This is a genomic window from Bradyrhizobium sp. Rc2d (assembly GCF_900099855.1).
Classification (GTDB): Bacteria; Pseudomonadota; Alphaproteobacteria; order Rhizobiales; family Xanthobacteraceae; genus Bradyrhizobium.
On sequence record NZ_FNCU01000009.1, the window covers coordinates 115,343 to 173,013 of the forward strand.

Annotated in this window: 47 protein-coding genes and 5 pseudogenes (2 of these 52 running past the window's edge); 24 read left to right on the plus strand and 28 right to left on the minus strand. The window is 58.4% G+C overall.

Going from position 1 to position 57,671, the window contains the following annotated elements; translation table 11 throughout:
* From BLV07_RS14090 to BLV07_RS14105, 4 genes are all read right to left on the minus strand, one after another.
* On the minus strand, positions 1-892 hold the 5' portion of the coding sequence (locus tag BLV07_RS14090) for an ATP-binding protein (protein ID WP_091886297.1). Its footprint begins 845 nt before the window's first position; the window shows 892 of its 1,737 coding nt (coding positions 1-892); it begins with the start codon at positions 890-892; its stop codon lies beyond the left edge, outside the window.
* A complete protein-coding gene (locus BLV07_RS14095; RefSeq protein WP_091886300.1) occupies positions 889-1,938 on the minus strand; it encodes an SIR2 family protein in 1,050 nt (349 codons plus the stop codon). Before BLV07_RS14095 ends, BLV07_RS14090 begins: the two co-directional genes overlap by 4 nt.
* 62 nt (positions 1,939-2,000) lie before the next feature.
* Positions 2,001-4,637, minus strand: a complete 2,637-nt coding sequence (locus tag BLV07_RS14100) for an AAA family ATPase (protein WP_091886303.1) — start codon at positions 4,635-4,637, stop codon at positions 2,001-2,003.
* A complete protein-coding gene (locus tag BLV07_RS14105) occupies positions 4,631-5,755 on the minus strand; it encodes a metallophosphoesterase family protein (protein WP_091886307.1) in 1,125 nt (374 codons plus the stop codon). Before BLV07_RS14105 ends, BLV07_RS14100 begins: the two co-directional genes overlap by 7 nt.
* A gap of 243 nt (positions 5,756-5,998) precedes the next feature.
* Between BLV07_RS14105 and BLV07_RS14110 the strand changes: the two genes are divergently transcribed.
* Positions 5,999-6,289, plus strand: a complete 291-nt coding sequence (locus BLV07_RS14110) for a hypothetical protein (RefSeq protein WP_143035414.1) — start codon at positions 5,999-6,001, stop codon at positions 6,287-6,289.
* Between the two features lie 298 nt (positions 6,290-6,587).
* Here BLV07_RS14110 and BLV07_RS48780 read toward each other — a convergent pair whose 3' ends face one another.
* Positions 6,588-6,860, minus strand: coding sequence for a Crp/Fnr family transcriptional regulator (locus BLV07_RS48780; RefSeq protein ID WP_244551101.1), 273 nt, complete (start codon positions 6,858-6,860; stop codon positions 6,588-6,590).
* Positions 6,861-6,886: 26 nt separating this feature from the next.
* A complete protein-coding gene (locus tag BLV07_RS48785) occupies positions 6,887-7,204 on the minus strand; it encodes a Crp/Fnr family transcriptional regulator (protein WP_244551102.1) in 318 nt (105 codons plus the stop codon).
* Positions 7,205-7,764: 560 nt separating this feature from the next.
* On the opposite strand from BLV07_RS48785, the pseudogene BLV07_RS14120 reads away from it, so the two are divergent.
* The 4 genes and pseudogenes from BLV07_RS14120 (at position 7,765) to BLV07_RS14135 (ending at position 13,140) form a co-directional block, all read left to right on the plus strand.
* Positions 7,765-9,156 (plus strand): annotated as a pseudogene (locus BLV07_RS14120) (ABC transporter substrate-binding protein).
* 3 nt (positions 9,157-9,159) lie between these two features.
* Positions 9,160-9,952: pseudogene (locus BLV07_RS14125) on the plus strand (ABC transporter permease).
* Positions 9,953-10,113: 161 nt separating this feature from the next.
* A pseudogene (locus BLV07_RS50335) lies at positions 10,114-10,629 on the plus strand (ABC transporter ATP-binding protein); the annotation flags it as partial.
* 2,001 nt (positions 10,630-12,630) lie between these two features.
* Complete coding sequence (locus BLV07_RS14135) at positions 12,631-13,140, plus strand: hypothetical protein (protein WP_143035415.1); 510 nt, start codon at positions 12,631-12,633, stop codon at positions 13,138-13,140.
* A 414-nt stretch (positions 13,141-13,554) separates the two neighbouring features.
* Here the strand turns inward: BLV07_RS14135 and BLV07_RS46170 are convergent, their stop codons facing one another.
* The 5 genes from BLV07_RS46170 to BLV07_RS48790 form a co-directional block, all read right to left on the minus strand.
* On the minus strand, positions 13,555-13,755 hold the full coding sequence (locus BLV07_RS46170; protein ID WP_143035416.1) for a hypothetical protein: 201 nt from the start codon (positions 13,753-13,755) through the stop codon (positions 13,555-13,557).
* A 212-nt stretch (positions 13,756-13,967) separates the two neighbouring features.
* Positions 13,968-14,579 carry a hypothetical protein gene (locus BLV07_RS14140; RefSeq protein WP_091886316.1) on the minus strand — a complete coding sequence of 204 codons (612 nt, stop codon included), beginning with the start codon at positions 14,577-14,579 and terminating at the stop codon, positions 13,968-13,970.
* Positions 14,576-15,184, minus strand: coding sequence for a hypothetical protein (locus tag BLV07_RS14145; protein WP_091886318.1), 609 nt, complete (start codon positions 15,182-15,184; stop codon positions 14,576-14,578). The genes BLV07_RS14140 and BLV07_RS14145 overlap by 4 nt, the downstream gene beginning before the upstream one ends.
* Before the next feature lie 268 nt (positions 15,185-15,452).
* On the minus strand, positions 15,453-15,734 hold the full coding sequence (locus tag BLV07_RS14150) for a hypothetical protein (RefSeq protein WP_091886320.1): 282 nt from the start codon (positions 15,732-15,734) through the stop codon (positions 15,453-15,455).
* Between the two features lie 154 nt (positions 15,735-15,888).
* A complete protein-coding gene (locus tag BLV07_RS48790) occupies positions 15,889-16,110 on the minus strand; it encodes a hypothetical protein (protein ID WP_244551103.1) in 222 nt (73 codons plus the stop codon).
* Positions 16,111-16,542: 432 nt separating this feature from the next.
* On the opposite strand from BLV07_RS48790, the gene BLV07_RS46175 reads away from it, so the two are divergent.
* Together BLV07_RS46175 and BLV07_RS48795 are read left to right on the plus strand one after the other, a co-directional pair.
* On the plus strand, positions 16,543-17,229 hold the full coding sequence (locus tag BLV07_RS46175) for a hypothetical protein (protein WP_143035417.1): 687 nt from the start codon (positions 16,543-16,545) through the stop codon (positions 17,227-17,229).
* Positions 17,114-17,350, plus strand: coding sequence for an SAM domain-containing protein (locus BLV07_RS48795; RefSeq protein ID WP_244551104.1), 237 nt, complete (start codon positions 17,114-17,116; stop codon positions 17,348-17,350). The genes BLV07_RS46175 and BLV07_RS48795 overlap by 116 nt, the downstream gene beginning before the upstream one ends.
* A 283-nt stretch (positions 17,351-17,633) precedes the next feature.
* Here BLV07_RS48795 and BLV07_RS47500 read toward each other — a convergent pair whose 3' ends face one another.
* Both BLV07_RS47500 and BLV07_RS14180 read right to left on the minus strand, forming a co-directional pair.
* Complete coding sequence (locus BLV07_RS47500; RefSeq protein WP_176945525.1) at positions 17,634-19,442, minus strand: hypothetical protein; 1,809 nt, start codon at positions 19,440-19,442, stop codon at positions 17,634-17,636.
* Positions 19,443-19,765: 323 nt separating this feature from the next.
* Entirely contained in the window at positions 19,766-21,169 is a 1,404-nt protein-coding gene (locus BLV07_RS14180) for a carbohydrate porin (RefSeq protein WP_143035418.1), read from the minus strand.
* Between the two features lie 355 nt (positions 21,170-21,524).
* Here BLV07_RS14180 and BLV07_RS47505 point away from each other — a divergent pair, with 355 nt between their 5' ends.
* Both BLV07_RS47505 and BLV07_RS14195 read left to right on the plus strand, forming a co-directional pair.
* A complete protein-coding gene (locus BLV07_RS47505; protein WP_091886334.1) occupies positions 21,525-21,857 on the plus strand; it encodes a hypothetical protein in 333 nt (110 codons plus the stop codon).
* A 615-nt stretch (positions 21,858-22,472) separates the two neighbouring features.
* Positions 22,473-22,895 carry a hypothetical protein gene (locus BLV07_RS14195; protein WP_244551105.1) on the plus strand — a complete coding sequence of 141 codons (423 nt, stop codon included), beginning with the start codon at positions 22,473-22,475 and terminating at the stop codon, positions 22,893-22,895.
* A gap of 564 nt (positions 22,896-23,459) precedes the next feature.
* Here BLV07_RS14195 and hemN read toward each other — a convergent pair.
* Both hemN and BLV07_RS14210 read right to left on the minus strand, forming a co-directional pair.
* Entirely contained in the window at positions 23,460-24,797 is a 1,338-nt protein-coding gene (hemN, locus tag BLV07_RS14200) for an oxygen-independent coproporphyrinogen III oxidase (RefSeq protein WP_091886338.1), read from the minus strand.
* A 1,145-nt stretch (positions 24,798-25,942) separates the two neighbouring features.
* Positions 25,943-26,659, minus strand: a complete 717-nt coding sequence (locus BLV07_RS14210; protein ID WP_091886345.1) for a sulfite exporter TauE/SafE family protein — start codon at positions 26,657-26,659, stop codon at positions 25,943-25,945.
* A gap of 663 nt (positions 26,660-27,322) precedes the next feature.
* On the opposite strand from BLV07_RS14210, the gene BLV07_RS47510 reads away from it, so the two are divergent.
* On the plus strand, positions 27,323-27,667 hold the full coding sequence (locus BLV07_RS47510) for an adenine nucleotide alpha hydrolase family protein (RefSeq protein WP_176945526.1): 345 nt from the start codon (positions 27,323-27,325) through the stop codon (positions 27,665-27,667).
* Between the two features lie 368 nt (positions 27,668-28,035).
* Positions 28,036-28,761 carry a LuxR family transcriptional regulator gene (locus BLV07_RS14220; protein ID WP_091886530.1) on the plus strand — a complete coding sequence of 242 codons (726 nt, stop codon included), beginning with the start codon at positions 28,036-28,038 and terminating at the stop codon, positions 28,759-28,761.
* A 357-nt stretch (positions 28,762-29,118) separates the two neighbouring features.
* Here the strand turns inward: BLV07_RS14220 and BLV07_RS14225 are convergent, their stop codons facing one another.
* The 11 genes and pseudogenes from BLV07_RS14225 to nodD1 form a co-directional block, all read right to left on the minus strand.
* Positions 29,119-29,844, minus strand: a complete 726-nt coding sequence (locus BLV07_RS14225) for an outer membrane protein (protein ID WP_091886349.1) — start codon at positions 29,842-29,844, stop codon at positions 29,119-29,121.
* Positions 29,845-30,731: 887 nt separating this feature from the next.
* Complete coding sequence (locus BLV07_RS14230; protein WP_091886352.1) at positions 30,732-30,977, minus strand: hypothetical protein; 246 nt, start codon at positions 30,975-30,977, stop codon at positions 30,732-30,734.
* An 84-nt stretch (positions 30,978-31,061) separates the two neighbouring features.
* Positions 31,062-31,298: a hypothetical protein gene (locus tag BLV07_RS46190; RefSeq protein WP_143035419.1), complete on the minus strand. Its 237-nt coding sequence runs from the start codon at positions 31,296-31,298 to the stop codon at positions 31,062-31,064.
* A gap of 752 nt (positions 31,299-32,050) precedes the next feature.
* Positions 32,051-32,428 (minus strand): NolY, encoded by a 378-nt coding sequence (locus BLV07_RS14240; RefSeq protein ID WP_091886359.1) that lies wholly within the window; start codon positions 32,426-32,428, stop codon positions 32,051-32,053.
* A 2,134-nt stretch (positions 32,429-34,562) separates the two neighbouring features.
* Positions 34,563-35,591, minus strand: coding sequence for an LLM class flavin-dependent oxidoreductase (locus BLV07_RS14245; protein ID WP_091886363.1), 1,029 nt, complete (start codon positions 35,589-35,591; stop codon positions 34,563-34,565).
* Between the two features lie 180 nt (positions 35,592-35,771).
* Positions 35,772-35,942 (minus strand): annotated as a pseudogene (locus BLV07_RS48800) (IS3 family transposase); the annotation flags it as partial.
* Between the two features lie 205 nt (positions 35,943-36,147).
* Positions 36,148-37,260, minus strand: coding sequence for a branched-chain amino acid ABC transporter substrate-binding protein (locus tag BLV07_RS14250; RefSeq protein ID WP_091886366.1), 1,113 nt, complete (start codon positions 37,258-37,260; stop codon positions 36,148-36,150).
* Positions 37,261-37,595: 335 nt separating this feature from the next.
* Positions 37,596-38,309 carry a MerR family transcriptional regulator gene (locus BLV07_RS14255; RefSeq protein ID WP_176945535.1) on the minus strand — a complete coding sequence of 238 codons (714 nt, stop codon included), beginning with the start codon at positions 38,307-38,309 and terminating at the stop codon, positions 37,596-37,598.
* A gap of 120 nt (positions 38,310-38,429) precedes the next feature.
* Entirely contained in the window at positions 38,430-38,831 is a 402-nt protein-coding gene (locus BLV07_RS48805; protein WP_244551106.1) for a hypothetical protein, read from the minus strand.
* A 381-nt stretch (positions 38,832-39,212) separates the two neighbouring features.
* A complete protein-coding gene (gene nodD2, locus BLV07_RS14265) occupies positions 39,213-40,205 on the minus strand; it encodes a transcriptional regulator NodD2 (protein ID WP_091886369.1) in 993 nt (330 codons plus the stop codon).
* Positions 40,206-40,842: 637 nt separating this feature from the next.
* Positions 40,843-41,787 (minus strand): transcriptional regulator NodD1, encoded by a 945-nt coding sequence (nodD1, locus tag BLV07_RS14270; protein ID WP_091886373.1) that lies wholly within the window; start codon positions 41,785-41,787, stop codon positions 40,843-40,845.
* A gap of 112 nt (positions 41,788-41,899) precedes the next feature.
* Here nodD1 and BLV07_RS14275 point away from each other — a divergent pair, with 112 nt between their 5' ends.
* The 13 genes from BLV07_RS14275 to BLV07_RS14335 all read left to right on the plus strand — a co-directional run bounded on the left by BLV07_RS14275 (position 41,900) and on the right by BLV07_RS14335 (position 55,692).
* Positions 41,900-42,580 (plus strand): hypothetical protein, encoded by a 681-nt coding sequence (locus tag BLV07_RS14275; RefSeq protein WP_091886538.1) that lies wholly within the window; start codon positions 41,900-41,902, stop codon positions 42,578-42,580.
* 41 nt (positions 42,581-42,621) lie between these two features.
* The gene (locus BLV07_RS14280; protein WP_091886376.1) at positions 42,622-43,254 is read left to right on the plus strand and encodes a NodA family N-acyltransferase; all 633 of its coding nucleotides are present in this window, start codon (positions 42,622-42,624) and stop codon (positions 43,252-43,254) included.
* Complete coding sequence (nodB, locus tag BLV07_RS14285) at positions 43,251-43,910, plus strand: chitooligosaccharide deacetylase NodB (RefSeq protein ID WP_091886379.1); 660 nt, start codon at positions 43,251-43,253, stop codon at positions 43,908-43,910. Before BLV07_RS14280 ends, nodB begins: the two co-directional genes overlap by 4 nt.
* 17 nt (positions 43,911-43,927) lie before the next feature.
* Positions 43,928-45,304, plus strand: coding sequence for a chitooligosaccharide synthase NodC (gene nodC, locus BLV07_RS14290; RefSeq protein ID WP_143035421.1), 1,377 nt, complete (start codon positions 43,928-43,930; stop codon positions 45,302-45,304).
* Positions 45,305-45,315: 11 nt separating this feature from the next.
* Positions 45,316-45,945, plus strand: coding sequence for a nodulation methyltransferase NodS (nodS, locus tag BLV07_RS14295; protein ID WP_091886383.1), 630 nt, complete (start codon positions 45,316-45,318; stop codon positions 45,943-45,945).
* 13 nt (positions 45,946-45,958) lie between these two features.
* Entirely contained in the window at positions 45,959-47,668 is a 1,710-nt protein-coding gene (gene nodU / locus BLV07_RS14300) for a nodulation protein NodU (protein ID WP_091886388.1), read from the plus strand.
* A gap of 2 nt (positions 47,669-47,670) precedes the next feature.
* Complete coding sequence (nodI, locus tag BLV07_RS14305) at positions 47,671-48,591, plus strand: nodulation factor ABC transporter ATP-binding protein NodI (protein ID WP_176945527.1); 921 nt, start codon at positions 47,671-47,673, stop codon at positions 48,589-48,591.
* 3 nt (positions 48,592-48,594) lie between these two features.
* Positions 48,595-49,383, plus strand: a complete 789-nt coding sequence (locus tag BLV07_RS14310; protein WP_091886394.1) for an ABC transporter permease — start codon at positions 48,595-48,597, stop codon at positions 49,381-49,383.
* A gap of 319 nt (positions 49,384-49,702) precedes the next feature.
* Positions 49,703-50,815 (plus strand): nodulation protein NodZ, encoded by a 1,113-nt coding sequence (locus tag BLV07_RS14315; RefSeq protein WP_091886398.1) that lies wholly within the window; start codon positions 49,703-49,705, stop codon positions 50,813-50,815.
* On the plus strand, positions 50,812-51,006 hold the full coding sequence (locus BLV07_RS14320) for a hypothetical protein (protein WP_091886402.1): 195 nt from the start codon (positions 50,812-50,814) through the stop codon (positions 51,004-51,006). Before BLV07_RS14315 ends, BLV07_RS14320 begins: the two co-directional genes overlap by 4 nt.
* 636 nt (positions 51,007-51,642) lie before the next feature.
* A complete protein-coding gene (locus BLV07_RS14325) occupies positions 51,643-52,479 on the plus strand; it encodes an SDR family NAD(P)-dependent oxidoreductase (protein WP_091886405.1) in 837 nt (278 codons plus the stop codon).
* Between the two features lie 186 nt (positions 52,480-52,665).
* The gene (gene nifA / locus BLV07_RS14330) at positions 52,666-54,489 is read left to right on the plus strand and encodes a nif-specific transcriptional activator NifA (protein ID WP_091886408.1); all 1,824 of its coding nucleotides are present in this window, start codon (positions 52,666-52,668) and stop codon (positions 54,487-54,489) included.
* 360 nt (positions 54,490-54,849) lie between these two features.
* A complete protein-coding gene (locus BLV07_RS14335; protein WP_091886411.1) occupies positions 54,850-55,692 on the plus strand; it encodes an electron transfer flavoprotein subunit beta/FixA family protein in 843 nt (280 codons plus the stop codon).
* Between the two features lie 481 nt (positions 55,693-56,173).
* Here the strand turns inward: BLV07_RS14335 and BLV07_RS14340 are convergent.
* Positions 56,174-56,368 (minus strand): annotated as a pseudogene (locus tag BLV07_RS14340) (ABC transporter permease); the annotation flags it as partial.
* 156 nt (positions 56,369-56,524) lie between these two features.
* Positions 56,525-57,671, minus strand: partial view of a DUF3422 domain-containing protein gene (locus BLV07_RS14345; protein WP_091886541.1) — the 3' portion only. It continues 179 nt past the right edge of the window; 1,147 of the gene's 1,326 nt are visible here — the last part of the coding sequence; its start codon lies off the right edge, out of view — the gene reads right to left on this strand; the stop codon is at positions 56,525-56,527.

Sequence of the window (57,671 nt, forward strand, 5' to 3'; positions counted from 1 at the left end):
CGGGACTGTCGATCGTGAAATTGGCGAGGACTTCGCTATGGCCTCCGGCAGTCAGAAATTTAGTCTTCGCATCAACGATCGCGCGGGACATGACCATGGCCTGATTTGGCGCGTTCTGGTCGCTGCGGTCGACGAACATCGAGACAAGCGCCTCGTAGCTCATTAACCAGTAAGGAAGATGAAGCACGCCGTCGGCGAGACCCTTGCCCGCGTCAATATCGCCCGGACCCGCGACACGAAGGTGCACGAAACCTTTGCCGGCCATGGATGCATATTCGCCGTGCATGTCGAACACTATCGCATTGGCGCTCTCAAGCTCGGCCACTTGTTCGAGGAGACGTGCGGTCGTCCATGATTTACCAGAGCCAGTACTGCCCACGACCAGGGCGTGGCGCTGGAAAAGCTTGTTGCCGTTGACGTAAGCCTCGGCGTTGGGATCGAGAGTGTAGGCGCCAAGCGACAGACGCTGGGCTCCCCCAGTCACCTCGGAGATGACGCCCATGAAGCGGGTCAGCCGTTCGCCCTCAAGCGCGAAACAGCATGCATCGATTTCCGGAACCGTTTCGAGCGTGCGCCGGAATACGTTGGCGCGTGTCCCGTCCCGGTCGAGCAGTGTGCCAATCAACGTGATACGGACCAGATTGACCTCGGGATGGGCCTCGTCGGCACCTTCCACGTCCGCTACTTTTGCTTCCTCGAGCGCGGTGCGCGTGATCTTGTGGATGACGCCGATCAGCTTGTGGCCTGCCATGCTGCTCTGGAGTGCGACCAGCCGATTGACCTGCAGTGCGCGCAACGCCTCTATGTCGTCGACACGAACAATCACGGTTGCGGTGTCGACCGATTGGACGCGACCGAGCGCCTCTTCATCGGCAAAGTTGAGGATGCTCATGGGCGCGTTCCTGTTACGTGATCGAGAAATTGATCGAGACGCCAAAGTGGCTTGTCCAGGTCGAAACCTGCCGGCGCATCGTGCATATACGCGCGCGCCCCAGTGGCACCATCTTCGATGGCGAGATAGCGCCTGCAACGGCCGCCGGTCAGAAAGGCCTTGGCGGTGGTCGTCAACTCTTTCGTGATTACGACCAGGGGTATGGAATCGCGGTTGCAGCGTTCGATAAGTTTGGTCTGGAGATGCTCGTCATTGAAGCCGTAGCCGACGCAGAAATAGGAGCGAGCAGTTTCCAGCGCTTTGTCGCTGCAGCTGAGGATTGTGCGGAACGGCTCGACATGGGTCAGGCGATACTTGTCAATGCCGGGCGTGATCATGAGCGGAGCGTAGCTCGCCGGGATAGTGAGCGCACTTCTCACGCCGACGATCTGGTTGGCGGCGTCCTGAAACCAATCGAGTGACCCATGGACCTTCCAGATCGCCACCGTCCGTGATGGTAGCCCGTTTACGGTCACGCGGGTGTTGGGGGTCCGTGCCCGGGTCTGCAGATAACCATAATTGAAGCCTGTGAACGTGCTCACACCGACCGCGTCGGCGGCATACTCCGCGAGCCGGTCATAATTGGGCGTGACGACGTGAATAGTCGTGTGCGTGCTGTCGAACACGTGCCGATAGAGCCTGGTGAGCGGCAGGGCGTGCCGATCGACCAATAGCGACTCAAGAACGGCCAGATCGAAAGGCAGCAGAAACTCCCGGGTCGCGCCTGCGATGAACTGCGTTTGACGTTCGGTAGGGCGGACTGCCTGCAGCGCAGTTTCAAGGTCAACGCCGGCTTTGAGTCGCCCAAGGAAAGATGTCCATTCCGCATTCTCTTCGCCTGTCCATCCGGGAGGAAGCGCAGCCGCAGACAAATGCGCCGCCAAGGCCCACATACCCGGCACACCATGCGCCGCCGAAGCGCCGCTTCCGAGGATGATCACGGGGGCGGTGCTCAGCGAATTCTGCGCAAATTCCTGCGCGATCTCGGCCCTGCTCTTGGCCGCCATGCGTTTCTTCCTTGATCAGGCTGATTGGAGCTAGGCGATTCGCCGGGATGAGCTTCGCGCCGTCATGCAAGCGTGATCCGGCTAGCCTCAAGACCGCGATAGGCACTAGTGCGGCAGCTCAAGACGATGACTTGCATGCGCTCGGCGGCTTCAGCCAATATCTCGAGCATCACGTCGAAACGATCATCGTCCGCAAACACCAGCGCGTCATCGAGCACAGGTGAAGCCGGTTTTCCCTTCTCGATGAGCAGGTCTGCGAAGGCGATACGCGTGAGGACGGCGAGCTGCTCCTGAGTCCCCTTGCTGAGATCGTCGGTAGCTTCCTCGCTTCCACCACGCAGCAGCAGCGTCGGGCGGAGATCCTCCGCGAAGGTGATCGACGCATTGGGCAAGAGCCGTCCTATGAAGGGGGCGACGCGCTGCGTGATGGGAGCCACGAACCGACGGGCGGCCGCGCGTTGCGCTTCGCGAATGGCCTCCACCAGCATTGCCAGCATTTCTGCTTCTTCCTTCAGCCGGGCATGTGCTGCCGCTGCGGCATCCGCGAGCTCGACGGCGGCTGCCACCCGACTGGCCGGTCCGATGCCGCCAAGCGTCTTGGCACGTTCTTCGAGCTGGGCAATGTCGCTTACAAGACCCAGCCTGTCATTAGCCAGTCGCTCTCGTCGCTTGCGCAGATTATCGCGACGCTGCACCAACACAATCTCATCGAGCCCCTCAACGGCCCGCCGCGCTTCGTCGCGGGCAACGATCGCATGCGCTTCAGCTGCCTTTGCGTCGGCCAACGCGGCGCCGAGTGCAGAATCGTCCAAGGCTTCGAGCTCGGTCGCGAGCTGGTCGTCGAGCCGCGAAACCTCGGCTGCGGCGCGCTCGAGCTGGCCAGCCAAGCGAACATTCGAAAGCTGTGCCTCCTGCAGCGTCTCGAGCGCAGCCTGTCGGCGCCCCTCAGCTTCGTGTTCGGCGGTACGTGCGGCCTGCCAAGCCTCATCGATATTGCCGTCAATTCGATCAGTGCCATCCCCGGTGATCTCGGATGGCCGTTCTTCGGCGGCAAGCGCTCCGCGCAGAGGATCAAGGCCTGCAGCAATACCAAGCTCTAAATCCTCGGGGCAGGATGCCGCCAGCTGAGCCGACAGCAGAGAGGCTGCTTGGGCCGCCTCCACACGCACTCGCGCCGCTTTCCTGGCGGTCATTGTATCGGCACAGCAGACATCGGCGAGAAATGCGGCGAGATCCTGCTCTGCGGCACGAAGCCGGGCTTGCGCAGGCGCTCCGGAAGCAGGCGGCAAAACTGCCACGCTTCCAATCCCGTCGAACTCGAGGGTCTGGATGTCGGTCACGAACACGCGCGCGCTGCCCTCAACCACAGCGCCGTTCAGTCGCACTTGCGGCGCAAATTGCAGCAAATCGACCTTGAGAACGGCCGCGCCGGCGGTGGCGGCCGCCTTAGCCTCGGCTAGGGCCTGCTCGAGCCCCTGCAACTGCGCGCTCGCTTCCGGCGTCATCCGGGCAGCCGCGACTTCGTCGCGACGCGCCTGCAGCTCGACCGCTATCTTTTCGGCGGCTTCGAGCCGGGCAAAGGCGGCGGCAAGCGCGCGCTGACGTATCCGCGCAGTTTTAGCTCGCTGTGCTGAAAGCCGGTGCTCCTCGGCCGAGCGCAGCGCGGCCCGAGCGATCTCGAGCGCTACGGTCGCCTCGCCTTCGGCCTTCCGGGCCGAATCCAAGACCGCGTCATGATCCGCGGCCGCCTGGCGTGATGTCGCCGCAGCTTTCCCTGCACGCTCCAATTGGTCGCGCAGCTCGCGCCGAGATATTTCACGGGCTTCCAACCGCGTGCGCTCGCCGGCAGCTTCGCGCAGCAATGCTTCCGCGGTGCGCAGTGCTTGTCCAGCGGACCTGGCGCGATCGATGTCGGATTCCAGCTTGACGAGCCGTTCGCCCTGTTCGGGATCCTCGAGTTCGCGAACCAGCCGCCGTTGCTCGCCGCGCTTCGAATCGAGTCGATCCAGCACGCTGTCGAACTGCTCCAACTCGGCTTTCGCGAGGCGCGCCTCCTCGGCGGCGGCGGTTGCTGTTTCCTGGGCCTCAAGAAGGCGGCGGGCAGGGCGGCCCGTCGGGGTCTGAAAATCAGCGAGATTTCGTTCGAGGGCCTGCAGCACCGTAGTCGTGCGCTGCCCGCCGGTCACGGCGCCGACTTCGCCGGCCAAGACTTCTTCGAGCGTCCGACGGGCACCTTGCCCCGGGGGGCCAAGCACGAAGGATTGGCCTTGCTCTACCCATAGCAACCCAAGCGCCCCGCGACTGTCATCGTCGGCGCCGCGATTGCTGGCGCGGCTGAAACCGAGCAGTGCTTGCAGGCGTTCTTCTGCTTCGTCGCCTGTCGCGCGCCCATTGGGGCCCTCAAGCTCCACAGAAGCGTTCTGAAGGAAGCGTTTGCGCAGCTTCCAGACCTTGCCACCAATCTCGAAGGTCAGCTCGACGGTGGGCGCCACGTCATCGCCATGCGGCCGAAACGATCGAATGCGATCGCTTCGTGATCCATGCCGTTCGAACAATACGGCTCGCAACGCCTCAAGTGCTGTCGACTTGCCTGCCTCATTCTGGTCGCACACCAGATTCAAGCCATCCTCAAAGCCGGCTAGGCGAATTGGCCGGCGGAACTTGCGGAAATTCTCGATGGCGAGTTCCCGGATCAGCATCGGCGCGCCTCCACGCGGTCGGCCCGGTGCTGCTCCACATAGAGGCGTTCGAGCGCGGCAGCAGCGCGCTTGCCGAGCACACCACCTTCCGCCGCCAACGCCTGCAGACGTTCAGCAGCCCCGCGCAGCACTCCATTGGCATCGATGTCCGCGAACTCTGCATCGGTCGGACGCGCATGAAGATCATCGAGATTGAGGTCGAGCCAGCGCACTTCGTGTGCTAACTCGCTTTCGATCCGGTCGCGTAGAACGCCCCGATCTGTGAGCGTAACCAGGCCGGATAGTTTGAGGCGCAGGACAAGGTTTTGGCGTTCGCCGGCGCCGGCGAGGCCAGCAAGCAAACCCTCGAGGTCGGCCCCGCTGCTGAGCGACCAGCTTTCCGCTGTCCACTGATAGCGTCCGATCGGCAAGTCCGCCACCCTCGGAGTTTCGGCCCGTAGGTCAACGCAAAGCGCGACACCGCTCACTTCGCGATCAAAATCGTCGGGTTCAGGCGTGCCCGAATAATAGGTATAGGGATCGATCTCGCGTCGGCTGTGCCAGTCGCCGAGTGCAAGATAGGTCAGGCCGGACCGGCGCGCTCGATCTGCCGCAATCAGGTTAGCAGCCATTTCCCCAGAACCGAAATCACGGATCGGGCCATGTGCAAGGCCGATGCGCTTGGCGCCGGCTGGAATCTCCGCATGATCGAACCAGGCAGTTGGATCGTCGAGCGCCCGCTTGAACTGCAGCGGTGCAGGAAGGAGCCAGAATCCTTCTATGAGTTCGAAGGGCTGCGGCTCGAGGCACACGGTCACGTTCTCGGGCGCCTCGCCAACGAGGCGGCTCCAGAGACCATAGGCACGCGCCGGATCGTGGTTGCCCGGCAACAGCACCCAACGGATGTCTGAGGCGGCCTTCATACGCGTGAGCGCCTGACGATAGACGCGGTCACCTGGTTCCGGACTATCGAACACATCACCGGCCACCAGTACGATTTTCGCACCTTCGCGCCGTGCCGCGGCGGCAAGCGTGTCAATCGCATCGAGACGCGCTTCGAAAAGAGCAGCACGAGCCTGGTCAGGCACTCGGCCAAACGGCTTGCCGAGCTGCCAGTCCGACGTGTGTATGAAGCGCATTAACTTCCCCTACCCAAGCCTAAGCATGCGCTATAGCGCGTCTGGTGAATAGTATGAAATGTCATCCCTCCCGATTTTCTGTTGAAAGGGAGCATTCCGATCGTGATCTCAGTACTGCGTTTTAGTTGCGAGCACCAGGAAGCAACTAGCCCACAGCGGGCCTGTGCTCCTACATAGACGCCATCGGTCCGGTCGGTTGAAATGCGTCGAAGAAGGGCATCGAAATGAAGAATTTCACCGTCAATGCGCGGATCAATGCATCAATTTGGATCCAAGAGGATCGCCGCCAAAACGCTGGTGGCGCTGACTTGGCGGGCGGGCTCGGATGCGGGCTTGCGCAAGGAGCACGACCCGACTCTGGTGCACCACATATATGATCTCCACGAAACCGGCTGGCACTACGATACGGCTAAAGTCGCCGCACTCACGCATGACGTGATAGAGGCGGATGCGCAATCGCAGGATATGCGGAATCCCAGCGCGAAATGGTTCATGATGACAAGCCGGATTGCGACACAGCGGTGGGATCGCTGAATTCATGGCGCGATAAACTCGCGAAACTGTCTTTTTGATTTAACAGAACCCGAAATGGCCCGCTTCATCGCCTGCACGGAGGTGCCAAGCGATCCATGTATCAGAGGGATCCGCCAACCGAGGGCAACTGATGATTGCTTAGAACCATCCAAGCGCAGTCGCGCATTCGCCGCGCGATACACGGCCGCGCTTAGAGATCGGCGATCCAGCCGGTCGCGACGCGCAAGTCGCACGTGCGCGATAACGATCAGATGTGCACAAGCCGTGAGCTGGTCGCTGGGAGAGATCGGGGCGCGAGCTAATCCTTGAACAGAATTCTCTCGAGCAGATCGAACCGTCTGATACGGATAACACTGCCCTCGATGCTGATGATGTGCTTGGTCTGAAAGCGCTTGAGCATCATCGTTACCCATTGGCGCGTGGAGCCGACCATGACAGCGATCTGGTCGTGGGTCACCTTCCGGTTGATGATGACCGTGTTGGCCTCGGCGGTTCCGTACAGTTCCGCTAGGTTCAATAGATATTGCGCCAGCCGTTCGATCACGGAGCGCGTGCCCAGCATCTGCGCCATCGAGGAGTAACACTTGCCCTTGGCGATCAGCCCGTGATTATCGCCAGTGCGAAAGGTGGGATTTGCACCAGGAGCTTCTGCAGTGTGACGCGGGACATTGCAATGATCTCGCAGTCCTCAATGGCCATGCCGGACCACATGTGCACACCACAGCCTGAGATCTCGGGTCCTCCAATGAAATGTCCAGGCGTCCAGTAGGCGAGGGTGATCTCGCGGCCGGACGGAGCAGAGTAATAGACCCGAACCTGCCCACGCCTGATGATGAAGATCCCGTCGTGGTGTTCGCCCTGGTTGAACACCATCTCGCCCTGTGGAACGAAAATGGCGCGGCCCGCAGCTTGCACTTGCGCCCTTTCGATGGCCGACAGGCGGTCAAGAAGTGCGCCCCGACGTTAAGCTCGTCGGTATTCTCGCTCATGAACAGCGCAGAGTCGCCGGCCTTCACGCGGCAAGCGGACGTGGCGGCGGGCCGCCGCTTGGTGAGCCAGTCAAGCTGAAGCGCAGCGCCCGTTCGCGCGATCAGGCGCTCGGTCTCGGCTTCGGGAGCGTCCTTGAGTGTGGTCATTGCCATGGTTCGCATTGCTGTTCGTAACCAGCTAAGGCGGGGGCACACACAAAGTCCACTTTTTTGATTGGACCAAAACGCACTTAGCAAAGTGATGCGCAAAACGCGTTGGTGCGGGAACGATTCATCTTTCCATAGTGCCGCAGCGAGAAAATCATTTGAGGCGTCCCCGTCCGCTCATTGCGACGGAGTTGAGAACGTCGCGGGTGGAGCCGGCGGCAACGCAAGTAATTGCTTCGCCATACGCCTCATCGGCTCGATAGTTCGTGAGCTGGGCACCGTCTGCCCCGCCATGAGCAATCGAGAGACAGACCAATGATCCCGTTCGACGTTGTGAGGATGACCGCCGCTGTCGCCGCAGCAGTGATTGGCCTGATGGGCATATCGCGTGCGGAAACAATTCGCGTTGCGGTCGGAACGCAAGACACCACGATCAACTGCGCAACGGGCGGACTTCTGACTCGGGAGTTGAAACTCCTCGAGAAATTCCTGTCGCGCGAGGGCAAGTACAAGGACGTCAGCTACCGCATTCAGTGGAAGACTTTCACGAGCGGGGCGCCGCTGACCAACGAGATGGTGGCGGGAAACCTTGATTTCGGGGCTTGGCGGATTTCCGGGGTTCGCTGAATGGTGTCGCGTTCCAGAAAGCCGGTCGACGCAGCCTGTTCATCAGCGTGCTGTCCGGCAGCACCAAGGGAAGCGGTAACGGCATCGTTGTTGCCGTGGGTTCGGCGGTACAGTCGATCGCCGACCTCAAAGGCAAGACCATTTCCGTCCCCTTAGCCTCGACCTCGCACGGCATGCTGTTGCGCGCCATCGAGGCCCAGGGCTGGAATCCGCAAACGGATGTGAACATCATAACGCAGGCGCCTGAAGTCGCAGGGCCTGCCTTGCAGGCCAACAAGATCGAAGCGCATGCCGATTTCGTGCCGTTCGCCGAGCTGTTCCCCTGGCGCGGCTTCGCGCGCAAGATTTTTGACGGCTCCCAGGCCTATACGCCGACCCTGCATGGAGCGTTGGTCGATGCAAATTACGCCGACAAATACCCGGAGATCGTCGTTGTCTTTCTGCGCGCGGGAGGCCGATCGCCTGATTGCGGAAGAGCCTGAGAAATACAGCGAGCTGATCGCAAAAGTGACCGGCATTGAGGCCGAAGTGGCCTATCTGTTTCACGGGCCACTCGGCTTGCAGACCCGCGACGTGACTTGGAAGCCGGAATACCGCCAGGCGGTGGCGACTTCGATAAGGACCTTGAAGCTGCTCAAGCGCGCCGACACCGATCTCGACATCAATCAGTTCGTAACGGACAAGCACATCCGGGCCGCCCTCTCGCAGGCCGGACGTGACTACGATGCCGAGCTGAAGAACTATGGCCATTTACCGTTGCGCGCGAACGACGCGGTCACCGGCGCGCCGATCTCCGATTTCGGTCGCGTTGCGCAGATCTGGATGAAGGACGAGCCAAAGGTGCATCACTACGGCTCGCCGGAGAATGCATTAAGTGCCTTGGCTGCTCTGGAGAAGGAAGGCAAGGCGGTTCGGGTCGTCTATGCGCAGGATCGCGAGAGCAGTATCAAGCTGTTCGCCAACCAGGCCTGCTTCGTGCGCTCACCCAAGGGTCAGTTCAGTGCATTCCTGCTCAAGGAGGGCGCGGAGAGGTGGTCGAAGGCGCATGGCGGCGCGGTCGTGGACTATGCCGGCGCGCGAGACTCTCTCGTCGCGAGCCGCTAGGTCATGGCCGGTATCCGCAACAAGGATCGGCTGCCCGGGGGTCGGTGGCTGGTCCGCGGCTTCTCGGTCGCCACCTGTGTCGCGCTATGGCAGCTTGCTTCGGTACTGCACCTGAACCTGGGAGTGGTGACGTTCCGTAATGTACCGCCACCGACCGAGGTGGTGCAGTCCGCCCTCCTGCTGCTGAAATCACCCAAGCTGCTGGCGCATATCAGCGCCAGTCTGTGGCGGGTCTTTGCCGGCTATGGCGCCGCTGCGCTGCTGGCCATTGCCTTCGGCTTCGCGATCGGCCGCTCGAAAGCCGCAAGCGATCTACTATTGCTGCCGCTGGAATTGCTGCGCCCGATCCCGGCCGTGGCGTGGATCCCACTGTCGATCCTGATCTTCCCGTCGTCGGAATTGTCGATGATCTTCATCACCTTCATCGGCGCAGTGTTTCCGATCATCCTCAATACAGTACACGGCGTCGCCAATGTCGACCGCCGGCTGGTGGCGTCCGCGCGAAGCCTCGGAGCGACGTCGCGCGCCATCCTGATCGAGATCGTGCTTCCAGGCGCTGCGCCGAGCATCGTCACCGGACTTGCTATCGGCATGGGAACATCATGGTTCGGCAGAAATGATCTCCGGCCAATTTGGCATAGGATACTACGCATGGGAGGCCTATACCCTGCAGAACTACGCCGACATCATCGTGGGGATGCTGATTATCGGTCTCCTCGGGATGGGCAGCAGCTGGCTGCTGACGATATTGGGGCAACATTCCATGCCGTGGCGACGGCCTGCGGTCGTACGATAAACATCCGCGTCTCCCAGAGCGCGGCGCAGGGTGTCGGCCGCATCGACGTCAGCCATATCTCGATTTCGCTCGACGAGGGGGCAGATGCGTTCGAGGCGGTCAGCGACCTCGATTTCAAAGTGACGCCGGGCGAATTGATCTGCGTGCTCGGACCGTCCGGCTGCGGCAAGTCGACATTGCTGGGCGCGCTCGCCGGTGATTTAGAGATCACGCAGGGCCGCCTGGCCATAGACGATCTACCGATCCAGGGACCGAGCCCGGATCGCGGCATTGTCTTCCAGCAGCACACTTTGTTCCCATGGAAGCGGGTGCGGGACAACGTCGCCTTCGGTCCGAAGATGCGCGGCATCGGCACGGCCGAGCGGCACCTCGCAGCCGACAAACTCCTGAAACTCGTCGGTCTGGCTGGTTTTGAGAACTTCTATCCGTCTCAGCTCTCGGGTGGAATGCAACAACGAGTCGAGATCGCGCGGGTGCTCATCAACCGGCCGCGTGTGCTGTTGATGGACGAGCCGTTCGGGGCACTGGATGCGCAGACGCGCAGCATGATGCAGAAAGTGCTACTCGACATCTGGACGAAGATCCCAACCACCACCGTCTTCGTGACCCACGATATCGATGAGGCGCTATTCCTCGCCGACCGCATCATCGTCATGAGCACGAGGCCGGGCGGGTGATCGACGATATCCGCCTCCCGTTTGTCCGGCCGCGGCAACCTGATTTGGTGACGGAAGGCGAGTTCGTCCGCCTCAAGCGCCACGTGCTCCATCTGTTGCGCCAGCCGAACGGGACGATGCCGCTACGCCGGCTGAGCCCACTTGGTATGCCGATAGAGTAGCGCGTTACTCGGCCCTTCATCCGACCGAGATTCCACGTTGATTCATAACTGCATCATATGATGGATGTTCTCTGAGAGCATCGGATCCGAGACGCGCCGGTTTCAATTCGAGCCGCGGATCTCCGAAGCAGTTGTTCGGGGTTTTGCTTATCTTCAGCTGTCTTGCGATCGGTGGGGAAGACAAGCGTCTATTCGCTATTCAAAAGCAAGTCCAAGGATAGCCGCCACATCCATGATCGAAGCCAACGGTCGCCGGAGAGTTCGCGCGATCCCGGCAATCCCCGATCAATCAATCCTCGTAGCTTGTATCTCTCAACTGCGGTCCAAGGGCGGTTGCTGCTGTTGCGCGCACGCCGCGCTGTATTCCTCTCTTTTGCGTCCTTTTGAGGCGCAATTTGACTCTGCATGACCGCTCCATCTGTTCTGGTGATGGAGCCATACTGGTTGGATGCGAGTCAAGAACGACAAGACTTAACGTGTCCCATTGATTGGTACGATACGTACCAAGTACACAATCTTCATCATCGCGCAGCACAAACCCCGTCCGAGATGAACTTGCAGAGACTGATATCTTCGCGCGACGAAAAATAGTTCGTCTTGGACTCGCGCGTCAGAAAGATCTCTGAGGATTGCTCATCAGGAGATGATGCCGACCGGGACCCTTATGATGTGTAACAACATCTTCGACCAGGTGAGTGAGCTAGTCATGCAGAACTTGTCGTTGACCCGTTCGTGTCCTTGCGCTGTTCCAGCCTGACTTGAACTCTTTTTCGGAGGACAGGTGATATCTGGCCCGCGTCACCATTGCGGAATTCAGAACGGCAACCTTCAGAGAAAATAGAGAAGCCCAGCGATGGCGCTCCAGAAAATCATGGCGTGGACTATGGATTGTGGTGATCTCATTCGCTGGACGGTTCTTCCTGTGCCGAATGCCGTTGTGACCCGTACAAGCATGTCATCTGGCGATACGATCAAATGAAGTGCAGGGTAACGCCGCAGGGCATATAGTTATTTGTCAAATTCCAGAGAAATGCAGCTGACTGGGACGATGGCGAAAGTCAGCGCCATCGCCGATTTGCGAAATGTTTTCACCACCTGAGTGCCAGCCCCAATAAGAGAGCTATATCCTTTGCAAACACGATGCTAAACGGCGTTTCGCGGCCGTCATCCGCCGTCTTTCTGCTGAATTAATGTGGGCGAGGCCAGATCTCAACCTCGCCGGCGGCCAGCGCCGTTTTGTATATCAGGCTGGCACTGCACTAAGTCTAATGTATCGCGTATGAGTGCGCTGATTCGTTCTACGTATCTCAGGTAATCGGCGGTCACTGATTTCCCCTGAGCTACATGTATCTGACCTCCAGACTCTCAAGCTGATGTCGCGACCGCGCTAAGTGCCTTATCAAGAGAGAACCTGGTTACGGAGCCATCCTGAAATCGCACTCCAAAACATTTCGTTGTGTATCCTTTTGCCCTCTCATGAGTGGCATAGAATGCAGCGGGCGCCGCTGGCACTGGCCAGTTCGTTCTTTTGCAATACTCTTCATATAGATGCTTCAATGCTTGGAACTGGCCGGCGGGGACATCTGCGTCCAGAGGGGCGTCCTTTAGCATTGCGCCGAAGTAGGACTTGGCCGAGGAAATGCTGTCGAATTCGAGGTTTGGACCCAGGTCGATTGCTTTGCGAGCCATGAAAGGTTTCCAGTAGGGGATTGAGAAGTGCCGTCCACAACTATAGACTGTACTAGGCAACGGCTACCAAGAACTGCCAATGTAGCAGTGTCGTTCTACCGTGCATAGACGTGCTAAAATGCTCGATCAGCGAATCAGGGAGCGTTGCTTAATGTTTTTGAAGATTGGAAGGGACTACATCAACACGGCGCAGATTCGACGCATCCGTCCATTCATAAAGGAAAATGATGCTGGACATTATGTCTCGGTCGAGATGCTTGATGGCGAAAAGATCGAAGGTCACTGCCACGAAGACAGTATTGCAGCGCTCACGCGACACTATCTGCCGGCACCTGCTGGATTCGAGGTTACAAGCTGGGCTGACAATCCTGACAAGCATCAACCGATCGGAGCGCTATTGAAGGAGACGCTGGTCGGCTTCGCTTACGATGGCTTTGATGAGTTGTGTCCGGTCACCGTCGAATCCGGTGTGGTGGAATCACCTTACAATTTGAAATTTCCAAATGGGCGTGTCCGGGCGTCTTGGGGCCAGGAGTTCGAGTCCGAAGCCAAGATGATGGAGGCTGCCCAGAAGCGATTGGGGTGGCCTGCCACCGCAACTTCACGAAATTCGGGGAACGCCTCTCGTGAACCTGAGCGGTGGACGGAGGAATCCGGATAGGACTGGGCCACCCCGCGTCAGGCGCACTTTTCATCAATTCTCGCGCGGAAGCTTCGCTAATGCTCTACACGACGTGATTTCGATGCACCAAGCGCAGATCGGTTCGCCTTCGCCAAGTGGCGGCGCGAGAACCGCAATACTGGCAAGTACTTTTCTTCGCGGTGATCACAGCGAACTCTTCCGCGTAAGACTGAGTGGGTATAGCACTTGCGGCTACAATTTCGACCTCATACCAAAAAAACCAGCGGCCTCCCACATCGGCGCGGCGCAAACGGGCAGCCCATTTCGACCTCCTTCCGTAGCAGCCGACTTTGACAAGGGCTCTTCGATGTGTTCGGTGGAGCAGGATCGGTCCGCCGGCGGAGAGCCAATTCCAACACTGTGTAGCCGGCCAGTTCTGCGAGGCCTGTGAACTCATACACGAACCAGGAATAGACGATGCATTGCGGGCAGTACTGAATTCGCGCCTATCTCTTCCGGTAGCGCATCAGAGAACTGGGTCGGCTCGATCATCGCCTGCAGATCGGCAATAGTCATCGAGCGGGCCCCACTCACGTCTGCCAGATTGCGAAACCGAGTATCGGGCTGATGGATCGATGAAATGGATTTAAGCATGCTCCCTCCATCGGCACGTCGTTACGGCGTGAACCGCCTTTTGCGGCGGCCCAATTGGAATCGGCTGCCATCCGACGCAGAATACTCGAATGGCCATCGAAACCGAAATTGAAACCCATATTGCCGCTATCGAAGAGGTTTTAGGGGTTGCATGTCGAAAGCCCGAAGTTCCCTCTCAACTTCGGACTGCCCGTGCCTCACGCTCTATTGTGCTAGAGCGTACCTTTTTCGCGAGATCGCTTCGACGCCTCGAAATCTCGCCGAAAGGTTTTGTACTCGTAGATCAAGCGCCATGTTGCCGTAGAGCTATCACTGGCCGTGAGGCCGAGTTGAATGAAAAGGTTGGAAGTCTCGAAGTTCGTAAACCACCTGGATTGACCGCCGCGTATACCTGCAACGAAGTAACCCGATTGAGCGTATATCGATTCACCGAGCCTGTGAACTTGAGTGCCTTTTCCGTATTTGTCGGACAGTAGACTTGCTAGCTCAGTGTAGCGAGCGACCGCCGCACTACCTGTCGGGTCCTCGCCGAACGGACGGCTGGTTATAAGGACACGCCAAAGCTTGTCGTTAAATCCAAATGACAACAGAGCGGCGCTCTGGTCGGCTAGCGCCTTCTCCATTTTCGATGCGAGGTAGCTCTTTCCGAAGTCGGTTCCTTCAATTTCCTTGAGTTCAATCCCTTTAGCTCGGACCTCGGCGGAGGAGCTTCCCCAAACGAGACCAATCGGGGCGTCTGTTGCCGACACTTGCGCTTGTGCGAGCGAGGTGACGCATGATGCTATCAGTGTCGCGGCGGAGAACAGGCTCAGAGCATACTTCATAATGCGTCACGATCCTTTACGACCTTGCCCGGTGGTTGAGCAAGCTTGTTGGAATTCTCTCTAAGATTCGGGAGCGGCATTGGGATTCCATGCTTCGCAGAGTAAAATTTCAACCGGAGTTGCGATACGCTTAATTCGTCAGTTTCTGCCTTTAGAAGAGACATCGCTTGAACCAACCCTCCGGAGTACCTGGCGGCCTCAAGCTTAGAGGCCGCGGCTTTTTTCTCTGCCTGCGATATCTCTTCAATGATCATGTTGAGTTCTTGGTCGGATGCGCCATGAACCGGCCGGCCGTCCAGCCTATAATCCAGCGCGATACGTCTGATGTAAGAAACTCGTTTTTGGTCGAGCATGGCCAGCGTATTGCGCGCGATTGCTAGCCGAACCTCGATTAGAGATTTAAGGAGTCCCGGTCCGTATTTTTCACTCTCCGTTTGCGTGGCCGATATCTGTGCGGCGAGAGCGGCCCTGTCTCGATCGATTTCGATTGTTGAGACCTGTGTCTCTTGAAGTACGACCCCGAGAGTGGCGCTCAAGACGACGCTTACGATTGTCAAAACGGCTATTAAGAATTTTTGCACGTTTGCCCCGGGGTCGCAGATCATCCCGCAACTTATGGGAGTACACAATAAAAAAGGCAACAGGTTCGACTTTGGTCGGGGTGTTCTCTTCCCGTGTAGCGCGCATTCATAATCGCATCGCGACCGCTCTACCGAAAACTGCTACAGAATACTGCGACAGCGTTCGATGTTACCGATTCTAGCTACGTATTTGAGGTAGACCGCTGAAACCTTTTCAACGTATTCGGTGAGTGTCTCTTCCTGGCCCGTCTGCTCTTCGACGCCGTAGTCCCGCTGCCAATAGTAGGGCGGGCTACGAAACCACGCAATCGATCGAATTGTCGGCGAGCTTCGAAACGCCGGCGAGTGCGCCGTCGTTGCTGACGATCCGGGGCGTGGATTGTTCGAAGTACCCGTAGCTCGCGCTGACCAAGCTGTCCGGATCTACCAAGGAGAGACGCCGCTCCACTTCGGCCTTCGCATCCTTGGCGGGCGGACGGGGACGCGCGACCGCTCCCTTGGTGGCGGCAGACTCCCGCTTCCGAACGACGTTAAACGTTGATTGCCATATTGCCAGCCCCTTCGAAGGCATCATTCGCCGGCGACTCGGTCCGATCAAGCGGAAATAGGGCTAGCTCCGATTCCAGCGGCAAAATTTGGTCCGGTATGGTCAATTTCCACATCCTTCGCGACGAGCGAAGGGAATCCTAACTCGTAGGGTGGCAAGTCTCACGCGGCAGCTTTGCCAGTCAGTCGATTTTCGGGTGTATCTGGAAGTTGTTCTCGGCCTCCTGGATCGAGAACCGCATAGGTTGATCGGCCCGATCCGGAGCCTTCGCCCAAAGGTAGGCCGACCCTTCGTCGAGCACGATGGATTCAACGGCAAATCCCGCGCGCTTAACTAGGGACGCGAGATCGTCGGGCGGGATGAGACCATAGAAAGAATGGCCCCTCAGGGAGTCCATGAGCAAGCCGTTTCCATAAGGCTGACAATTGGGAAGTTTCTGCATCCTCGTGAAATCAGAATTGCGGTAGAGGGGCACAAATAGGCAAGTGCCGCGTGGCTTCAGCTTGGATCTCATCAAACGATGCCAAGCCTCACGTTCGGAGAGGAAATTACCGACAGGACGTTTATGCAGAAGCCGCTGACCTTGCCCCCTGGACTTAATCCAGATTGAAGTTCGCTCTGGCCCATATTAGGACCAGAGCAGGAGCCGTCCAAGAGCACAGCCGCGTCAGAGGACAGTACCCGCTCCTATAGAACATCACGCGAGATTCTCGCGTGCCGCACAACTTTCTTCGCACATCACTCATACTCGCGCTAACCATTAGCTGATTTGTGGCTGTCGCGGTCAACTTCTCGCTTGCAGCCCAGTCCATCCTTTACAGCGAATTAAGCTGAGTTGGATTTAATGCCGCCTGGGCAGGAAGGTTGGGTCTCGGGGACGCGTGATGGGTGCTGCCAAGAAGCAAGCCGTGGAATTGACGGCGAGGATGTTCCAGGACGTAACAATCCTGCGGCGCAAGTGGCAGGCTGCCTCAAGCCTGGCGACAATCTTCCCAGCTATGAGGACGTGCTGCTGGGCGGCCTCGGGCGACTCGCCGATCACATCGTTCTGCTCAAGTGTGACAACGACGCATTTGTTGTTTCGCGCACCGGTCGCTATGCGCAGAAGTGGCTGCGCGATACGCGCTGGGACATTCCGATGGACGCGCTGCGCGCCGATTGCGCGAGCGTCCTCAGGGAAGCAGCCTCGAACGCGCTTGCAAACAGCCATCCCCATCCCGCGGCCGCTCATTGCATGAGCGACGGTATCGTGCGGATCTATGACGTGCTGGCGCTACCGACTTTCTCACGCTGGGGCGGCATGCTGGTCGGCACCTACGTCAATCAGCGTGCTGCCGAATACAATCTGCTCGATGCGATCTATTCCAAGACGGATGACGCTCTAATTTCGCTCTCGACCATTCGCGATGCGACCGGACAGCCCGGCATTCCGCGAGAACGAGATCGACGAGTTTGTCCTCCCCTACTTGACGGCGGAGGACTTGAAGGATCTTGGCGTCGCAATTGTCGGGCATCGCCGTAAGCTGCTCAACGCCATCGCCACCTTGCGGGCCGAAGCGGATGCAACAGTGCCGCTATCCGACGCGCCTTTGGCGACCGACAAAGCCGCGGGGACACCGCCGAACGCCGCCACGTCACTGTAATGTTCTCGGACCTCGTCGGTTCGACGGCGCTCTCCGCACGTATGGACCCGGAGGACCTACACGAGATCATTTCGGCCTATCAGAGATGCGTCGCTGACACTGTCAGGCGCTTGGGGGCTTCGTCGCGAAATACATGGGCAACGGGTGCCCGTTTTCTTTGGCTACCCTGCAGCACTTGCCCAAGCTCGCTCCTGAGAACTCTGCTCTGCTCGAATGCGATGTGCCCTTGCACGAAAGCGGACGGGGCGGGTTGATCATCTCGCCCTTCCTAAACCTCCTCTGCTTATTCATCATCAAGCAGTCGCTGAAGCTCCCCTGGAGGGAACTGCTCTGGGTCTAAAGTAAATTCTTCTGGATCAATGGAGACCGAAGGGGCGAAGTGATCGTCCCGTGGTCCGTGAAGCGCATCATGCAAGTCCTTTTCCAGTTGCTGAAGCTCCTCTGGAGGAACGGAGACTGACGAGGGGCTGGGTTGATCATCGAGATGATCCAGTACTCGCCGAAGATCTGCCTGAGGGCGCTGCTCCGAATCGAATGCGACTTGCTCCTGGATGAAAGCCGATGGGGCGGGTTGATCATCTCGCCCCTCGGCAAGCTCCTGTGCGTCTTCATCCTCGAGCAGTCGCCGAAACTCCCCTGGAGAGAACTGCTCTGATTCAATGGTAAACTCTTCTGGATCAAGGGAAAACGAGGGGCCAGGGGGATCCTCCCATTGCCGGTGAAGCTCGTCACGCAAGTCCTTTTCCAGCTGCTGCAGCTCCTCTGAAGGGAGGGAAACCGGCAAAGGGATGGTTTGGTCATCAAGATGATCAAGGACGCGCTGAAGCTGATCCTGAGGAAGCTGCTCTGGATCGAACGCGACCTGTCCTTCGAGGAGAGCCGACGGGACGGGTTGATCATCCTGCCCCTCCTGATGCTCCTCTTGCCGATTAGCTTCGTGCGACGCACGGTGCTGCGCAGCGGCGCCGTCCGTGCGTGTCGGTTCCGTCAGTAAAGCGCCTTCGGGATTGATGAGAGCCACGTTCTGGGGGGAAGGATTGAGCTTAGCGCGAGTGCGCCCTGGACGCACGATGGGCACGGCGACCCCCGTCGACCGAAAGGTCCGCAGATGCTCCAATGCGATAATGAGTTTTTTGCTGTTAGCGTCTCCGCTGAACTCGTGCACGTCACCGCCATCGGTCAGCGACTTGCCGTCCAGCCGAGCAACAATGCTTGGTTTGCTTTTTGCGAAGAGCGAACGGCTAAAGGCAATAAGAGAACTTGCATGCTGCTTCGCCGTAGCGGCGGCCATCCCGCCCTCAATGAGGGCCTCCTCAAGCCTGAAGATATCGCGAGCATCCTCGGGATAAAGAGGCCGCTTGTCCCACTGCCCCCGGATTATGACGCCCATTGAGGCGACCGGCATTGCTCCGCCACTTTCTCCTGAAGCGGCGCCTGCGCTCGGTTGCCGATATACCATAACCTCTTCCAGATCGTTCAGCGTCCTCTGTCTCTTCGCTGCTCTCGATTGAGTTGTGTCATGCTCATGATTGATGAGAACCTCCTCGCTTGGCAGGAGATTGCTCCGGGCACGTGCATCCATCGGCTCGTCCGGGGATTGCTGGCCATCGTTAGATGCGTCTTTCGCTGAGGGGAGCGCGCGCGGTCGCCGGCGAGAAACTAAATGGCCGGAATCATGATACGCACGAAGAACGCTTACTCCTGTCTTCATGAGAGCGTCTTTCGGAAAGTAAGTATCTTGGTGATTAACCAGGGACTGGTGGTCCGCTAGATCAGTCGTTTGGCCACGGGCGCGAAGATCATTCGCCAGTCGACGAAGTGCCTGAGTATAAAGTTTGACCGTGTGCGGTTGTAGGTTTTTCCGAGCCACATATTGAGCAATCGCCCTGTCGATAAGGTCCCGTTCTTCTGTAGATAGATGGGGATAGGGGCCCCCACCGCCGACGGGAGCGGGATCGGCCTGCCTTGCCTCGGCCAAGTGCTGCTCAAAGCCATCTTGTCCGGCCTGGCTCGTCTGCGGCTCTTGCGAGACGGTGTGCTGCACCTGCGACCAAGCTGGTACATTAAATGGGTCAAAATGTTGCGGGTCCACTAACCTCACCTCCAGGAATTACCTGAACGGGTCTCCGTAGTCGGGCAAGCTGTCGAGAACCTGACGTGGCTATGGTTCCGTACGGGGAGTTATTCCAACCTCGGAAATGACGGCGCCCGGGACCAGCCTCTCCTCAACAATCCGCCCGATCCTCCCTGGAGAACTAACGACATGCTTTTGCGTAATCTCTTCCAGCTGGCGTCCCATCACATCCGACTTAACGGGCTCCTCTAGCGCAGATCCAGGCCGATCCCTTCAAAGAGATCGCGAAGCTCTGGTCCCATGCGTCACGAGAAGGTGGGGCAGAAAGGCGCATGCGATGATCAGAAGAATATCAATGTAGACACCAACAGATTGAGCGCGTGTTCCGTTTGGGGCGTGTGTGTGATGCTTGTCGGGTTATGAATGTATGACAGTCCAACGCTTGCATATATCCCCGGAGCGAGATGCGCGGTGTATGTTCCCGTGATCGCTGTAGTATCGCGGTGCGCAAGCTGACCTTTGGCCAGAGCAGCATCCACTGCAAGCTTGCTCCAGGCCGTGTTGGTCGCAACGAGAGCAATCAGATCACTGGGCCGACTATCAAAAGGTCCCTTCGCATAGAGACGAAGCTCGTAATACCGGCTGATCCTGTTGACGTCAGCTGGAGCTCCCATGACGGAGAATCCGCCATAGATGCCGCGAGACGGCGACCCAAGGGCGTCACTCTGCCAGAGCTGCCTGTCCGCAGCGATGTAGTGAAAATTATTCCCGCTCTCCCTTTGTTGCTCGGGATCGGCCAAATTCTTGTAGCGGCTGCTGTTGAAACCAACGCCCGCCCGCAGCCACGTATCGAGTACGCCGGGAGCAGCCTTGCTCTTGTAGCCGGCTTCGTCAACGAGAAGGATGCCTGCATTTGCCGTGCTCCAGTTCAAGCCGGTGGGATTCTCCGTTATCTGGGCATAGGGACCATCTGGACTGATTGAGCGCTGGACGGAGACCTTGTTGTACAAGCGATCGTCAAAATTGTACTTCAGGTTGACCGCGGGCGTGGGCGCAGCATTGGTGCTCATCCCTGCCTGGAACAAGGCAGACATATTCGATCCTGTAATCCCTCCGAACAATGTGCCGGTGAACTCATTTTGGTTTCTGAGGTAGCCAAGTTTGAGTTCTAGTGTCCTGTCGAAGAAAGTCTGGTAGTAGGCGAGCGTATTGATTCCCACTCGATCTGGCCCCGGGCGATCCCACGTCCAGTATTGCTGCTCGGCTCCTACGACAATCTGTCCGTCGGCAATGCCAAACCGGCTGAGATCGTAGGTGACGATCATGAAGTTTGCCGACGCGAAGGTCGGATTCTGGCCCATATAGAGCTGGTTTGCGATAGTGCTTCTGGCTGCATTCGGCAGCTGGTTGTTTGCAAAGCTGTTGTGTGTCCAGCCGATGTAGCCGATGCCGACATCTGCCAGCGCCGATCTAACGCCGTCCTTGTCCTGACCAATCGTGTCCGCAGGGCCAGGTATGTTGAGCCACAACCCTCTTTCACGCAGATTGTCGTACCTTGCGAAGGGATCGATCGTCTTTTGCGGTCTCGTCTGAGCAGCCCTGTCCGCATTGCCGCGCTTCTGGAAAGGCACTCCGGGACCTGCTGCTGGCGCCGGGGCAGGAAGGCGGATTGCCTGACGGATCAGTTCGATCGGGAGCTTTGCGGCCCGATCGGAAGCCTTTCGTCTTTTGCTGGCCTGATCCACAGGGTGGCTACTAGGATCAAGCCCGCTCGCGGTTTGTGCCAGTACGGAATTGCCGACCAGACAAGCCGCTAGCGAAAGTGCGATAACAAGCCCACGTCGCCTTCCCCTTGGTCTAAAATTGAAAGAAAGTGCTGCCGTAGCCGAGTATGTCCGAGGCGAGGTCGTCGCAAGAAAGCAATCACGCATGACGCACTTCGGGTCCATGTCTGCCGGCAATGAATAGATTGCTCTGCGGCCTGATTGGCCCATAGTGAGCTCCCGGCGTTTTCGCGTCCGAGGGCGAGGGAACGAGCCAGAACTCGATCTATCCGAAGAGAACCACTCAGGCTTCCCAAACCTCTCAGCTCGCGGCGCGATGATGATCTGGTCCGAAACTTTGCTTGTGCATGACGCCGGTGCGCCGAGAGCCAGCGGCGAGCGCTGGCCCGGCAAAATGCTCACGACGAGCGCGCGCGGCCTCGCTGTCCTGGCCACCAAAACATTGCGAATGTCCACCTTGCTCACTGTGAGTCAGGCGAGTCTGGCGGTGCCGCGCATCTGCATCGAAGGCGGCTTTCTCGACGAAACGGCAGCTACTAGAAAGCAAGGCTCGCCGGGCAAGAGGCCTGGCTTCACGAAGCGCTTCATTGGTATCGTTGTCACCGACAGACGAGACAATCGCCAGGCTCGAAGGCCGAAGAGCCTTTGAATTTGCGCGCGCGGCAACCACACCACAACGTCCAACGTGATGGCCCAGGAGACCGGAGGAATCAGCCATCGAGCAGCTTTGGCGGGTATCGGCGAGCAGTTGCTGGCTCCGTCAGCGCCGTTGGCGCGGCAAAATCTGTCTTGCATCCGAACCCTTGACGTGCGCGGCGCTCGTTGGTCAACGCTTGCCACGTGCCCGTCATCTCGAACAACTGCCGGAATTGGTAGGTGATCAGGTGCAATGGTTGCCGGTGCAATCGGCCATTGCGGCTCGGCCGATCAGCCGTGGCGCTTACGTGGCGCGTCCCGGATGAAGTTGCTGGTCTGGGCAAGGCGTGAGGCGGGGCTCCATCGAACACACTGTAGGAATCAGTGGACGGTTTGCATTCGTGCCGGGGCAACTAAGAAAATCTGCAAGGTTCTTCTGAATGATGAGAAAATGCTGCGCCATCGCCGGCGAAGATGAGAACCATGGCTCGCTGGTGACGCTATCATGGAGAACGCGCAAATTGTCGCGTTGCGTTGCTCAAGAAGTAGCGTTTCATAGGAGTAGGGGCAGCCGATCGGGAAGCTCGCCAAGATTGATTATTGTCGACGCTGGCAGCTCCTGGAGCGCGTGAGCATCGCAGGCTGTCGCGTCGACAAAATAAGCCTGCTGGAATGGGATGTTGAGCGAGGGACAATGGACTTGATTGATCAAGCGGCCGCGTCAGACTTGCGGGCGCTCTTGCACGGGCCGTCAAGACGGATTCTCCCCGTTTTGGTGCTCCCGCTTGTCCTCGTTGGCTCGTGTGCTGCTGGCGCCTGGCTTTGGGCTAACCTTGAAGAGTTTGTCGAGACGCCGGAAGCCCGGGACGTCGCTTCAACGATGAGCCTGTCACTGGAGGACAGGGCATCCCTGTTCGAGATAAAGTGGGCACAGCAGAAAGCTGGCGATGAGATCGTAGAACTCAACCGCCAGATCGATGCCCAGCGGGATGACCTCAAAGGGATTCTGGATCAGATCACCGTGCTGACTTCGCGGATCGATTCGCTGTAGAGTGTAACACCTGTCCCTTCTGCTGCTCCCGTGCCTCCTTTGTCGCCAGCCCAGGCTGCTTCAAGCGTCGCCAGGAAGCGCTTCGGGCGGTCCAAACCACAGGGACCTGTTTCCGTCGGAGGCGCGCCAGTGATCGCAGGACCGAAGACAGACGAGCCTTGAGGTCTGAGACCGCTGCGGCGTAGTCGAGTCTCCAACTGTGCTCAAGGAGGTGGACCGTAGCTCACAAAGCTGCCTGCGGCCGTAAAATACCCGAAACTTGTGCGGGCCCCGGCGTCTCGAGCGGCGTGTCGCTGATGCCGTCACCATCATCCAGAGCACTCCAGCGGAGGTGGGGCAGAGCCCTTTCCGCATGATCGAGGCGTGGCCCTGAACGGCGGAGTCCGCTGCACCTCTGCTTTAGATCAGCTCCCTTTTAATCAGCCCTCGCCAGTCTTGAGACCATATGTGAAAGGTCGTGTCATCACACCGCCGCTGCATCCTCGAAATCTGGCCTGTCTGCCCGAGGCGCTTTCGCTCCCTGGCGAAGAGCTTAGAGTTTTGGGATCTGCTCACATGCGTGGTTTAGTTAAGAGGGATACGGTCGAGACAAGTGTCGAATGCGGCAGCAACAGCGCGAATGACGAACCGGTGCTCCTGCTTGACGCGAATGAATCCCTCTTCAATGTCCACTATCCCGTCTTCGGCAAGCATTCCCAGGCGGTCGGCCGAATCGAGAAGAGGAATCGGATCAAATCCGTGAGCAGCACAGATCGCTGGTACGTCGGCCTGCAAATCGCACATCAGACGCTCGATGATTGCGGCACGGAGGCGATCTTCGGCGGTGAGACAGTAGCCTTTCGAGGTTGCCAGACGACCAGCCTGAATGTGTTGGTGATAGCAAGCGGTTGCGATCTCGTTCTGGACGTAACCGTCACGCAGACGGCCGATGGCTGACGGACCTAAGCCGATCACGGTTTTGCAGGTATCAGCCGAATAACCCAGGGAGTTGCGGCGCAGCTGACCGGCTTTCTGCGCCAGCGCGAGCTCGTCGTCGGGCAGGGCGAAATGGTCGAGCCCGATCTGGCGGTAGCCGGCCGAGACCAGCGTATCTGCAATGGCCGCGGCTTGCTCAGCGCGGGCGACATTGTCCGGCAGCGCCGTCTCATCGATCTGGCGCTGACGTTTCATATAGGAGGGGACGTGCGCATAGCCGAAAACCGCAAGCCGGTCTGGTCGCATGGCCAGAGCCGTCCGCGCGGAGTCCACGCAGGACCGCACCGTCTGATGCGGCAGTCCGAAGAGAAGGTCGAAATTGATGCGGCTTATCCCATGCTGGCGAAGACTTTCGACGACAGAAGCCGTCTGCACCTCGCTTTGGACGCGGTTGACCGCCCTTTGAACCACGGGGTCGAAGCTCTGCACGCCGATGCTCGCGCGACTAACCCCGGCTGCTTGTAACGTTTCGACCATCTCGGCCGTGAACGCACGCGGGTCGATTTCTATGGCGATGGTAGCTGATTTGCTGAACGCGAAGCAGTGGCGCAGGAGTTCCATCAAGGCCAGGAAATCGGTCGGCGCAATGGTGGTCGGCGTCCCGCCGCCGAAATGCACGTCGCTCACCGGCAGAGCGCGCGGCGCTTGCTCTGCGACCAAGCGTATCTCATCCTGCACCGCCGCCAAATAATTGCGGATCGGTCGCTCGCTCCGAGTGAGGCTTGTAGGGAAGCCGCAATACCAGCAGATCGAGCGGCAGAACGGAACGTGGAGGTAGAGCGATACGGGTTCGTCGGGCGGCAGCCGCCTCAACCATGTCTCACAAGTCTTGGCACCGACCATCGCGGAGAAATCCGGTACGGTTGGGTAGATGGTGTACCAAGGCAGGCGAGCATCGCAATACTTGTTCAGGAGGGAGGTCTGCAAGGCTTAACGTTCCCATGCTCAAACAGCATGAAACTGACCGATGCCCTCTCTTGTGTCTTTGCGTTATGTCAAACGCGCCTAACTGTTGCTGAGATCTGGTCCCGCTCTCGATGTCACTGCCAACGCGGCTTATGGGCCGGGAGTGAGGGTGGGAGTGAAAGCCGCTCATTGGCGATTATCTGGATGCTTGTGGGTAGAATGAACTTCTCTTACGAGCACGGCCCAAGCGGCTAAACGTCCACCGACCAGCCTGCGCGCAGTGTCAATCATTCATCCGAGGGCGCGTCGCTTCTGGATTCCCTGACATGCAGCCTTTGCGACGAAGACAGGGATCTAAAGGCATCACCACGAGCCGGGCGGGCTGTCCCTGGACTTTCAAGCTGGTTTTCCGTGGAAAAACCGATGTGGATGCTCGCAGCATTCGACCGATGCCTCCTGTCCAAGGCCGGCGTGTCATGGGAAAATACGTTGCTTGCTAGATGAAGAGCGCCAACTGCGCGATCGTACAACGTGACGCTACGTGCGATTCAAGTCCCTTGGGGGCAGCTCACCAAAACATTTTTGAATTTCAAGTATAAAATGCATGAGCCTCAATTCCGCCACGCTGCTTGTCTCATTGCCCGCAAGCATCATCACGGATGTACTGATGATGTTGGGGCGGGCCCGGCGCACTTTCAACCCCCCGGCAAAGTGCGTCGGGGCGCCTTGGTTCGGCGGTGTCTCGTTCCGGCTCCAATGCAGCTCACCAACTCAAAACAACTTGCAGGCCCTGCTTATAGCGAAGGCGAGGGCCGGCCAGATACTCACGCGTGACACTATCTGCGATACTTTCTGTTCTGCTTCAGCACTTGATATCTTTTTTTAACATCGCCTTTGCAGCTACCGGTCGCCGCCAGAGCGCGCATAATTATGCCGTTGGCCCCTCATTGGCGTCGTATCAATCCGATGCACGTGCAGCTCTCACTGTTTCTCATAGACCGCCTGGTGAGGCGTCGATCATCCCGTCACAAGGAATCGTTCTCACGCGGCGACCTGGAGGCCATCTATGCAGAAGCCGGCTGGGAGAGCTTGCGCCGGATCATTACTAGATTCGCGCCCTGACATTCCGCGCTTACCAACCCCACAAAAGACGGGACTTCAGGCTTTCAAGCGCGAACCAATTGGATGCCGGCAACGAGCAGAACCGCCACGAGGATGAACCTGATAGCTGTCTGGCTCAACCATTTCAGGCCGATAACCGTTCCTGCGACGGCACCCGCCAGCGCGGAGATTGCGTAAAGCGCCAAATCCGAGGACGGAAATTGACCGGTGAAAAGAGCTCCGACGAAGCCGACTGTGGAATTAGCCAGGATAAAAGGGGGTGATAGCGCGGCGGTCTGCTTAGGTGATGCCCAATTCAGTGCGATGAGCGTCGGGGCCAGGAACACTCCGCCGCCCACGCCGGTCAGGCCGGAAACCAGGCCGAGGACCGCGCCAATGCTCACGCTTGCCCGGAGCGGAGTTTCGCAAATGCGATCGACGGCTCGTCCGCGCCGCATGATCATCACGGCGCTCGCCAGAAGAAGGACGATCCCGGTCAATGTTTTGTAAATGTGTTCTTCGAGGACAATCAAGCCACCGGCAAGCGCCGCTGGCATCGATGAAAGCAGAAGCGGGCGCAGGATTATCCAGTCTACGACTTTGTTGCGGTTGAAGAGCCACGTAGAATAAGTCGCGACAACAATGTTGAGACCAAGCGCCGCCGGGCGCATCTCTGTCGATGGCATACCAGAGAAAGCCATTAGCGACAGGAATGCAGTGCCACCCGCCTGGCCAACGGTCGCATAGAGCAGTGAGATGATTGCGAAGAGCAGAGAAACCATGCTTCACCGATCTTGGCGAAGTTCTTCGCCTTGGTTGCACCAACCGCATCACCATTCGTGCGTGAGGTGCCGGCGCAATTATCTTTCCGCTAGGGGGCGGATTCCGAGCGCTTAACCGGGGATCCGCGCGGCCGGAGGTGCAGTCAGTCCAAGTTCCTTGACGATTGTCATGTGTCGACTGTCCCCATCAATTGCCAAGGTTGGTACTTGACTGGGCTCCGAGAGGGCTGCGCTTGGGGCACCGACGGTTGGACTTGCGGCGGCCGCCGAGAGGAGCTGCACCTTTCTTGGTCTAGGTCAACTCGTGCCGCGGCTCGCACAAATGGCGCTGTCGCCTTTCCTCCCGATGTCATGATTGCTTCAATCCACTTACTTTGCGACCAACCGTCCGCCTTTCAAGCCCTTGTCCCGACGGTTGATTTTCGCGAAATCAACAGTTGGTACGACACTTGCTGGTCTGACCCCGGGTCCTCTCCCTTCTGGAGATGCGCATGCAAAGTGTCCTCTGCATCAAGCAGGTCTCGCGACTGCGCGTATCTCCCATTGCGCGTTGGACGTGGCCGTTTTCTGCCCCTTCGATTCATTTGCGCCGGACCTGGCGGACGGACCCGCTGAGACGCCGGACAATCAGGCGAGGAGTAAGGCTTCGGCTTCGGCTGTTCCGTGTTGCTCATCGATCGCGACCCCGACGCCGTCATAGGGCGGAGGATCAGTCAACGGTTAGCGATGGCAATTCGCAAGATTGGGAAGAAAAATGACGCTCCTGTTGTCTTCGTCGGCAAGCAGAGAATCGATACCGATAACGCGCAGGTCGAGTCCGGCACCGCCAAGCGCATCGGCGTGCTGTACCTTACCTGTATCGCAGAGTTCAGTGCCCAGGATCTCCTCGTGCTCGGCCTTGATACAAAGCGAAGCGTCGCTCGGACAGGACCCTGGTTTCTCGCCATCCAATCTGAACAGAGCCGGGCCTGTAGCCGCTCGTGCTGTTTGGTTCGTCTCGCCAGCTGAGTCGCCAGGGTCCTCGGACCTTCTATCACTGCCAGACCATCAACATGGACGATGGCGCGGCCGATTTGGCCAATGCGTCATCGGCGAGCTGGACCGATCACTTCGCATGTGCAACGGCGCTTCGATTGCTTCAGCCTCGGACCAGGGATGATGGCGGCATCTCGGCTGTTTGACGGGACGATCATGCCGGCGCAGCCAGCGGCAGGGCAACGAATTCGGGAATGGCGTCTGACGCAGCGTGCGGCGCTCAGACGTCACGAAGAACAAACCCAAGAGTTCAGGTCATGGAATGGAATTTGGCTCCGCCTGAAACAAGCGCAATCGAACACATTGACAGGGAGCTCGATCGACGTTCTGAGGCGCCCATCATGGATCTCTTTACCTTCACCGAATGCGCGAACCAGACGCATTCGCTCAGAGCGCTGTTCGAGCTTCTTGTAAGCTGTGCCACCGAGGAAGGGTTCAGTGAAGTCGCTTACGGCGCTCTCAACTTCGTCGAGCCACTTCGGCTGGCGGAGTATCCACCTCCGACTGTGGCTGTGAAGTGGCCGCCAGACTGGTGCGACCGATACTTCAAACGCAAGTACCATACTATCGATCCGGTGGTCCGGCGGACGCCGATGCTTTCGCGGCCGTTTTTGTGGGATCAACTCGCCGACCACTATCAACTTCAACCGGACGAGAGACGCGTACTGGACGAAGCGAGAGAGGCGGGCCTGAAGCATGGCATGAGCGTGCCATTGTTTGGCCCGTTGGGTCGGGTATCCGTGGTGTCGTTTGCATCTGCGTCCGACGATGCTGATCCTCAGGACCGCATCGGTCATCTCAACGCGCTGGCCTGGCAGTTTCACACCGCCTATGGCGACATCGCTCGTCCCTGCAATGATGGTTGCGAAAGAAAAGTTGCACTATCGCAGCGGGAGATCAGTTGCTTGCGGTGGGTGGCAGAGGGGAAATCGTCATGGGAAACTGGGATGATCCTGGAAATCAGCGAGAATACAGTCAATTTTCATATCAAGAATGCGATGCGAAAGCTGGGTGCGACCAGCCGGATTCAAGCGATCGTTATGGCTATGCGCCTCAATGTTCTTTGAGTTCATCGGTCGAATGGAACGAGCACCAACTGCCAAATGTTTGCTTCCAGCTCTGGCGTCAGCATGGCACTTTCGGCGAAATCGCAGATACAACGCTCCTCGAGACAAGCGCTCTCAAACCTCACACTGCGTGAGGTTGTGGAGCTCCATAACCGTCGATGACGTGCCGAATCGACCGACTTGGTGCGCCAGCGTTCGAGTCAGGCGGCGTCGTTCCATCCAGCCGGTGACCCAGCCCTAGACGGGCTCGGGCCTGGTGCTTCGGAAGTCCGGCAGGGATGCCGCGGGGGAGAGGAGCGTCTGAAGGAAGAGCCCCGACCGTGGTCGGGGCCCCCGATTCACGCAGGCGCGTGAAGATCAATATTTGGGAAACGTCTGGCCCAGCTTGTAATTGAGCCGTGCCGTGATGAGATCGACGTCCTGGTGGACGCGATCGGCGCCAACAGCCGGGAAGCTTACGTTGCTGCGCTGCATGAACAAGTGGGTATACTCGACGCCGGCTGACCAATTCGGCGTGAGGCTGACTTCGGCACCGGCGCCCAGCGCGCCACCCCAACGCACATCATTGTTTTTGGCAATCTCGGTGCCAGTAGCCACCGAGCTGACGTGATAGGTGTTGCTGGTCACTGCAGCACCGCCCTTGCCGTAAAGCAGCACGGCATTGAATGCGTAGCCGATATGGCCGGTGAGCAGACCGAACGCATCTGTCTTGGTGCCAATGGTGTCTGCTGGGAAGGCAGTGCTGACATTGGAGCCGCCGAAGTCGGCCCAGTTGCCCTGGCCTTCGATCCCGTAGACCATGTTGAAGATGTGCCAACGATAGCCAATCTGGCCGCCAATGGTGCCGCCAGTCGAATTATGGCAACCCTCGGGCGTGACGCCATTGAAATCCCAGCAGTTGCGGCTCGTTCCCCAGCCGCCATTGACACCGATATAGTAGCCGGACCAATCGATAATCGGGGCTGCGACCGGCAGCGGGGGCGCCTTGACCTTGACGGGCTGCCCGGCCAAGTCCGCGCCGAATGCGGGAGCGGCGGCACTGAGTGCGCCGATGCTTGCGATCAGAATCAGAAAATTCTTCATTCGAGTGTCGTTCCTTTCCATGCCCCCCGGCGCCGTGCGTTTAACAACATGATCGCGAATTGCTGTAACTGCCGCACAACATGTCTTCGAAAGAAATGGGTCCAATCGCACGCCGCGTCAGATTGTGGAGCGCGCAACTTGCCATGCACTGCTCGACCGAAATGCTGCGGCCTGACAGTGGTCGCTTCGCGCAGATCCTTCTTTGGATACGATCCGTTCATGACGGCCTGTGATGCGACGCAATGCTGCGAGATGTTTGGCTCCTCTGTCGCTAACTGGCGCCAAAGGCAGGCTGCGCCAACACGCCCCGTGCATGCTCGCTGTTCAGACAGTTCGGCAAATGAAGACCGCTGATCGAGGACGGTCTCGGGCGCTCAAGCTCATTCTTCCGGCAGGACGGTCGTGCTGCCGCTTGCAATCGTGAGCGATGCGGTGGTGACCGATCACAGGCCTCAATCGCTTTGGCTCCTGACCTATTACAAGTGTAGCACAACGTTCCTCAATCTCTACCGCGATCGAGGGACGTCAAGAAGCCGACGCGGCTGCGCTTGACGAGGCTCTTGCTTGAAGTTGCGCAAGCTCGTGCTGAGCTCAAGGTCAAGAGAGAGAGAGAGAGAGAGAGAGAGAACGGTATTACGCCAGGGAATATTAGCGCGGCTGTCCCGTCTCGTCGCCGACTTGCTCAGGGGGCCAGTTTACTGGTCCCGGGTAACCAGAAGAGCTGCACAGGCAATAGTCGTCGCGAACGTGCTCGTCGTCAGCGGAGCAGAACATGAGTGGAGCAAGGTCAGCTCGACCACGCTCTGACCCGGTTGTTTTCCTGACGCATAAGGTCCCCAAGAGCCTTAACGAAGCCAAACCCATCTGGCAGTAGAGGTGCAAGCGCCTTATTGCTTGGTCGACGGCGCCAACTCAGCCCGCAAGTTGCGTATCGCCTCGTTTGCCAGATTCAAAGTATTCCGTTCGCCGTTCCTTATCGAACACTCAAGAAAAGTGCGCAACCGGCTATGAAGGACCGTTTTGAGATTGTGCGCCAGCAACGGATCCTTCTCGACAAAGCGCCAAGCCTTATCAAATGCGACGCTCACGATAGCATCTGGCGCCTGCACTTGCTCGGATAAGAACTGATCCATCTCAACACTCCTCGAAGTCCTGATACAAGGAAGTACCTTGCCAAAAGCGAACAGAGAGTCTGGCCTGTCCCAGCAAGTAAGACATCAGGGCCCCGGCCCGCTTGCGTATCGAGCTGCTCTCGGCGCTTCAATGAAGCCTATATAGATGTTTGTTGAAGTTCCGATGACCGAACGTCGTATTGCCATGCGCAATTCGAATAATTCTGAAACGGGTGAAGCGAGCACGCGTTGTTCGCGCGATTCGTAGCCGCAGTGCTCTTGTTGCTTGGCATCGGTCAATAGTTGTGGCTCATCTTCCTGCAATCGGAAGATCGGCGCCATGCCAATCACGACTAGAGCTGAACATGATGAAAACGGACCGTTCAGCTCCTTTCGCAGTCTCAAGCTAACAAGCGCTCTAATCGCAACTGCTTGTCATGTCGTTTCTGGAATCCTGTGGCGTTTTCCGAACGCGGCTTGTTCGCTTTCTGACATGTGTCCGCGGCCCGTCGTCCTGTTGCTCGACCCGGCGCGTGGCCTCCTGCTCTCGGTGCGAGTTTTGCTCCAGGTGAGTCGCACTAGAGAAGGGAGCGAGATGCAGCGGCAATTGCGATGCTCTCTTGCCGAATTCGCTGTCGTCCGGCAAAGGAATGTGGGTGCCATTCGTTGCGCGTTTGTAGGAGACAATGCCGCAACGAGGGCCGAACGCATTGAGGGATCACAAGTGGTGATAGACGTGCGATGTCTCGCACGCATGTGTTGGGTTGCGCTTTCCCCCGCTATCAGCCCTTGGAGTTGGCCGCAGGCGTTTTAGACACCATAGCTATCAGGTACTCGAAGAACAGCAAGGTCTAGCTGGATCGAATGAAACTGTGTCATCTCCGGCGCGAGGTGGTTTAATAGGGCGAGCCTGCTTTCGAGCATGGTGGCGAACAGTTGCGATATGGAAAAGCCAGCGGAACCGGCGCGCTTACGGGACGGTGAGCCCATAAACGCCAAGTCGTCGATCCCTGGTGCGTTCGGCCGTAGCAGTCAGCCCAGCGATAAACGTTCGATAAGCGCGCCATCAACCGCAGAAAAAGCCAAATGAAATCTCAGTCCGCTGCTGCACGTGACAGAATTAGCTTGGCGATCTTCATTTGGTTGGCGGGAGTTCGCAGCTCTGCCGGTAATGCCGCTACGGCCTGATCGAGAAGGCGTCCCAAAACCTGGAGGTCTTCTGGGTGGTAAACGCCACGGTCTCGCGACAGCCGCGCTGTTCGCAGGTCGCCGGTGCGGCCACCGGTTCTCGTATCGCCGAGTTGGCCGAGCTCCAGTTCTGCCGTAATCATTTGGTTCGTGAGTGCGTTAAGCAGTCGGATCGCTTCGAGCTCGTTGCCTTCTTCGCGTATGAGGGCGGCCACGATGTCAAGTTGCACGTCGATGCGATCCTCGAGGTCCTGTATGCGTGAATTGGAAGGGTCAAGTTCCACTGTGTTGCTCCAAGTTAAATGCAGGGCAGTAACGGTTGTGTCGTGCTTCCCCGTTCGCGAGACGGCAGACGCGGCGCTAGAACGAATGGCTGCTGCACAAGGCAAGGTGCGCACGCATGGTCGCCGAAGGGAGAGGGTGGCAGGCATGTGCCGCGAAAGGACCGCCAAGGCGGAATCGAGGGGATAGAACGCTGCGAACAGCGTTGTAGATGGCCCGTCATTTGATTGGACCGTCGAGCCGGTCCAGCGCGTCGGGTAGTGGCAGTGACTCCAGCCAGCGGGGACACCGCTGATGACGCAAGTCGAGAAGCGCCGCCCGAACTGCTGCGGGATCGCTTGCCGCGTGTCATAGCGATCCAGACGTAACCAGAGGCCTTGCCAGGCAGAGTGCCATACGGAGCGCTTGGCGCTGGACGAAGCTGTTGCTGAAGATGCGCCGTTAGCTGGTCCAGACCGGTCTCCTCATCATGCCAGACAATGATGTCCCAGTCCATGCCAGGCAACCCAGAAATAACATCCGCTACATACGTCTGCGGTTTCTCTCTGCATTCGTTGACAGGCCATGCCTGGCACGCTGAGGGTGCGGATGGGCTCCTGGAAGCTGCGCGCGCTAAGATACAAGACCGGCAGATCGCGCACGTCCACGCCTCGTTCCGATAATGATGTAAGGATTGCTGACAAGGCATAACCGCATCGGGATATGGTCGAAGAGCGCCGGCGCATAGAATGAGATGAGGTAGCGTCAGTCTGGAGGAAGTGGTTGAGGGTGCCGCCCGCCGACGAAGGCCGAGGACGCAAGCAGAGTGAGAATCCACGATCACACGACGTACGGGGGTGGGCAGTAAGATCGCGTGGCTGGTCTCATCACACGGATCGACATCAGTGCCCCGTCCTGGCCGTAGGATACGTGTCTTGCACTTAGCGCAGTCAGATAGCTGACCGCACTGCTTTGCTTGAAGGCCGCGACAGCGGCGGATTGTCGACGCTGCCCGCCTGGTGAGGGCGAAAAGTCCAGCCCGCACCGGTGGAGCGGGCAGTTCGCCTGCCCGAACTCTATGCAGCGCACGCATTTACCCTGGCCAAGCAGTGTGAGAGCCGATCTTCTTGGAGGGCTTAGTATGATGGCAAAGGGGGAGGCGACAACGCGATAGATTGCCGCGCCAGACGTTGCGGCTGGCCATCCGACCGCATCTGCGCCGCACGTGCGTCGATTTCAAAGATTGAGGGGTGTCGTTGGGGATGCAGCCAGGAAAAGCTTGGATTGGCCTGCGACTATGCTGAAAGCAAGAAGGATCCATTGTCACACGACATTCGTGAAATGTGCTTTCCGGAAACCGGGCGATCGACTTATGGGGTATTTGGCTGAAATTGGTAAAATCGAAAGTGTTGATGGGATGCATCGAGTTCGTGGATAGCGCACGCGAGTAATCTCACCGCCTACATCGAAAGCGGATCAATTAGTTTTTTCCCGCCGTCTTGGTTCAGTGAGCTTAAGAGCTTTCAGGCGAGACTGCTGATTCGTTGATGACAGGCCGTGATTGAGAAAACAAAAGGTCGCAGCGGTGCCCCCTCGAATACCTTTAAATTGGACCCCCAGATGTCACGAAGTTCCAAACTCCTCGATCGCCGCAAGCCGAAGAGAAGGCCATGGAATCTCGACGGCGACTATCCACCAGCTCCGGCCTCCCGCAGATGCAGGATGACCCTGAGCAATCGCGGGCCTTCATTGAAAAGGCCCGCGAGATCGAAGAGGACGAAGAGCGTTCGGCTAGGTTGACAGTCCCCTTCATCCGACCACCTTCCTCGATGTAGGTGCCACTATAGCGAGGTTCCCAGCGTCGATTCCGACAATCTTGCCGTTGCCGACGTAGACGGCACCGCCGCCAGTTCCGCCCATGCCGACAAAGTTCATTGCGTAAAGCGCGCTCACAACGAAGAATTCCCTTCAGCAGAGCTTCATGTGTCGAAGCAAGTAAGAAGCGCAGCCCGAAAGATTGACCGGTTGATCGCTGCCATTGAGGCTGACCATCGCCTTTGCGCCCAGGGCAAGCGACGACCAAAATCGCAACCAGCTTCGGATATAATCTCAGCGCGTCGGTCTACTTGCCAAATGTATGATTCCCCAATCTAGACATTATCCGGCAAAACTATCGAGAATTTCAGCTTTGATTGCTGTTGCGGTGTACAGGGAAGTCTCCAGCGGAAGGTTTCCGAATGCAAGCTGGCAAAGCAGGTAGTTGGCACCTGCCTCTTCCATCTGGTTAAGAAGGAGCTGTCGGACGGAAGCTGGCGTTCCGACGACGCACAATTCGCTCTCAAGCGCTGCATCGAAGGTCAGCGGGAGGGCGGGCGGTGTCGGAATGGCATTCAGCTCGTAAAGAAACTTGAAGCTCTCCAGCCATCGTCGATACGCAGTTTCGGCCGCCGCATGAGCGTCCTGGTCAGATTTCGCAATCACAACCATGCGGACCAGCCCGAGAAATGGCTCGCGACCGTGGGCGGTTGTATTGTGCGCTCGATGGGAGCGGTAGGCATCCGTAACGCTCCGGACAACACAGGCGCGGCCTATGCACGCCAGATTGACGCCATTTGCAGCGGCCCACTGCGCCGTTTCGACCCGATTGCTCGCGATCCAGGTCGGCGGATATGGACGTTGATGAGGCCTCAAGGTTAAGGGTATGTCCTTCAGCTCAAAGTGGTGTCCCTGATAAGATAGCGTATGCCCCTTCAGCGCAATATTCAGGATTTCGCTGGCTTCCGTATAACGGCTTGGTACGGCGTCTGCACTGATGCCGAAATAGCTCCATTCAATCGGCTGGGAGCCGCGGCCTATCCCGAGCTCGAGCCTGCCGCCGCTCAATTGGTCAAGCATGCAGATCTCTTCGAATGCGCGCAATGGATGATAAAGGTTGAGCAAAAGGACGAGCGGACCGAAGCGTAATCGCCGGGTGCGCTGCGCGACGCTTGATAGAAACAGGTTCGGCGAGGGCCCTCTGCCATGAGGTGTGCAGTGGTGTTCGGCCAGGTGATAAGCGTAGAAGCCGAGGGAATCGCAGACCTCCGCCAGCTTGAGACGATCTTCATATTGTCGTGCGGCATCTCGGCCGTCGTCATCCAAATGGTCGAAAATGCCGCACGTTAGTCTTGAAAGGCCACTCTTCACTCGATCAATCTCCGATTATGGGCTAGGTGGCGAGTCCTGGTTGCTTCATGCCGTCGCGCTCAAAGAGGTCTCGTTCGTCATTTGACCGCTTAGGGCGTTTCCTTTTGGGTGCGTGGATCTGATTGCACGGTGTGATTGGCTCACGAGAATGCGCAGATGGCGGCCCGGCCGTTACTTTGACTGGCGAAGCGCCTCCACACCAAGCATGTGCTCGACCAGAAGCATCGATAGCTTGGCGTTCTCCTCTTCCTGGGCCTTCAACCGCTTGGCCGCAGAAACGTCCATGCCGCCAAACCTGGCACAATTGTAGATGGCCGCTTCAGAAATGCTGTGCCTGCCTGCCAGATCAGCTCGGTACGGCTACTATTTGTCTATCGTCAGACGTAGCGCCTCCTTCAGGTCGACATCGGGTAGGTCTGCGAGCGCTGCAGCGAACGCTAAAAACGCTCCAAAAGCTGCAAGTATAAGAGAGCTTGCGAGTATCGCTGCTCCAACGTCATGAGGGCGTCTCATCATCCGTGTCACTTTGAGTTTGGGGAGACGGCGTTGATGCCGATCAGTTCTGCTGGACAGTTTCAACACGGCCGTCGCGCCAGCGGTAAACCAGAAAACCAGGAGCCGCGTTGTCTCCCTTTGTATCGAACCGGACTGGGCCAATCACGGTGTCGATCGGCCGTGAACGAAGTGCACTGGCGACGCGCGCAGCATTGAAGGAGCCGGTCCGGTTCACCGCTTCTGCCCATGCTTGCACGGCTGCATAGGCGTAAAGCGTGTAGCCTTCAGGGGACAGGTTGGAAGCTTGGAGTCCGGCTACCACGCCGGCCGCATTGGCATTCCTGGCGGGGTCCGGCATGAAGGTAAACAATGTGTCATTCCCAGCGCTGCTGGTAATGGCCCAGAATTCAGAGGTCATCAACGGATCGTTCGCCATGACGATGAGTCCCGCTCCTGCTTCTGATGCCTGGCGTACAAACAATCCGATTTCGGTATGATAGCCGCCGATATAGGCAACGCGCACCCGATCCTTCTTCATTCTTGAGACCAGCGCCCTGTAATCCTTTTCACCGGCTACATAGCTTTGCCGAATGACTTGTTCACCGAATCCCTGAAGCTGTGCCTCAACCACGTCGGCAATACCCTTGCCTGCAGTGCTCTTGTCGTCGAGCACCGCGATCTTGTGGTTAGGATAGTTCCTGTGAATGTACTCAGCGGCAACGGTGCCCTGTTGGTCGTCGCGGCCGCAGATCCGAAAGACAGTCTCAAGGCCGCGCTCTGTTAGCTGAGGATTGGACGAGCCAGGTGACAGCTGAACGATGCCTGCTTCGGCGTAGATGTCGGAGGCCGGGATCGACGAAGAGGAACAAAAATGGCCAACGACCAACCGAACCCGCTCTGTTGTGAGCTTATTCGCGACCGCGACAGCTTGCTTCGGGTCGCAGGCATCGTCGGCGACACTCAATATCACCTTGGTATCGGGAAGTAGGCCCGAAGCATTCAATGCCTCGACCGCCGCAGCCGCACCAACGCGCATTTGCGCGCCGAACGCAGCGCTGCTTCCGCTCATTGGGCCAGCCACGGCAATATTGACCTCGGAGCCGCGCGCAGCCGAGGCGAGGGCGCAGAAGAGAAGCGCTGCACTCGCAGCAGAAGCGTAACGCCCATTTAACATTGTAGAGCTCCCAATGCTCACCTGAAGTGAACCGCAAGCAGCTGTGATCAGACGTGCCTGCAGGTCGAAGCCGCCTGCCAAGCGAAGCGTGCGTTAAGTCGGCCAGATGCGACCACGGTAGAGCCTACAATTTGACGTTACGTGCGGTTCAAGCCCCTTCTGAAGGGAGCCTCGATCAATGCGTCAGGGAGCGCAGGTCGGAGAGGCGATGACGATCTGTCAAGTGACCGTAAAACTGTCGACCCGCATCAGAGCCGCCGATCAACCAAGCGTCATCGCTTTTTCAGCTTGCCAAGGCCGATCGGCAATCCTGTGCGGAGCCAGCCATGAGGACATCAGTCCGGCTGATCCTCCAACCCGCCAAGGGCGAGATCGAGATATTGCATGAGGCAGGGATCCCAACCAGCCAGACTACGGGGGGCGCTTAATCGTGCAAGTACCTTCAGAATCATCGAAACGCGTGAATCGGCCCCGGCGATTTCGCTGATCAGCAAGCGTGCTGCAGTTGCGACGGCCTTTGCCCGCTCGCCGCAAGGGTGCTCGCCCCGATCCATACAATCACGCAGGTCGTCGCGGATCCGCCGCCACCGCTCCTCGCGATCTGCAGCTGACTTGCAGGTGCATCGGGACGTCTGACTACGCGTCTCGACCCGCGACATCGCATTCAGGGTGGCAGGCAGCTCATCCACACTGACCTGGCTCTCGCTGTCGATGGTCATGTTGCGCAAACGGTCGCGCAGCAGAGTTGCTCGAGCGACTTGAAGTTCTATCCGCTCTAGATGTTTGCGCAGCAGGTCGATGAGTGAGGTCGAGCCCTCCATAGCTTTGCGGATCTCGACAAGGGAGAAGCCAAGCTCACGTAGCGCGCGAATCTGGTGAACCCGCTGCACGCTTTCACGGTCGTACATCCGGTGGCCGCCGTCAGTACGCTCTGAGGCTGCTAGGAGCCCCGTGTGTTCATAATGATGCAGCGTGCGTACCGTTACTCCGGTCGCCTCTGCAAGTTCGCCAATGCGCCATCGACGCCTTCGTGGTGTAGCTTTGCTCATGTTGTTCAATTTAAAGCCTACAACCTGACGTCACGTATGATTCAAGCTATTTCAAAGCTCTAGCTGGATCGTCTTCCATTCCAGCGCGAGAATGGTGACTATCCTCAGAATGCCGGGGGATCAACCCTGAGAGGAAATGGTGATCAACAAGTTCGTCAGGCATGCCACTGCCAGCCGCGGTACGCTCCAGGATGAGTTTGGCGATTGCTGTGCGATTTTCCGGATTTCGCATCGATGGGGGTAGCGCAGTGACCGCGCCATCATAAAGGCTTCCCAGGACGCTTCCGGATCGAACACCCCGCTGCATTGCTCCAACGTCAGCTCCTTGTTTGTCGTTGCGTCAGGGCAGCGCACGTCGTCAAGACGTTTGGCTGCGGTAGGGCCAAAAGAAGTCAGACCGGCGGCGCACAGCGACGAGGGTGCGATGTACTCCAGGGTGATGCGACAGGGCAACACGCGTGCGAGTTGCTTGCTTCGACAGCGCAAGAGATCGTGGTCATATGCATGATCGATGACCACCACGCTCACTGTGGATGGTGGTACGACTCCGAAGCAGCCGAATCGTCTCCCTCATCGGGAGCCACTACTGATTCGGAGAGTTGACGACGACAGTCCCCGTGCCGATCCTAGCTGTATCGAGCCAGGTGCGCACGGCGGCCGGGGTTGCAACGCAAGGCCTGGCTTGGCAGTGAACGCGTCGCTCCGTCCCTGTCTCTAAAACCAGGCCAACAGTCTGAGCCGCCGCTCGCATGTCGAGCCTAATGCCAACATGCGAAAGAGCGACACAACGTCGTCATGATAGCCGTCCGCTGCGAGGACCTATATCCAGCGACAATGAGTTCGAGCGAGCGAGCCTGAATTGTGTGCGTTGAGACATGAGGTTCGCAGCCGTTGCGAACGTCCTTACGACAAAGGCGAGACAGATCGTGCGAAATCTCCGGCAGTATCCGCTCGTTCCGAAGTGCAGATGATGGAGGGCTCTTGTGCAGTTGCCATGCGGGTGGCCTCCTGCAACAATATCTCTCGCATCCAGAGGCTTTCCGGGTCGCTGTTGTGAAGCACGGGCCATTGGACTGCCTCAGTGAAGGCGGGGAATGGCTGCGGAAGCTCGGCAATCCGAAGGGGCATCGTTCTTTGGAAATGCTTTACGAGCCCTAATGGCATCGTCCCTATGCGGTTCGTGTCTACCAGCAGGGGCGGGATCATGCTGAAGCTCTGCACGAGAATGTCGATGCGCCGATTGAGGCCGAGATCGAGTAAAAAGGATTCCTCGATCGGCGTCTTGCGCGCAGCTCCGAGCTTAACCGCAACGTGGCCCATCGACATATACCGATCAAATGTAAGCCGCGGCAGTAGGTGGCTGTTCGTGCAGCAGCCTACGCAGACGAGTCTCTCCTCGAATAGGGCCGCCCTGGGGTGCGCGCTGGACATGAATAATTCCGGCAGGATAACAAAATCGACTTCGCCGCGGCGGAGAAGCTCATCGTGCTCATCGGTGAGCGCCACAAGTTCGAAGCTGACGGCGGGTGCTTCTCGCGCGACGCGCTCCACGACATTTCGGAAGAATACGACTGTTATGAAATCAGAAAGGCCGATCCGGAATCGCCGATTCGATCGAGCTGGGTCGAACACGTCCCGCGCCATAATTGAGAGCTCAATGTGCATTAGAGCCTCGCGCACAGGAGCTGCGAGTCCTTCCGCGCGTGAGGTCGGGACAAGTTCCCGCCCCCTCATCCCAAACAGCTCATCACGGAAATAGGAGCGCAGCCGGGCAACGGCTGCGCTCATGGCCGGCTGACTGAGGTTAATCTTGCGTGCCGCTGCGGTGAGGTTGCGCTCGGTCATTAGAGCATCCAGTGCGACGAGAAGATTTAGATCTAGACCTTTGAAACGCATTCTTCTTATCCGGCACAAACGTCCTTGCAGCGCATACGACGAGCGGCGACGGCTGCGTCTGAAGCGGTCCTATTGGCTCGCCGAATGGACTTCTGTTCCATCGTGCGATCGCGTAAAGACGCTCGCGAAGTGACCGCAAGAATGGAGAGCAACGCGGTAGGCCGATCAGCAGCGGCCGGAAACCGTCAGGAGTCCCGAAGCTGATCGGTCTCGCCGCTTCCGGCAGGCCCGGTCAGTTCGTTAATGGCAGATCAACCCCAGTGTCCGGCCAGCGCCGTGAGTTCGCCAAGGCGCCCCGTCGACGGCCGCGTAGCGCAGCGTTAGTCACGGCGATTAACCTACAACCTGACGCAGTGTGCGGTTCAAGCGGTTTTATCGGGCAAGCTAAACATTATTGTGCTGGAGGAGGCGTGTTCTGCCGCGTAGTGCCTGGCCTCACCTGTTTGCAGTGCAAGCGCATCCGACCACACCTGCGAGGTCACCACGCTCACAACTCGGCAAGTCTTTGCGACCGATCGCCGCATCGAGGCGGTCTCTGGCAGCTTCGCCCCAGAGACGTTGAAGTGACGAAAGGGGCCGAGCACGTCGAAGGAGTTATAGCGTATTTGAAACGTTCCGAGCGCGGCTTATGGCGAGCCTAGCAGCGCCGGCGAGTTGGAGGCTCCTGATGCCCAGATGCCATGTTGGACGCCTCCTCCAGCAATATCCGCCGCATCCAAATGCTCGCCGGGTCGGTATTGTGAAACGCAGGCCACTGCAAAGCCTCGGTGAATGTGGGCAGGGGAAGCGGTGGCTCGACGATCCGCAGTGGCATCCGCTTTTCGAAGTGTCTGGCGAGCCGTAAGGGCATCGTGCCGATCCGGCCCGTGTCCAACAATATGGGCGGAATCAGGCTAAAGCCCTGCACAACGACTTCAATGCGTCTCTTGAGGCCGTGCTCAAGCAAAAACCATTCTTCTAGGTTTGGTCTCAGGGCTCGTCCGAACTTGGCCGTAACATGCCCCATCGAAATGTATTTTTCGAACGTAAGCTGCCGCGATAGCTGCTTGTTCGCGCGGCATCCCACGCATACGAGGGTCTCCTCGAACAGCGTCGCCTTAGGGTGCGCGCTCGACATGAACAATTCCGGCAGAATGAGAAAGTCGACCTCGCCGCGGCGGAGCAGCTCATCGGGTTCATCGGAAAAGGGCAGCAATTCGAACCGCACCGCGGGAGCTTCCTGCGCAACACGGTCCACGATTCTCCGAAAAAAGACGATTGTCATGAAGTCGGAGAGAATGACCCTGAAGCGTCGGCTCGACTGAGTCGGGTCGAATGCGTCCCGTGATATGATCGAGAGTTGGATGTGCAGCAGGGCCTCGCGAACCGGACCTGCAAGCGCCTCCGCGCCAGGTGTCGGGACGAGCTCGCGACCTCTCATGGTAAATAGTTCATCGCGGAAATAGGTGCGCAGCCGCGCGATCGCAGCGCTCATAGCGGGCTGGCTCAGGTTAATTTTGCGCGCCGCCGCTGTGAGGTTGCGCTCCGTCATCAGAGCATCGAGCGCAACGAGAAGATTTAGATCAAGTCCCTTGAACCGCATGTTGTGAGTCTATCCATCGTGTGGATGTGTTCTATCGAAACAATCGATTTTACCAAACTGCGGGATGTTGGATAGCAAACATCAGTTTGGAAAAGTAATCAGGCATACCACGATGGCTGCTGGTCGCTCCCGCGGGCTCAGAGAAAAACTTCTGGACGTGCGAGCAGCACGCCGCATCCGTTTCGAGGGCGGCTATGGGCGCGCCGTGCGAGCCGCGTCGATTCTTCTCAGCGCGAAGCTCGCTCAATGGGACACCAGGCGGATCCCGATAAACCTTGGTTTGCGTATTCCATCCGTTTCCATATTGGAGGTTTACTCGCGTACACTTGAGAGCGCGTTCAGCCTCATTCTAGTGTCGCGAAATAGCGGCAGGCGCAGATTGCGGATGCCAAGCATTTCAGGCGAGTCTCCAAATGGCTCGCCTGTTCACCGCATTCAGGGCGTGTCGAAGATGCATAAGAACCAGTTTGATCTGATGCCGCTCCGATGCGCCATCGATGAGGCCCCGCGCATCGATGGCCTGCCTTCAGACGTCAAAACGTCGACCGCGATGCTGGACGAGGCGGAAAACTTCGGTGGTGCAGACAGATTCTGGCTAGCCGAATCGCTTCGTCGGCATCTTCCGGCCTATCGCGCGCAGGGCATTGGTCGGGTGACGACGCGAACCATGCGATCGCTTCATCGCGAGAGAAGGCGCGAGGCGCGGTGCAGGCGAGGGGTGCCGAGCTCCGACGGGGCATGGCAGCGCATTTCAGTGTGGATCGGCGCTTTGGCGGGTAGCGAGTTCACGTGACCACCTCCGCTCTTAATTCCACTGGCGCAAGGAAGCCCGCCATGAACATTGCCGTATCCCGGACTGCGGAAGCTCCTTCTGCACGCGCTCAAGTGCAGTGGAGCCGTCGCTGGGAAAACGAATTGCAGCTCACCGATCATGCCGAACTCGCCGAGTTCTTCCGCAAGAGTTACGGGCCGACCGGTGCGTTCAATGCGCAGCCATTTGAGGGCAACCGAAGTTGGGCCGGGGCGAGGCCTGAGGTCCGCATTATCGGTTACGACGCGCGCGGGGTAGCCGCTCATGTCGGGCTACTACGCCGCTTCATCAAGATTGGCGGGGTCGATCTACTCGTTGCCGAACTGGGGTTATATGCGGTGCGTCCGGATCTCGAAGGGCTGGGAATCAGCCACGCAATGCGCGTGACGTATCCGATACTGCAGGAGCTTGGGGTTCCATTCGGCTTCGGTACGGTTCGGCCTGCGCTTGAGAAACATATGACCCGACTGGTCCAAAGGCAGGGGCTCGCCACCCTCATGTCTGGCATTCGCGTCCGCTCCACGCATCCGGATGTCTATCCCAGTTTGTCACCGATCCGCATCGAAGACGTGATCGTGGTCGTTTTCCCGGTTGGACGCTCGATAAGCGAGTGGCCGGCAGGGACGATCATCGATCGGAACGGGCCTGAGCTGTGAAAGCGCTTTTCCCCCTATCTGCTGTCCGCTGCGACTACGCTGACGTGAGCGGAAGTCGCCCTGTCTATTTGACCTTTGACGATGGGCCAAATCCATTTTGCACGCCAGAGGTGCTCGATGTGCTGGCGCAACATCGGGTTCCGGCGACGTTCTTCGTGATCGGCACGTACGCGGCCGACCAACCTGAACTCATTCGACGAATGATTGCGGAAGGGCATGAGGTTGCGAACCACACGATGACGCATCCAGATCTATCCAGATGCGGACCTGCGGAGGTGCACGATGAAGTGCTGACGGCGAGCGAGGCGATCCGTTTGGCGTGCCCACAGGCCTCGCCCAGGCACATGCGAGCACCTTACGGCATATGGACACAAGAGGTGCTCGCTATGTCAGCGAGCGCTGGTCTCACAGCTGTGCACTGGTCGGTCGATCCGAGAGATTGGTCCCGCCCCGGGGTCGATAGAATTGTGAATTCAGTACTGGCGAGCGTTCGCCCGGGTGCAATCGTGCTCCTGCACGACGGATATCCTCCCGATGAGGAGAGACTGTGCACTGATGCCACGCTGCGTGATCAGACCACGATGGCGCTGTCATATCTGATTCCGGCATTACAACGGCGCGGGTTTGTAATCCGTCCACTTCCTCAACTTCACTGAACAAAAACTGAGACCCTATGGACCTGCTCGCTACAACCAGCGCTGTCGCCGTTTCGTCTTATGCGCTGCTCTCGACTATCTACAAAAGCGCGCAAGCGCTTTATGCCCAGCCGACGATTAACTCATCGCTGCAGGACAAGCCGGTACAATCCGAGGTGGTCCTTCCCACTGTGGACGTCATCGTGCCGTGCTTCAACGAGGATCCAAACACGCTCGCCGAATGTCTGGAGTCGCTTGCGAATCAAGACTATGCCGGAAAGCTACAAGTCTATGTGGTCGACGACGGATCTGCAAATCGCGACGTTGTCGCGCCTGTACACAAGATCTATGCAAACGATCCGAGATTCAGCATCCTCTTGCTGGCAAAGAACGTTGGGAAGCGCAAGGCGCAGATCGCTGCAATACGCAGCTCATCCGGGGACCTGGTGCTCAACGTGGACTCGGATACGATACTTGCTGCTGACGTTGTCACGAAGCTTGTATTGAAGATGCATGACCCGCAAGTCGGTGCGGCCATGGGTCAGTTGATAGCGAGCAATCGCAGCGAAACCTGGCTGACCAGGCTGATCGATATGGAATACTGGTTGGCGTGCAACGAGGAGCGCGCGGCACAGGCTCGTTTCGGTGCCGTCATGTGCTGCTGCGGCCCATGTGCTATGTATCGTCGCTCCGCGCTCGCCTTGCTGCTTGATCAATACGAAGCGCAATTCTTTCGTGGGAAGCCGAGCGATTTCGGCGAGGATCGCCATCTAACGATCCTCATGCTCAAGGCGGGGTTTCGAACCGAATACGTCCCGGACGCAATCGCAGCAACAGTCGTCCCGGACAGTCTTGGGCCATATCTGCGTCAGCAACTCCGCTGGGCGCGCAGTACCTTTCGGGACACGTTTCTTGCATTACGCCTGCTGCCAGAGCTCGATGGCTATCTGACGCTAGACGTTATCGGGCAAAATCTCGGCCCGTTGCTTCTCGCCCTTTCATCCCTGGCTGCGCTCGCGCAGTTCCTAATCGGCGGCTCTGTACCCTGGTGGACGGGATTGACGATTGCAGCAATGACAATGGTCCGGTGCAGTGTGGCAGCCCTTCGTGCTCGCGAACTGCGGTTTCTCGGCTTCTCGCTCCACACACCGATCAATATCTTTCTCTTACTTCCTTTGAAGGCTTATGCGCTTTGTACATTGAGCAACAGCGATTGGCTATCGCGCAAGGTCGCCAATGTGCCGGCCGAAGGGGAAAAGCAGTCTGTCATCCTGCACCCGAACGCTGGAGGAAGTGCTGCAAGTATAGGGGGAATGTCTTGTACAATTCGTAAGGCGGGGTTTTCGCACGGTCCATCGAGCCTGACAGCGACGGAGAGTGTTTGCGGTCGCGATCGTTCGACTGCCTACAAATAGGTGGTTGTTTCATGACCCTGGACACAAACCATCAGCTATTAGAGCGAGAGTTGGCTGTCGACGATCCATGGCGCCTCGACAGTAGTTCGTTCGAGCAGGAGCGGTACGCGCAAATGCTCCGGATGTCGCGTTGCAACGGAGATGTTGCGCATGCCCTCGAAGTAGGATGTGCAGCCGGTGCATTCACGGACATGCTAGCGCCGCTATGCAAACGACTCACCGTGGTCGATGTCATGCCGCAGGCGATCGAGCGAGCGCGACTCCGGACAAGGAAGTGGTCACATATCACGTGGGTGACCTGCGACATTCAGCGGTTCTCGACCATTGAGCAGTTCGATTTGATCGTCGTGGCCGAGGTTCTTTACTACCTCAAGGACATTGTCGAGATGCATGCGGCTATCCGCAATCTGGTGAGTATGCTTGCGCCAAATGGAGCTCTGATTTTCGGGTCCGCACGTGATGCCACATGTCAACGCTGGGGTCATGCTGCTGGTGCCGAAACGGTGATCGCTCTCTTCAACGAGAACCTATCGGAGGTCGAGCGTCTGCACTGCCACAGCGAGTCGGTCAACGAAGACTGCTTGATCGTCCGCTTCCAGAAACCGGGTCACTCGTCAGAACAATCAAACGTCGGTCACTAGGCCAGGGGGTCGTATGCGCATCTGCGGCATCAAGTTAACACATGACGGGGCAATTGCTGTCGTCGAGGACGGGCGGCTTGTCTTTTGCACCGAGCAAGAGAAGCGCGGCAACAGTCCACGCTATCAGTCCGTCGACAACCTCGATGCAGTCGTGCTCGCCTTGGCGGAGCATGGTCTGGATCCGCGGGATATCGACCAGTTCGTCATCGATGGCTGGGATGGTGAGATCGAGTCGCAGTTCCATGTCAACAGTGGAGCTGTGCCGATCTCATTGAAAGGGGCGCCATATGTCGAGCGCCATGCTGAGGGCCTTCTTGATTCCGTCGACGGCTTTGGTCTGATCCTCGGCGGCAAGGTGTTCCCATATAAGAGCTACCCGCACGTCACGGGCCACGTCGCGTCAGCATATAGCACCAGTCCCTTTGCCAGCGCGGGAAAACCCGCGTTCTGTCTGGTATGGGACGGCTGCATCTTTCCACGTCTTTACTATGTCGAACCTCGGGGGGCGCGACTCATTGGATCCCTGTTTCCGATGATCGGCCATGCCTATGCTGCCGCGGGCCTTCACTTCGGGCCTTACAGGCAGCCGAACCGCTCCAGTTGGGATTTGGGCATCGCCGGCAAGCTGATGGCTTACATCGCGCTTGGCTCTGTCGACGAAAGCATCGTGGCAGTGTTTCAGGAGCTCTATGAAAAGCGCTTCGCGGCCGACACGGAGCAGGCTCGTCGCTACCGCGCTGACATCAACAATGCGGAATCGTCTCTTGCAGCTATTCACGACTTCTTCGAGGCAAGCGCATTGCGCCTGACGGCCAAGCGAGCGGAGGACGTCCTCGCGTCGTTTCATGTGTTCCTGGAACGTCTTCTTGTCAAGGAAATCGCGATGGTTCTGCTGCGGCACTCGTCGCTTCCGGGAGCGCGAAATCTATGTGTCGCCGGAGGTTGCGGTCTCAATATCAAGTGGAACAGCGCGCTTCGTGCGACCGGACTGTTCGATGATGTCTGGGTGCCGCCGTTTCCGAATGACAGCGGCTCGGCAATCGGCGCTGCTTGCGGTGCCATGGCGGCGCAAAATGGCTTCGGGCCATTGGAATGGTCAGTCTACAGTGGTCCGGCCCTGCAGGACAGCGAGCTTCCGTCGGACTGGGCGGCCGCGCCGTGCAGTCTGCGTGAACTTGCGGCGATTCTCGCCGACAACAAGCCGATCATCTTCCTTTCCGGGCGCGCCGAGCTTGGGCCGCGGGCGTTGGGCGGCAGAAGCATTCTTGCAGCCCCGACCTCTCCGGCAATGAAAGATCATCTCAACGACATCAAGCGTCGCGAGCACTTCCGACCGGTGGCGCCGATTTGTCTGGAGGATCGGGCCCCAGAGATTTTCAGCCCAGGTACGCCAGATCCTTACATGCTGTTCGATCACCAGACCCGGGCGGAATGGCGCGACAAGGTCCCCGCTGTGGTCCATCTTGACGGCTCGGCGCGGCTGCAGACAATCTCCCGCAACTCTCCGCACAAAATCGCCGCGCTTCTCGTCGAATTTGAGCAACTCACGGGCATTCCGCTGCTCTGCAATACGAGCGCCAATCTCCACGGGCGGGGTTTCTTCCCGGATGCTGCGGCGGCCTGCCAATGGGGGCGTGTCGAGCATGTGTGGTGCGACGGCCTGCTCTGGACCAAAACAGTCGTAAGGAAGCCCTCGTCGGCTGAACGACTTCTGTCAGCCTAAGAGTGATTATGTCCACCGTAGCAATCGACCTTGCCGGCGTAAGAAAGTCATTCGGCGACAAGATCATCGTCAATGAGCTGTCGTTCTCGGTTGCGCGCGGAGAATGCTTCGGCCTACTTGGGCCAAATGGAGCTGGCAAGAGCACGATTGCGCGTATGCTCCTCGGCATGATTTCGCCGGACGCAGGCAAGATTACGGTCCTCAATGAGCCTGTGCCTTCCCGCGCTCGTGTGGCGCGTGTGCGCATCGGCGTGGTGCCGCAGTTCGATAACCTTGAACTCGAGTTCACGGTGCGAGAGAATCTGCTTGTGTTTGGCCGCTATTTCGGCATGAGCGCTCGCAAGATCGAGGAAGTCGCGCCCTCGCTGCTCGAGTTTGCGCGCCTCGAAAGCAAGGCGGACGTGCGCGTCTCCGAGTTGTCCGGTGGCATGAAGCGGCGGCTGACGCTGGCGCGTGCCCTGATTAATGATCCACATCTACTCGTGATGGACGAGCCGACGACTGGTCTGGATCCGCATGCACGCCACCTGATTTGGGAACGCCTGCGGGTTCTGCTTGCGCGTGGCAAGACGATCCTCTTGACCACTCACTTCATGGAGGAGGCCGAACGCCTGTGCGATCGGCTGTGCGTGCTTGAGAATGGATGCAAGATCGCCGAAGGCAAGCCAGACGCCTTGATCGCCGAGCATATCGGCTGCAACGTGATCGAAATCTATGGCGGTGATCCACATCAGCTCCGTGAGCTGATCAGGCCTTATGCGCGGCACATCGAAGTGAGTGGAGAGACGCTTTTTTGTTATGCGCCATATCCGGGGCAGGTACAGGTGCACCTGCGCGGGCGAGCGGACCTTCGCGTTCTGCAGCGCCCGCCCAATCTCGAAGACGTGTTTTTGCGGTTGACCGGGCGCGAGATGGAGAAATGAGCGATGGGTGAAGGTTATGCGGCGGTAATGCCCGCTAACGCGTACAACTGGATCGCGGTATGGCGTCGAAATTTCATGGCATGGAGGAAAGTCGCTCTTGCATCGCTTCTCGGCAACCTCGCAGATCCCATAACCAATCTGTTTGGCCTTGGCTTTGGCCTCGGACTCATCGTGGGACGGGTTGAGGGGACTTCGTACATCGCTTTTCTGGCAGCGGGTATGGTCGCGATCAGCGCCATGACATCTGCGACCTTTGAAACTCTTTATGCAGCCTTTGCTCGCATGGATGCCAAGCGCACCTGGGAGGCGATTCTGTTCACACAGCTCACGCTTGGCGATATCGTTCTAGGTGAATTGGTGTGGGCGGCTAGTAAGTCCGTTCTGGCCGGGACAGCAATCGGGATTGTCGCTGCCACGCTGGGTTATGCATCCTGGACGTCCATTTTCTGTGCGATACCAACAGTCGCCCTTACCGGCCTTGTCTTCGCCAGCCTGGCAATGGTTGTCATATCTCTTGCGCCAACTTACGATTACTTCGTGTTTTACCAGTCGCTCGTCCTTACCCCCATGGTGTTTCTGTGTGGCGCGGTCTTTCCGACGAGCCAACTGCCCGGCTCTTTTCAGCACTTCGCCGGCTTGCTGCCGCTCGCACATTCGGTCGACCTCATTCGCCCAGTGATGCTTGAGCGCGGCGCCGGCGACGCTGTGCTGCATGTCGGTGCGCTTTGCTTGTACGCTGTATTGCCATTCTTCGTGTCGACGGTACTGTTGCGGCGCCGACTGCTGCGTTGACATGAAATTCCGCGAAAACGCCAAAAGTGAACTGATGCCGTCTCACGATGCTCTTTTGCGATAGCTCGAGGCGACCCGACCTGCCAGAGCAGCTGCTGCATGGCTTGAGGGCTATCGTCCGTTCGCGCCATCAGTGCTGGGGAAGCATAGTCGGAACTCATGAGCATGGCCATGCCTATGCCCGCATGTGAGGGGGCCAGGCTATCCAACGCAGAGGATGGCATCGGGCATCCGACTGAAATTGGGTACGCGACGCAACACCGCTGAGGAAAACACGGAAAGTGTTGAGAGAACGCGGCACATCAGGGATAGCGCTGCTATGAAGTTCTACCGACGCAGCTCGCCGGCACCGCGATTTCAGACGATGACGTCGGACCAGATGATACGTGAGATGTCTGCAATGACGTCTCTTATCCAACCAGGAGCCCGGGAAGAGGCAATGCAGATGCTTAGCGGTTCGATCAATGATCGGTTCGTCGTTTCTCGGCGACGTACGGGATTCGGCGACTGCCTGTGGTCACTGGCGGCAGCCTGGCGTTTTGCAAAGCAGACAGGACGGACGCTAGCCATTGATTGGCGAGGATCTTGTTATCTCAATGAGCCATTCACCAATGCCTTTCCAGTCTTCTTCGAACCGGTTCAAGACATTGCCGGCGTGCGGGTGATTTGCGACGACGAGATCAATCAGTGTTCATTTCCGGGACCGTTCTTCCCGGCATGGTGGAACAAGTCATCCATCGATTGCGTCTATCGCCCGGACGAGCAGATTTTCCGAGAACGCGACGAGCTCGATCAACTGTTCCAAAGCCAGCAAGATAGTGACGCTAACACGGTTGTGTGTGACGCCTGCCTGATGTGGCGCTGCGATCAGGAGGCCGAACGAGAAATCTTTCGGAGCATCAAGCCACGACCTGAAATTCAGGCCCGGATTGATGCCATCTACCGCGAGCACTTTGAGCCGTACAGCGTAATCGGCATTCATGTCCGGCATGGCAACGGCGAGGATATTATGGGGCATGCTCCCTACTGGGCCGACCCGGAGCGCGCCTTGCGACAGGTCCGTAATGCCATTGATAAGGCCCGGGGTTTACCCCACCCAAAGCCCGTGAGGGCGTTCCTGTGCACGGACAGCGCGCTCGTCCTTGAGAAGGTTTCGACTATATTTCCCGATGTTTTCACGATCCCAAAACGGTTCCAGGCGCCTCAGGACGGCCCATTGCACAACGCCGCGTTCGGAGCCGAGGGTGGCTTTTCCGCCCTCATCGAAATGTATCTGCTTGCGCGCTGCGACACCGTGATCCGTTTTCCCCCGACGAGCGCCTTCACGCGCTATGCGCGTCTCTTTGCCCCACGCGTTATAGAATTCGATTTGAACGATCCGAGCCGATTGATCCTGATTGAAGAAACCTCGCAAGAGCTCGTGGCTTCATGAAAGTCGTAGCCCGCTTGATCGATCTGATTGCCGCTCTTTGCATCCAGCAGTACTGGCAGTTCTTTTCGGGGCGGCAAATTTCTGCCCAAAGTGAGACTTCCACCGGAGAACAGAACGATGCGGCGGCCGAATGCCTTCCGCTGAAGCTCGACGTCGACAACAATGGCCTTAACGTGCTGCCGCCGGGCTAAACAGGTGGAACACGTCTTCGTCTTTGCCTTGGGCGGACCGCGACTCGAAGCTAATCGGTGGTCGATCGCGGATGAACATATCGAAAGGTTCTCCGTTCAGCCGGCGAGTTCCGTCGTGGTGGTCGGGCACTCGCTGGTGCGGACGGCGCTCTCGTGATCCACTATGTTGGGCTGAACATTCAGCACACCAGGTCGCAGTCCGGATTCAATCCGCCCGGCGATGTGCCAGTGCTGGACACAGCAGAGCAGGGCGCGATGAAGTCAGCATCAGTTGCCGACGAATCTAACGTACGAAGCTGGTAACGTCAGTTTTCGAGTTGGTGGCTACTGGCCGCGGTCGCGATCCTGATCGATCGTTGCTCTCGACGAGAGGCGCTGGCCATCCGCTGGCTCTTCCGGTTGTGCGATCAGGAAAGAGAGCGCGGCTCGTAGCCTTGTCTCGGCGCAGGCGAGTGCGCTCGCGACATGACGTAGCTGATGCACCATCACTGTCACAAAGCACACGCATCGTGTCTTGAACCCGCCAAGCATTCCGTGTGCGCGACATTAGGACGCAAAACGGAAGCGGATTTATGGGCATCGCAGTGGCACAAACCCTGCTACGCGTGCGCCGGCGCAACAGGAGAGGAGGCGGGCGTGGGTCTCGATCTACAAAATGACGATCTGATCAGAGGCCAGGTGCCCGAAACACAGTTGGGCTGCCTGTTTCACGCCGATAAAGCCCGTGTTCATCGCGGAGAGCAGAAGGCGATGTTGCTGACCGGGGCATCGCGCGGAATTGGCCATGCCACTGCCAAGCTGTTCTCGGAGGCGGGCTGGCGCATCATTTCTTGCGCGCGCCAACCGTTCGACGGCGAGCGATGCCCCTGGGAGGCAGGGAATGAGGATCATGTCCAGATCGACCTCAGTAATCATCGAATGCTGCCGCGCGCGATCACCGAGGTCAAGAAACGCTTGGCCGGTGCACCTTTGCACGCGCTGGTGAATAACGCCGGTGTCTCGCCGAAAACGCCCACTGGCGATCGGATGACGTCGTTGACGACGTCAACCGAGACCTGGATGAGGGTATTCCATCTCAATCTGGTGGCCCCGATCCTGCTGGCGCAGGGTTTGTTTGACGAGCTAAGGGCCGCGTCAGGATCGATCGTGAATGTGACTTCAATCGCGGGCTCGCGGGTGCACCCGTTTGCCGGCAGCGCCTATGCGACCTCGAAAGCTGCGCTTGCGAGCCTCACACGCGAAATGGCCCATGATTATGCGCCGCATGGCATTCGCGTGAATGCGATCGCGCCCGGCGAAATCAGGACGGACATGTTATCGCCCGACACAGAAGCGCGTCTCGTGCCAAGTATCCCGCTGCGCAGAGTGGGAACCCCGGATGAAGTGGCCAAGGTCATCTTCTTCCTGTGCTCGGATGCGGCGAGCTATGTCACGGGGGCCGAGGTGCCGATCAATGGTGGGCAACATCTGTGAATCGGCCAGCCTTGGCGACGCAGCTGACTTGAGCTGCAGCAGCGGTACTTATGTTCTCCGCTGACGACGCGCACACAATCCGCAAAAATGAAATGAAGGCACACTGTAAGTTTACCGTCGTGCCATGAAAAGGTCTTACGGTTCTATGTCATCTCGTCAACACTTGGCCGCTAGATCGAGAGTGACATGCAAAACGAAGCTCGCCAACCCGAACAAGGTATCTGGGAGGATGATCAAAACAAAGGAGACCGCCTCATGCTGCATATCCCGTCCTCACGCGAAAGACCTGCCTCGCAACCTGAGCCGGAGCGTAAGCTCTCGGGGGAGCCGTTGCGTGAGAGCGCGCTGACCTGCATCTTCGAAATATCGAAAATACTCACCGCTCCTTGTCGGCTCGAAGTCACGTTGGCCAACGTTGTTGGTCTTCTGCAATCGTTTGTGCAGATGCGACACGGCATCGTCTCACTGTTCGACGATGACGGCATGCCGGAAATTACAGTGGGCGCCGGCTGGAGCGAAGGCAGCGACGAACGTTACCGGATGCGCCTGCCGCGGAAGGCAATTGACCAGATCGTTGCGACAGACAGGCCTCTTGTCGCCGAGAACGTGGCCGCCGAGCCGGCATTCAGCGCTGCCGACCGGGAAGTGCTCGGCGCCTCCGATGATATGCCAGTATCGTTCATCGGGGTTCCGATTCGCATTGATCCGAAGGTCGTGGGTACGCTGACGATCGACCGTATCCGGGACGATAGGTCGAGTCTCCGGCTGGATTACGATGCGCGGCTGCTCGCCATGATCGCCAACCTGGTGGGACAAACAGTGAAGTTACATCGCTTGTTCGCCTGCGATCGCGAACGACTGATGGCGGAGAAGAACCGGCTGCAAAAGCAAATATTAGAGCTCAGGCAACCCGCTCGGGAGCGCAAGAAGCTACACGCCCATGGGATCATTGGCGATAGTCCGGCGCTGCGCGGGCTGCTCGAGAAGATTGCGGTTGTAGCGAGATCGAACAGCACGGTTCTGCTGCGTGGCGAATCCGGTACCGGGAAGGAACTGGTAGCCAAGGCCATTCACGAATCGTCGTCCCGCGCCAAGCGGCCGTTCGTTAAGCTGAATTGCGCGGCGCTCCCTGAGACCGTCCTGGAATCCGAATTATTTGGCCATGAGAAAGGTGCCTTTACCGGTGCGTTTAGCTCGCGCAAGGGACGCTTCGAACTTGCTGACAAAGGAACGTTATTTCTTGACGAGATCGGCGAGATCTCAGCTCCATTCCAGGCGAAGTTGCTGCGCGTTCTGCAAGAGCAGGAGTTCGAGCGCGTCGGCAGCAACCAGACTATTAAGGTCGATGTTCGAGTTATAGCTGCGACCAACAAAAACCTTGAAGAGGCCGTGGCAAGGAGCGAGTTCCGCGCGGACCTTTACTATCGCATCAGCGTAGTTCCCTTGCTGTTGCCGCCGCTGCGCGAAAGACGCAGTGATATTCCGCTGCTTGCCAGCGAGTTCCTCAGGAATTTCAACAACGAGAATGGCCGTACGCTGACCTTGGAGGCGAGTGCGATCGATGTACTGATGAACTGCGGCTTTCCGGGAAATGTCCGCGAACTCGAAAACTGCATCGAGCGGACAGCGACGTTGTGCGCCGGATCATCGATCGTGAGAAGTGACTTTGCATGCTGCCACGGCCAGTGCCTTTCCGCGATGCTGTGGAAAAGTACATCGGACGAGATGACAGTCCAGCCGGCACCCATCGCGCCGGTGCCTTCGAAATCCATCACTCCGCTACCTCAAGCGACCGCGCCGGTCCCGCCTGTCGGCAGCGAATTGGTCTCACTGGCACCTCCCGGCACAGTCCTCGTAAGTGGCGCGAAAATCGCCGATCGCGAGCGGGTCATTGCGGCCATGGAAAGATCTGGTTGGGTGCAGGCAAAGGCAGCGCGCTTGCTCGGACTAACGCCGCGCCAGATTGGCTACGCGCTAAGGAAATACGGAATCGAGATCAAACGGTTCTGAACGCAAGGACCAAACCGTCCGGGCCACCGCGGTTTGCTGCCAAATGCCGCCTTTTTTTCGCTTGCGGGACCGGACGCTTTCAAGTGCGCTTCGTTCACGATCAGCCGGTCCGTCGCCCGCTCGTGATTGACGGCGGTAATCTGCCGCAAGCTATCTCAGCGTTAATCAGTTGACGCCCCCAGGGGAATAGCGCTGTCGCAGCCCCGACGCGGTGTCGGTGTTCGCTCGTCAGCACACCGGGCTAGGGCGCGCATCGGTCCCGTCTAAACGCTTGTCGTAGCTAGTCGATTCGAAAATCGGATGCGTTGGTACGACACTTGCTGTGCTCCTTGCAGCTGTCGCAACTTTTGGAGCAACTCCGTGCACAATGTCGTCTGCATCAAACAGGTTCCCGACTCTGCGCAGATCCGCGTGCACCCCGTGACCAATACGATCATGCGTCAGGGCGTGCCGACCATCATCAACCCATATGACCTCTTCGCGCTCGAGGCCGCGCTGGAGTTGCGCGATCGATTCGGCGGCGAAATAACCGTCCTTACAATGGGGCCGCCATCGGCGGAAGACTCCTTGCGAAAGGCGTTGACCTATGGCGCCGATCGCGCCGTACTGCTCACCGATCGCTGCTTTGCGGGCTCCGACACCCTGGCCACAACGTATGCGCTAGCGACAGCCATCCGAAAAATTGGTAAGGAATATGGCCCGACAAACCTCATCTTCACCGGCAAGCAGACCATCGACGGCGATACGGCGCAGGTCGGGCCCGGCATCGCGAAGCGGCTGGGCGTATTGCAGCTAACCTACGTTGCCAAGGTCAGATCCTTAGATCTCGCAGCCCATACAATTGAAGCGGAACGACGCTCCGAAGGTGGTGTCCAGGTGCTGCACACGAGGCTGCCCTGTCTCATCACCATGCTGGAGGCAACCAATCAGATTCGGCGGGGCGCTATGGCGGATGCCTTGCGTGCCGCGCGTGCGCCAGTCGTGAAATGGAGCGCGCACGATGCCGGTGTCGAAGACGTCTCCAAATGTGGCCTCAAGGGCTCGCCGACCGTCGTCAAGCGAGTGTTCGCTCCCTCTGCACGGGCTGAGAAGGCGGCGCTGGTTGAGGCCGCCGAGCAACCGGCGCAGGCGTTGATAGACGCTATCTTCAAGCATCAACCGAAGCTCGAAACCGATCTTGCGGCACTAGCCCGTGACGCTTGATCTGGAGAGCTTTGCCGACCATAAATCGAAATGTTCGAAAAAAACACCATCGCCTGGAGGCAGAGTTGCTGGCCGTAGATGCATTCGGGTCTCTTCGGTGGCCGGTACTTAGCTGGACACCAACAACATGTTCGGGCCTCGGGCTGCTATCGACGAGGTCGTACAGTTTACGAACAGGCCGCGACATCCGGAGCATGTCGCGGCCCGGAGTCCCGATTATGGCGCCAAACGGCGCCGGTTGAGCGCGCCGCTGCCGCTGTCCGAAAGCCTCCTGATTGCCTGGCCGCGGACCGTCGGCTTGATTGCCGCGAAACTGTTCGTGCTCTTCATTGCTGGCTACGTACTGTGTCAACGGGTCAGGGCGTGAATACGTAAGGGGGTCTGGTCAGCAACAAGGGCAACCGCCGAGCGTCCACACTGCTGTGCCAGGACTATTTTGCACCCTGGGACTGAGCTTGCTGCCCACCGATTTCTGCTACAGCTAACGCGCCACCGCGGAGAGCGAGGAGTCCGCATCGCTGCCGCTGGCGCGCAAATTGGCTTCACGCATCGTCGCGACGTCGAACCCGCCAAGCGGCGGCTTCAGTGCCGCCTGCAACGCCGCATCATGCGCGCGCCGCGGCGCCAGTAGCAGGACCGCATCATAGGGCGGGATCGCCTGCTTGGGATCGGCCAGCGAGGGTATTTCTTGATAACTCCGAAGGCTTTCGGCGCGATCGACTTTGCAGCGCTGCATCATAAGCGTCATGGGCTTTCAGCGTCGTTTCGTTGACCAAACCTCGTCCCCCTTGCCGGCATAATGGAACAAAGACCGCTGTCTCGCCCATGAACGTTACTCCCGGGTCACGGACGGCTCATCGCTGCGATCGAGGTGCCGCTTGCGTATATTATAATTGAGCAGCCAGACCGCGCAGACTGCAATCGGCACGCATGCTGCGGTTAGGTACGACGGCTCGACATGCAGTCCCACATCGTGCGCGCCCTTGGCGAGGTAGCCAAACAAGCTAACCACATAATATCCTATCGCAGCGACCGACAATCCCTCGACCGTGCGCTGCAGCCGAAGTTGTTGTCCCGTGCGCTCGTTGATAGCGTGCAACAGGTCACGATTCTGCCGCTCGATTTCGACGTCGACACGGGTTCGCAACAGATCTGCCGCGCGCGCCAGCTTGGCCGATAGGGCGACCTGACGATCCTCGACCGTCTCGCAGGTTCGCATAGCCGGCGCCATGCGGCGCGCCAGGAACGACGACCAGGTCGGATAGCCCGCGATCTCGCTGCCTTCGATGATGGACAGTCGCGATTGGACCAACTCGTTATAAGCTCTGCTGGCGGCGAAGCGAAACGGGCTTCCGGTCGCGCCTCGTTCGAAGGAGGCGGCCAGCGCGGTCAGTTCGGCAAGCAGATGGTTGTTGAGTTTCAATCCCTCCGCGCCTTGCATCCCTTCGAGCACCTCAATAAGACGTCGATCAATACGATCGAGGAATGGGCCGAGCTCAAGAGCTGCTGATAGACCAAGTAGCGCCAACGGACGATAGGTCTCGATTTCAAGGAGCCGTTGCACCAATGCGCCCAGATTGTGTGGCGTCATTCCGAGGTCGCAGACGAGTATTTTGGTGAATCCGTTTTCGTCGACGCGAAAATCAGAGGCCATAACACTTGCTCCTCCCTTTACGCGCGCCATGGCCAGGCTGCTCTTGTCGAAAAGCTGTTCCGCTCGCCTCGCTGGGGAGGTGTGCCTCTCTACATCCAGCTTGATCGCGACTAGTAACTGCCCGTCCTGCCGTAAGGCGCGCATCAGGGATTGAACGGTGCCGTGGGCGTCATCGAAGTGGCGAGCGGCTGGACCATTCCCGGTGTTCCATATCCAGGTAAATGTCGCAAATTCCGAATGTTGCTCCCAGCGAAGCACGACGGGCTCGATGGCTATCTGATGATGTTTCGCCGAGAGGTCTGGCGCTGGAACGTCGTGCTCCCGG

Bases quoted from the DNA above. Each gene is read 5' to 3' on its own strand.
- BLV07_RS14095 (WP_091886300.1), bottom strand. From the start codon at position 1,938: ATGGCGGCCAAGAGCAGGGCCGAGATCGCGCAGGAATTTGCGCAGAAT.
- BLV07_RS46170 (WP_143035416.1), bottom strand. From the start codon at position 13,755: ATGCTTAAATCCATTTCATCGATCCATCAGCCCGATACTCGGTTTCGC.
- BLV07_RS14320 (WP_091886402.1), top strand. From the start codon at position 50,812: ATGAAAGTCGTAGCCCGCTTGATCGATCTGATTGCCGCTCTTTGCATC.
- BLV07_RS14110 (WP_143035414.1), top strand. From the start codon at position 5,999: ATGCGCGGATCAATGCATCAATTTGGATCCAAGAGGATCGCCGCCAAA.
- nodU (WP_091886388.1), top strand. From the start codon at position 45,959: ATGCGCATCTGCGGCATCAAGTTAACACATGACGGGGCAATTGCTGTC.
- nodS (WP_091886383.1), top strand. From the start codon at position 45,316: ATGACCCTGGACACAAACCATCAGCTATTAGAGCGAGAGTTGGCTGTC.
- BLV07_RS14315 (WP_091886398.1), top strand. From the start codon at position 49,703: ATGAAGTTCTACCGACGCAGCTCGCCGGCACCGCGATTTCAGACGATG.
- nodD2 (WP_091886369.1), bottom strand. From the start codon at position 40,205: ATGCGTTTCAAAGGTCTAGATCTAAATCTTCTCGTCGCACTGGATGCT.
- BLV07_RS14310 (WP_091886394.1), top strand. From the start codon at position 48,595: ATGGGTGAAGGTTATGCGGCGGTAATGCCCGCTAACGCGTACAACTGG.
- BLV07_RS48780 (WP_244551101.1), bottom strand. From the start codon at position 6,860: ATGGCGCAGATGCTGGGCACGCGCTCCGTGATCGAACGGCTGGCGCAA.
- BLV07_RS46190 (WP_143035419.1), bottom strand. From the start codon at position 31,298: ATGGCGCCGATCTTCCGATTGCAGGAAGATGAGCCACAACTATTGACC.
- BLV07_RS14280 (WP_091886376.1), top strand. From the start codon at position 42,622: ATGAACATTGCCGTATCCCGGACTGCGGAAGCTCCTTCTGCACGCGCT.
- BLV07_RS14230 (WP_091886352.1), bottom strand. From the start codon at position 30,977: ATGGATCAGTTCTTATCCGAGCAAGTGCAGGCGCCAGATGCTATCGTG.
- BLV07_RS14220 (WP_091886530.1), top strand. From the start codon at position 28,036: ATGGATCTCTTTACCTTCACCGAATGCGCGAACCAGACGCATTCGCTC.
- BLV07_RS48795 (WP_244551104.1), top strand. From the start codon at position 17,114: ATGCGACCGGACAGCCCGGCATTCCGCGAGAACGAGATCGACGAGTTT.
- BLV07_RS47505 (WP_091886334.1), top strand. From the start codon at position 21,525: ATGATGATCTGGTCCGAAACTTTGCTTGTGCATGACGCCGGTGCGCCG.
- nodD1 (WP_091886373.1), bottom strand. From the start codon at position 41,787: ATGCGGTTCAAGGGACTTGATCTAAATCTTCTCGTTGCGCTCGATGCT.
- BLV07_RS14150 (WP_091886320.1), bottom strand. From the start codon at position 15,734: ATGATGCCTTCGAAGGGGCTGGCAATATGGCAATCAACGTTTAACGTC.
- BLV07_RS14135 (WP_143035415.1), top strand. From the start codon at position 12,631: ATGTTTTTGAAGATTGGAAGGGACTACATCAACACGGCGCAGATTCGA.
- BLV07_RS14210 (WP_091886345.1), bottom strand. From the start codon at position 26,659: ATGGTTTCTCTGCTCTTCGCAATCATCTCACTGCTCTATGCGACCGTT.
- nifA (WP_091886408.1), top strand. From the start codon at position 52,666: ATGCAAAACGAAGCTCGCCAACCCGAACAAGGTATCTGGGAGGATGAT.
- BLV07_RS14275 (WP_091886538.1), top strand. From the start codon at position 41,900: ATGGCTGCTGGTCGCTCCCGCGGGCTCAGAGAAAAACTTCTGGACGTG.
- BLV07_RS14255 (WP_176945535.1), bottom strand. From the start codon at position 38,309: ATGAGCAAAGCTACACCACGAAGGCGTCGATGGCGCATTGGCGAACTT.
- BLV07_RS14250 (WP_091886366.1), bottom strand. From the start codon at position 37,260: ATGTTAAATGGGCGTTACGCTTCTGCTGCGAGTGCAGCGCTTCTCTTC.
- BLV07_RS14145 (WP_091886318.1), bottom strand. From the start codon at position 15,184: ATGATCTGCGACCCCGGGGCAAACGTGCAAAAATTCTTAATAGCCGTT.
- BLV07_RS14105 (WP_091886307.1), bottom strand. From the start codon at position 5,755: ATGCGCTTCATACACACGTCGGACTGGCAGCTCGGCAAGCCGTTTGGC.
- BLV07_RS14225 (WP_091886349.1), bottom strand. From the start codon at position 29,844: ATGAAGAATTTTCTGATTCTGATCGCAAGCATCGGCGCACTCAGTGCC.
- nodC (WP_143035421.1), top strand. From the start codon at position 43,928: ATGGACCTGCTCGCTACAACCAGCGCTGTCGCCGTTTCGTCTTATGCG.
- BLV07_RS14140 (WP_091886316.1), bottom strand. From the start codon at position 14,579: ATGAAGTATGCTCTGAGCCTGTTCTCCGCCGCGACACTGATAGCATCA.
- BLV07_RS14100 (WP_091886303.1), bottom strand. From the start codon at position 4,637: ATGCTGATCCGGGAACTCGCCATCGAGAATTTCCGCAAGTTCCGCCGG.